The organism is Pseudomonas sp. PS01298 (genome assembly GCF_029959745.1).
Classification (GTDB): domain Bacteria; phylum Pseudomonadota; class Gammaproteobacteria; order Pseudomonadales; family Pseudomonadaceae; genus Aquipseudomonas; species Aquipseudomonas aylmerensis.
Window position 1 is genome coordinate 1 of the sequence record NZ_JASCPP010000026.1, and the last position, 56144, is coordinate 56144.

Below are 56144 nucleotides of genomic sequence, written 5' to 3' on the forward strand. Positions count from 1 at the left end.
CGCGAATACAGTGTGTCAGTTAAGGTTAATATTGACTGACCCACCGTATTCGCGAGCAAGCCCGCTCCCACAGTTGTTTGTGTTAGGCGCAGACTACGGTCGTGATATCTGACGCCGCATCTGCCCAACAATGCGTACTAAGGCCAGTCGCACCGCCCTCCGCTTGAGCCACTATCGCCTCAGGCTTGCATAACCGCACCTCCCCTCATCACACATCCGCCCAAATGACCTGAGCATTTGTACGGATGACAACGCCTGGTTCCAGGAAACGCCTGCTGGGTCGCTCCACGATCATTCGGGTAAGTAGTCCAAGCGCATGCATGTCAATCAGGCTTTTGACGTTTAAGTGTCGGAATAAGGCTACTTGTTCATCGGAATCGGCTGGCTTATTCATTTTAAAAGATGAGCGTAGGTTGCGTTATGTGAGGCATTAGTCAGTCAGAATTGTTGGAGACAACGCTATGAGGCCCTCTTCCATTCCGCCAGTCGCCACGTCACTCATCGCCATCACCGGAAATATTCTCCATATCGCACCGGTATCGAGAGCCTGGAAGGCCCATGCACCCAGCAACGTAGTGTTCCTCCCCCCGACATTGACCAAACAGGACCTGCTGATACAGATCGGCCTCCTCAGCCCAGTGGCGATTGTTGTCGGGGATCAAGCGATCGATGCCGACGTCATTGCCCAATGGCGCATCTCTCATCCATTTGGCGACCTCCATTTGCTCCGCAGAGGTACGAGCCTGGATAAGGTGCGACTGGATCTTTGCGGCTCCAATGACATTCGCGTGATCAATACGCCAGGGGTTAACGCGCCGCATGTCGCCGCCTATATTGCGCGCTGGCTGACCATGGCCGACGGCTCCCTGCCTCGTGACATCTGCGTACTGGGATACGGCAATGTGGGTAGAGAGCTGGTCGAGTTGTTGCTTGATCGAGATCCGGATGTTCGGATCAAGGTATTGGATCGACACGGACGAGCACCGGACACTTTCGGCAATGCCTGTTCCGACACCAGAGTGTCCTTTGGCGTGGACTGGTTTGAAGCGCTGGAGGGGAGCCGTGCTGTGGCGATATGTGTGCCCCTGAACGATGAGTCGATGCATCGCATTGATTGCGCCCTCATTCAATGTCTGCACAGGCAAGCTCGCCTTGTGTGTGTCGCCAAGCCGGATGTCTTCAGTGATGACGCTTTGCAGGCCCTGGCAACGGCTGACGACATCCAACTGGTCCTGGACTACGGGTTTGAGACGTTGGATGCCTTTCGAGTGCGCGCACAGGTGCTCGGTTGCACTGTCTCCAAATGGCGCAAACCGGCGACGCTGACTACCCAGGCGGCAACTACCGAAGCCTGCCATTGCGATCTTGACTATGCCGTCTCGATTCAACTCAGCTTGACCGCCTTGCGCGGCCTTGTCAGGCGCAAACTTGCCCACTCGTTAATGATCCCCACGCAGCGGGCAGAAGCCGACGCGCCGCGCGTGTCGATTATCGGCAGGGGCATCAATGGTCTGTTTCAGGCCGTGATGTTCCGCTTGGCCAATTATCAGGTGTCAGTCTACGGAGGAAATCAGCAAAGCGATGGGGCCAGTCATAAGCAAGTGAACATGCGCCATCTGTCAGCCACGGAGACGACTGCAAAGCCGCTAGGTAACGATTATCTGACACCTGGAAATCAGTATTTGACGGTTGAGTGCAATCGCGCGGGCATTGAGCTGTTTGAAAAGCTCCTGGTCGATAACCCTTCGCTGGCACGATTCGCACGGTCGCGGCTGGTGCGAGCCTACATGGACGACGCCAGTGAAGTAGAAGTCGCGATCCGCGAGCAACGCGATATCGAAAAAAGGCCTTGGCCGAGTGGCAAGCCGGGATGTGAGCTTGCAGAGATCACTCCACTGCAATTCCAGACAAGTTATGGCGTCCCTGGGATTGGTCGGGCTCTTGAGGTATCGGGCTACGATCTGGAATTTGTACAGCTAAGGGATGAGATAGTGGCGCTATTGGCGCGCTCTGGGGTTCAGTTCCTACCCCGGCATCTAAGCTCGATCCAAATTGCTGACTTAAGCAGGGAACACTTCGTCGTCACTGCAATGGGAGTCGAGCAAGAAGAAGTCATTGCGATCATTGGCTGGTTTTTTAAGATGAGCGCTGTTGGTAATGAAGCTGTCGGACTTCGCGGACTCAAGCTGCAGTACGATCTGCCCATTGGCGTAATGAATTGCCGCTTGGACGGGGACTTCATTCTTGTCTCCGGCGGGCAGGTTCCGCCCGATTCCACGCCCGAGTACAAGGCGCAGATACTGGCGGCATGTCAGGCCGCCGTTTCTCGTCACTTTCCAAAGTCCTATCGCAGGGCGATCGAAAATGGTGACTTGCAAATTATTGAATGTGCGAGGCCCGGGACTGCGGATGGGCTATCAATCGTTTATTGCGCCGCCTACAACCTAATTGCGGCCGGAGGGACTTATGCCGGGGGAACGACACAGGGATTGGTCTGGGCCTCTCTGGTCCAGGAAATCATCCTGACAAAAGCGCCTGTCGTTTCGGCAATGTATCAATAAAAAAACGGGCGCGACATCCGACGTCGCGCCCGCTGAAGAAACCGCTCTAAATCCCGCTGTATCTCAAACCGCGCTGGCTGTCACACCCGCTGGCCGGCGCGACAACAAACTCACCAGCACGAAGCTCACCAGCCCTACCGCCAGGCTGTAGTAGATCGGCGTGTTGGCATCCAAGCCATCCTTGATCATGAACACCAGCGCTGTCACAAAGCCCAGGGTCATGGACGTAATCGCCCCCGAGGTGGTCGCGCGTTTCCAGAAGATCGCCCCGATCAGCGGGATCAGCATGCCGCCCACCAACAGGTTGTAGGCCAGGGTCAGGGCGCTGATCACGTCGCTCACCACCAGCGCGATACCCAGCACGGCAATGCCGGTCAGCATCGTGAAGAGGCGGTTGATGCTCAGGCTCGACTGCTTGCCACCGCGCAGGCGCGGCAGGAGGTCTTCGGTCAGTACGGTAGAGGCGGCCAGCAGGCCGGCGCTGGCAGTGGACATCATCGCTGCCAGTGCAGCGGCGATCACCAGGCCACGAATGCCGTCCGGCAGCGACATTTTGACGATGGCCGCAAAGGCGTTGTTGACGTTGTCCAGGTCCGGAATCAGCACATGGGCGGCCATGCCGATCAGTGCACAGGCCAGGCCGTAGAGGATGCAGTAGAAGCCGGCGAACGTACCTGCGTACTTGGCGACCTTTTCGTCACGGGCGGTGAATACTCGTTGCCAGATGTCCTGGCCGATCAGGATGCCGAAGAAGTAGATCATGAAGTAGGTAATGATCGTGTCCCAGCCGATCGCGGTGAAGCTGAAGCTGGATGCCGGCAGCTTGGCCACCAGTTCATCCCAGCCGCCCACGCGGTAGAGGCAGATCGGCAGCAGGATAAACATCAGGCCGACGGTCTTGATCACGAATTGCACGATGTCGGTCAGGGTCAGCGACCACATGCCGCCGATGGTCGAGTACACCACCACCACGCCACCACCAAGCAGCACCGAGATCCAGAACGGCAGGCCGAACAGCACCTGCAGCACCGTGCCGATAGCCAGGATCGAGGTCACGCCGATCATCAGCGCGTAGGCCAGCATGATCACCGCACTGGCCTGGCGGGCCATGGGGTTGTAGCGTTTTTCCAGGACCTGGGTGACGGTGAAGATCTTCAGCTTCAGCAGCGGCTTGGCCAGGAACAGGTTCAGCGCAATGATGCCCATGCCCAGCGCGGCACACAGCCAGAAGCCGGAGATGCCGTGCACGTAACCCAGGCGCACGGTGCCGACGGTGGACGCCCCGCCCAACACCGTGGCGGCCATGGTGCCCATGTACAGCGACGGGCCCAGGTTGCGGCCAGCCACCAGGTAGTCTTCGTGGGTCTTGGCGCGGCGCATGCCGTAATAGCCGAGCACGAGCATGCCGGCGGCGTAGATGAGTACGACGAATAAATCCAAAGCCATGACGGCGGTTCTCCGATTATTTTTTTAGGCTATTGAGGCGCTTTTTGTGGCGGGGGAGCTTGCTCCCGTGGGGCTGTGCAGCAGCTCCCTGGGGCCATAAACGGCCGCTGGTTCCGGGAACACACGCAGCAAGGTCAGGTACACCACCGAAGCCAGTCCCAGCGTCACCGGCAGGCTGATATCAATCCCGTCGGCCAGGTTGCCCAGCGGCCCGACAAACTGCCCAGGCAGGTTGACGAAGCACAGGCCGACCAGCGCGCTCGGGATCCAGGCCCCCAGCCCGCGCCAGTTCCAGCCATGGCTGAACCAGTAGCGGCCGCCGGTTTCACCGCGGGTGAAGACCTGCAGGTCATCCGGGCAGTAGAAGCCGCGACGCACGATCAGGCCGATGATCATCATCACCATCCACGGCGTGGTGCAGGTGATGATCAGCACGGCGAAGGTCGACACGCTCTGCACCAGGTTGGCGGCGAAACGTCCGATAAAGATGAAGGCAATCGACATCACCCCGATCAGCAGCGTGGCCTTGACCCGCGACAGCAGGCGCGGGAACACGCTGGACATGTCCAGCCCCGTGCCATACAGCGAGGTGGTGCCGGTGGACATGCCGCCGATCACCGCGATCAGGCACACCGGCAGGAAGAACCAGCTGGGCGCAACCGCCAGCAGGCCGCCGACGTAGTTGTTGGCCGCGATGTAGTCCGGTGCCTTGACCGCCACGATGGTCGCGGTGGCCAGGCCGAACAGGAACGGGATCAGCGTGGCGATCTGCGCGAGGACCACCGCCAGCATGATGCGCATTTTCGGCGTCTCACGCGGGATGTAGCGCGACCAGTCGCCGAGGAATGCACCGAAGGAAATCGGGTTGCTCATGGCTACCAGCGCGGCGCCGATGAAGGCCGCCCAGAACCCGGCCTGGCCCATGGCGACGGTGCCGGCGAAGTGACTGTCGAAGGCCGGCGCGAAGGCGAAGATTCCCAGCAGGAACAACAGGCTCGCCGCCCACACCGCGATGCGGTTGACCCACAGCATGAAGCGAAAGCCGTAGATGCAGACGGTGAGGACGAGCAGCGCAAACAGCCCGTAGGCCAGGCCCAGGGTCAGGTCAGTTTCAGGCAAGCCCACCAGGCGTTTCGCACCGCCTACCAGCGCATCGCCTGAACTCCACACCGACAGTGAGAAGAACGCAATCGCGGTCAGCAGCGACAGGAACGAGCCGACGATCCGCCCGTGCACACCAAAGTGCGCACCGGAAGACACGGCGTTGTTGGTGCCATTGATCGGCCCGAACAGGCCCATCGGCGCCAGGATCAGCGCACCCACCAGCACGCCCAGCACGATCGCCCAGACACCGGCCTGGAACGACAAGCCGAACAACACCGGAAAGGCACCCAGCACGGCGGTGGCAAAGGTATTGGCACCGCCGAAGATCAGTCGAAACAGATCCTTGGGGCCGGCGGTACGCTCGTGGTCCGGGATCTGTTCGACCCCGTTGGTTTCTATTTTGCGAATACTGTTTTCGTTGTTTTTATTATTCATGATCTGCTCCGATCACATTGGCTAATGGGGCGGCAGCCCTTCCGGCATAGCGGACAAATGTTCGTGACAGGCCAGCCACAGGCCTTGTTGTTCTGCGCCAGACCCTTGCCGTTTGAAGACAATGGTCTCGCGTTCCTGGCTATGAAATTGCTCCCCGTTCATGCGCAACTCGGTGGCCACGTCATGAATAAATATCGCCACGTCACCCTGCAGGCTGACGAAGGCATTGCTCGAGGTGCAGGACAGCACCTCGAATCCCTCGTCCCGACGCCAGCTGTCCCACAACGCCTGGTAGGCATCGCGACTGAGCAGCGGCTGGGGGAGGGTGTAGAACACAAAGCTGGCATCGTGGGTGAACGCGCCGAAATAGGCCTCGCGGTCATTGCGCGCGAAGGCCGCCACCAGATCGGCGGCGGCACGCAGCACCTCGGCTTGCGCGCTCATCAGCGGTGCGCCACGCCGGGCAGTACGCAGAGCATCTCGTACAGCAGGTTGGCGCCCAGCAACGAGGTGTTGCCGGTGGTGTCGTAGGGCGGCGAAACTTCTACCAGATCGCAACCAATCAGGTCGAGGCCCTGGCAGCCACGGATGATCTCGATGGCCTGGATGGTGGTCAGCCCGCCGATTTCCGGGGTGCCGGTGCCGGGCGCCCAGGCCGGGTCGATGCCATCGATATCGAAGCTCAGGTACACCGGGCCGCCGCCGACTTTCTCACGCACTTCGGCCATCAATGGCGCGAGAGAGTGGTGCCAGCATTCTTCGGCCTGGACCACACGGAAGCCCTGTTTGCGGCTCCAGTTGAAGTCTTCGGCGGTGTAGCCCTGGGCACGCAGGCCGATCTGCACCACGCGGTCGCAATCGAGCAGGCCTTCTTCCACGGCGCGGCGGAAAGTGGTGCCGTGGGCGATTTTCTCGCCGAACATATGGTCGTTGACGTCCGCGTGGGCATCGATATGCACCAGCCCGACCTTGCCGTGTTTCTTGTGGATCGCCCGCAGGATCGGCAGGGTGATGGTGTGGTCGCCGCCCAGCGTCAGCGGGATCACGTCGTGCTCGAGGATCTCATCGTAGGCTTCTTCGATGATGCGCACGGCGTCGAGCAGGTTGAAGGTGTTGATCGCCACATCACCGATATCCGCCACCGACAGCGAGTCGAACGGTGCAGCGCCGGTGGCCATGTTGTACGGGCGGATCATCACGGACTCGGCGCGGATTTCACGCGGCCCGAAGCGGGTGCCGGCGCGCAGCGAGGTGCCGATGTCCAGGGGTACGCCAACGAAGGCGGCATCCAGGCCCTTGGCCGTTTGCAGGTGGGGAAGACGCATCATGGTGGCGATGCCGGCGAAGCGCGGCATTTCGTTGCCGCCCAGTGGTTGGTGGAAAATCTTGTCCACGGGATTGCCTCATCGTTGTTTTGTTTATTAGAGGCCGATTCTGCGAAAAGCCCGGGACGGGAAGAATCGGCAGGGGCAAATACTTAGTTCAGATTTTTCTAAACTAATGCCAGCAGGTAGACTGTGATGAGCGGGTTCTCTGTGATGAGCGGGCTTTCTATGGTGATCAGGTTTTCTGTGGTGAGCAGGCTTGTTGTGGTGAGAAGGCTTGTTGTGGTGAGCAGGCTTGTTGTGGTGAGCAGGCTTGCCCTGCGTTGGGGTGCGAAGCAGCCCCCAAAACACACTGCGGTTTTCCAGAAGTAATGAGTCGTCAGGTTTCGGGGCCGCTGCGCGGCCCAACGCAGGGCAAGCCTGCTCGCCACAACAAGCCTGTGCAACACAGCAAGCTTCTGTAACCAGCAGGCTTGTGCAACACAGCAAGCCTCTGTAACCAGCAGGCTTGTGCAGCACAACAAGCCTCTGCAACCAGCAGGCTTGTGCAACACAAACAAGCCTGTGCACCAAAACTAGCCCGCTTGCCACGAAACACCCGGAGACCCGATGGCCAACGCCTTGCCCGACCTGAAACTCCTGCGCATCTTTGTCAGCGTCGTGCGCCACCAGGGGTTTGCCAACGCGCAGCACGAACTCAACCTGTCCACCTCGGCCATCTCGACCTATATGAGCCAGTTGGAAAGCGCACTGGGCCTGGTGCTGTGCCATCGCGGCCGGGGCGGGTTCAGCCTGACCAGCAAGGGCGAGTTGTTTCATCAGGAAACCTTGCGTCTATTGGGCGAGCTGGAAGGCTTCGAGCAATACGCCGCCGCGCTCAAGGGCGAGCTGCGCGGTACGCTCAAGCTGGGCGTGCTCGACTCCACCGTCAGCGACAAGGCCTTGCCGTTCGCCGAAGTGATCGGCGCCTACAGCCTCGAGCACCCGGCGGTGCACCTGCACCTGTCGGTGATGAGCCCGTACGAACTGCAGCTCGGCGTGCAGGACAACCGCTTGGACCTTGCCATCGGCGCCTTTTCCAACCGCATGAGCGGGCTGATCTACATGCCGCTGTACCGTGAGCAGCACTGGTTGTATTGCAGTACCCGGCACCCGCTGTTCAACGAGCGACGCATCCCCGAACAGGTGATCACCCAGCAACGCATGGTCGGACGCGGCTACTGGAGCCAGGCCGAGCTGGCGCGCCATGGCTTCAAGCACAGCGCGGCGACCGTGGAAAGTATGGAGGCGCAACTGATCCTGGTGCTGTCCGGTGCCTACATCGGCTACCTGCCCGAGCACTATGCGCAGGCCTGGGCCGACAAGGGCGACCTGCGCGTCCTGTTGCCGGCCACCTTCGGCTACCAGGCGCCGTTCTCGATGATCATGCGCCGCGGTCGCAGCCGTGAACCGCTGATCCAGACTTTCCGCGATCTGCTCAAAGCTCAGCTCAACCAGGCCTGATAATCATGTCCAGACCCCAATGCCCCCGCTGCCTGAGGCCCGCCACTCACTGCCTGTGCGCGCTGATCCCGAGCCTCGACAGCCGCACGCGGGTGTTGCTGTTGCAGCATCCGAGTGAGGTCAACCATGCGCTGAACACGGCGCGGCTGGCGGCGTTGGGGTTGAACAACGCGCAGTTGGTCGTGGGTGAGGTATTCGACGACCTGTCGACATTATTGAACCCGCCCGGCTATCAGGCGCGGCTGTTGTTTCCGGCTGACGATGCCCAGCCGTTGTACGCCTACGCGTCTGGGGATCAACCGCTGTTGCTGGTAGTCCCCGACGGCACGTGGCGCAAGGCGCGCAAGCTGCTGCACCTCAATCCGTTGCTGGCGGCGTTGCCACGGGTGACGTTGGCCGAAGGCGCGGTTTCCCGCTACCGATTGCGCAAGGCGCCGGGGCCGGGTGCGCTGTCGACGGTCGAGGCGATTGTGCAGGCGTTGCAGGTGCTGGAGGCGCCGACTTCCTTCGAGCCGTTGCTCAAACCTTTTGAAGCGTTGATCGAGGGGCAGATTGCGGCGATGGGGGAGGAGGTGTTTCGCAAGAATCATGGCGACAGACAGGGCGGGTAGGCTATTGACCGGGGCGCGGCCATCGCCGGCAAGCCCGCACATTTCCTGTAGGCGCGCGTCCACACAGTGCGTGCTTATTCCTTTACGCCATAAGCACCGCACTTTGCGTGATATGGCCCGCCAGCCTTTCCCGGTATGATGTTCGCCCCCGCAGTCTGGATTGCGAATACGCCATGACCTTGCAGTACCCTACAATCGCCGATTGCGTCGGCAACACGCCCCTGGTCCGCTTGCAACGCATGGCGGGTGAAACCAGCAATACCCTGTTGCTCAAGCTCGAAGGCAACAACCCGGCCGGGTCGGTAAAAGACCGCCCGGCGCTGTCGATGATCACCCGCGCCGAGTTGCGTGGGCAGATCCAGCCCGGCGACACCCTGATCGAAGCCACTTCCGGCAACACCGGGATCGCCTTGGCCATGGCCGCCGCGATCAAGGGCTACAAGATGGTCCTGATCATGCCCGACAACGGCAGCGCGGAGCGCAAGGCAGCGATGACCGCCTATGGCGCCGAGCTGATTCTGGTCACCCAGGAAGAAGGCATGGAAGGCGCGCGTGACCTCGCCGAGCGCATGGCCGCCGAAGGCCGTGGCCTGGTGCTGGACCAGTTTGCCAACGGCGATAACCCCGAGGCGCACTACACCTCCACCGGTCCGGAAATCTGGCGCCAGACCCAGGGCACCATCACCCATTTCGTCAGTTCGATGGGCACCACCGGCACCATCATGGGCAATTCGCGCTACCTCAAGGAGCAGAACCCCGACATCCAGATCATCGGCCTGCAACCGATGGAAGGCTCGGCCATCCCCGGCATCCGCCGCTGGCCCGAAGAGTACCTGCCGAAGATATACAACTCGACGCGCGTGGATCGCATCATCGACATGGCCCAGCGTGAAGCCGAAGACACCACCCGCCGCCTGGCGCGTGAAGAAGGCATCTTCTGCGGCGTGTCCTCCGGTGGCGCGGTGGCGGGCATGTTGCGCCTGTCCCGGGAAGTGGAAAACGCGGTGATCGTCGCGATCATCTGTGACCGAGGCGACCGCTACCTGTCGACCGGCATCTTCGACGCGCCCAACTGATGGCCAAGCACGAGAGAGGCCTGCGCTTCCAACCGACGGGCGGCAGCCGGGCCCCACAGATTCCCGTGGGCAAGAAACAGCGCCTGACCATCGAGCGCCTGGCCAACGATGGCCGTGGCATCGTGTTCTTTGAAGGTCGCACCTGGTTCGTCAACGGCGCGCTCGCCGGTGAAGAGGTTGAAGCGCGGGTGTTGGGCGCCCATGGCAAAGTGGTCGAGGCGCGCACCGAAAGAGTCTTCAAGGCCAGCGAGCTGCGCCGCCCTGCGCCGTGCGCGCACTTTGGCCGCTGTGGCGGCTGCAGCGTGCAGCACTTGCCCCATGACGAACAACTTGCCCTGAAACAGCGCATGCTCGCCGAGCAGCTGTCCCGCGTGGCGGCGGTCGAACCGCTGGAGTGGGCAGCCCCGTTGAGCGGGCCGGAATTCGGCTACCGGCGCCGCGCCCGCGTGGCTGTGCGCTGGGATGCCAAGGCGAAAAAACTCGAAGTGGGTTTTCGCGCCGTGGCCAGCCAGGACATCATTGCCATCGATGATTGCCCGGTGCTGGTACAGGCCTTGCAACCGATCATGCAGCGCCTGCCCAACATGCTGCGCCGCCTGAGCAAGCCGCAGGCGCTGGGCCATGTGGAGCTGTTCAGTGGCTCGTCCGTCGCCGTGCTGCTGCGGCATATGGCGCCGTTGTCGGATGCGGATCTGCTGATCCTGAAAGAATTCTGCGCGTTCCATGAAGCCCAATTGTGGCTGCATGGCGCGGGCCAGCCGGAACCCGTCGAGGCTGATCAGCCACTAGGTTTTCGACTCGACGCATGGGACTTGGAGCTGGCGTACCGGCCAGGGGATTTTGTCCAGGTCAACGCCGGCGTCAACGAGGCGATGGTCGCCCAGGCCCTGGAATGGCTGGCGCCACAACCCGACGAGCGGGTGCTGGATCTGTTTTGCGGCCTGGGCAACTTCGCCCTGCCACTGGCGCGCCAGGTGCGTGAAGTGGTGGCGGTGGAAGGCGTGCAGACCATGGTGGACCGCGCGGCACTCAACGCCGTCAGCAACAATTTGCATAATGTGCAGTTTTTTCAGGCCGATTTGTCCCAGCCTTTGACTGACGCGGAATGGGCCAAACAGGGCTTTTCTGCGGTACTCTTGGACCCACCCCGTGACGGTGCCCTGGAGGTTGTGCGCAAGCTCGCCACCCTTGGGGCCAAGCGCCTGGTGTATGTGTCCTGCAACCCGGCCACGCTGGCGCGGGACACGGTTGAGTTGGTCAAGCAAGGCTACCGGCTAAAACGTGCCGGGATCCTCGACATGTTTCCGCAAACAGCGCATGTCGAGGCCATGGCGTTATTTGAAGCGGGCTAGGATGCCCGTTTAATCCGACTGGCCTGCATTCTCCAAGGCCTGTGATCTGCCAGGGAGTCTGCAGTAAAAGGTCGGCGATGATATTGGCGCACCGAAGGTGCGTCGTAGGGAAGGTAAGCAAGATGGTACAGGTGAGAGCACACCAGCCGATCAACACCGACGGCAGTATCAATCTCGAGGCATGGCTGGATCATGCCATCAGTGTCGACCCGGCACTGGACCGTGAAGCCTTGAAAGCAGCCTGCGAGTTCGCTCGTGAGTCTGAACAGCAAGACAATGCGGCCAAGAACCTGTGGGCCGAAGGCACTTCAAGCTTTCGCACCGGGTTGGAAATCGCCGAGATCCTCGCCGATCTCAAGCTGGACCAGGATTCGCTGATCGCCGCCGTGCTCTATCGCGGCGTGCGTGAAGGGCACATTGCGTTGCCGACGGTCAGCCAGCGCTTCGGCGCGGTGGTGGCCAAACTGATTGACGGCGTGCTGCGCATGGCTGCCATCAGTGCCAGCCTGAGCCCGCGCCAGTCGATGGTGCTGGGCACCCAGGGCCAGGTCGAAAACCTGCGCAAGATGCTGGTGGCGATGGTCGACGACGTGCGCGTCGCCCTGATCAAGCTGGCCGAACGCACCTGCGCGATCCGTGCGGTAAAGACCGCTGACGACGAAAAGCGCAACCGCGTGGCCCGCGAGGTGTTCGACATCTACGCGCCACTGGCGCACCGCCTGGGCATCGGCCATATCAAGTGGGAGCTGGAGGACCTGTCCTTCCGCTACCTCGAACCCGATCAATACAAACAGATCGCCACCCTGCTGCACGAGCGGCGCCTCGACCGTGAGCGCTTCATCACCGACGTGATGGGCCAGCTGCGTTCCGAGCTGCAGGCCACCGGTGTGGATGCCGACATCAGCGGCCGCGCCAAACACATCTATTCCATCTGGCGCAAAATGCAGCGCAAGGGCCTGGCCTTCAGCCAGATCTACGACGTGCGTGCGGTGCGCGTGCTGGTGCCGGAAATGCGCGATTGCTACACCGCGCTCGGCATCGTCCACACCCTGTGGCGGCACATTCCCAAGGAGTTCGACGACTACATCGCCAACCCCAAGGAAAACGGCTATCGCTCGCTGCACACGGCGGTGATCGGCCCCGAGGGCAAGGTGCTGGAAGTGCAGATCCGCACCCACGCCATGCACGAAGAGGCGGAGCTGGGGGTGTGCGCGCACTGGCGTTACAAGGGCACTGACGTCAAGGCCGGGTCCAACCAGTACGAAGAGAAAATCTCCTGGCTGCGCCAGGTGCTGGAATGGCACGAAGAGCTTGGCGACATCGGCGGCCTGGCGGAACAGCTGCGGGTGGATATCGAGCCGGACCGGGTCTACATCTTCACCCCCGACGGCCACGCCATCGACTTGCCCAAGGGCGCCACGCCGCTGGACTTTGCGTACCGCGTACACACCGAGATCGGCCACAATTGCCGTGGCGCCAAGATCAACGGGCGTATCGTGCCGCTCAACTACAGCCTGCAGACCGGCGAACAGGTCGAGATCATCACCAGCAAGCATGGCACGCCGAGCCGTGACTGGTTGAACCCGAACCTGGGCTACATCACCACGTCGCGGGCGCGGGCGAAGATTGTCCACTGGTTCAAGCTGCAGGCGCGCGACCAGAACGTCGCCGCTGGCAAGACCCTGCTCGAACGCGAACTGGCGCGCCTGGGCCTGCCGCAGGTGGACTTCGACAAGTTGGCCGAAAAAGCCAACATGAAGATCGCCGAAGACATGTTCGCCGCCCTCGGTGCCGGCGACCTGCGCCTGGCGCAGCTGGTCAACCTGGCCCAGCAACTGGTCGAGCCGGAACGCGGCAACGAGCAGTTGGAGCTGATCCCGCGCAAGGCCACGGGCTACAAGCCGGGCAAGCGCGGCGATATCCAGATCCAGGGTGTGGGCAACCTGCTGACCCAGATGGCCGGCTGCTGCCAGCCTCTGCCGGGCGATGCCATTGTCGGCTACATCACCCAGGGCCGTGGCGTGAGCATTCACCGCCAGGACTGCGCCTCGGTGCTGCAGTTGGGCGGGCGCGAGCCGGAGCGGATCATCCAGGTCAGCTGGGGCCCGGTGCCGGTGCTCACCTACCCGGTGGACATCGTCATCCGCGCCTACGACCGGTCCGGCCTGCTGCGTGACGTCTCGCAAGTGCTGCTCAACGAGCGGATCAACGTATTGGCGGTCAACACCCGCTCGAATAAAGAGGACAACACCGCGTTGATGTCCCTGACCATCGAGATCCCGGGACTGGATGCGCTGGGGCGGTTGCTGGGGCGGATTTCCCAGTTGCCGAACATCATTGAAACCCGGCGTAATCGCACCCCGTAATGCGGTCTGAAAATGTATAAGGGCTGCTTTCTGTGGGAGCCGGGCTTGCCCGCGATGCAGGCGACTCGGTCTGTCTGACAGACCGAGTGGAGGCCATCGCAGGCAAGCCAGCTCCCACATTAGATTTTCAGCGGTTCCAGACAATGGGCAGAGATTGACTGATGTATTCACTTGAAGACCTGCTGCACCTCATGAAGCGCCTGCGGGACCCGCAATACGGCTGCCCGTGGGACCTCAAGCAAACCTACGCGACCATCGTCCCGCACACCCTGGAAGAAGCCTACGAAGTCGCCGACGCCATCGAGCGCGGGGATTTCGATCACCTGCAGGGCGAGCTGGGCGACCTGTTGTTCCAGGTGGTGTATTACAGCCAGCTGGCGTGCGAAGAAGGGCGCTTCGAATTTGCCGGGGTGATCGACAGCATCACCCGCAAGTTGATCCGTCGCCATCCGCATGTGTTCCCGACCGGTGATTTGTACGCGCCGCTGGATATTCCGCAGTTAAGCGAGGAGCAGGTCAAGGAGCGCTGGGAGCAGATCAAGGCCGAGGAGCGCGCGGAAAAATCCGACGCACCGGAGCAGCTCTCGCTGCTGGACGATGTGCCGACCGCGTTGCCATCGTTGTCGCGTGCCGCCAAATTGCAGAAGCGCGCCAGCCAGGTCGGGTTCGATTGGCCATCGGCCTTGCCGGTGGTCGACAACGTGCGCGAAGAGCTGGATGAAGTGCTCGAAGCCATGGCCGATAACGACCCGGTGGCCATCGCCGACGAGGTCGGTGATCTGCTGTTTGCGGCGGTCAACCTGGCCCGTCATCTGAAGGTCGACCCCGAAACCGCGCTGCGTGGCGCCAACGCCAAGTTCGAACGCCGTTTCCGATTTATCGAACAGGCATTGCGCGACACGCACCAACCCATAGAAGATTGCACCCTCGAAGAGTTGGACGCCCTGTGGGGCGAAGCCAAACGTCAGGAAAAGAATGTGTCCAGCTGCGGTTGAGCAGTTGCCTAAGTGAGTAAGCACCATGAGCCTTTCCCTTCGCGACCAGTTGCTCAAAGCAGGTCTGGTCAACCAAAAGCAGGCCAAGCAGGTCGGCAAAGAGAAACAGAAACAGCAGCGCCTGGTCCACAAGGGCCAAATCGAGGCCGATGATACCCAGGCTCGCCTGGCTGCCGAGGCGCAGGCCGAGAAGGTCAAGCGCGACCAGGAGCTGAACCGCCAGCAGCAGGAAAAAGCCGAGGCCAAGGCCCGCACGGCCCAGGTCAAGCAACTGATCGAGACCTCGCGTCTGCCCAAGCTGACCACCGAGGACTACTACAACTTCGTGGATGACAAGAAGGTCAAGCGCCTGTCGGTCAACACATTGATGCGCAACAAGCTGAGCAACGGCTCCCTGGCCATCGTGCACCACGGCGGCGGCTACGAGGTGATCCCGCGCGAGGCCGCCCTGAAGATCCAGGAACGCGCCCCGGAGCGTATCGTGCAGCTCAACATCCTTACCGAAAGCCAGGTGCCGGACGAGGATGATCCGTACGCCGCGTACCAGATCCCTGACGATCTGATGTGGTAAGGCGTCAAAGCATTGCAATGACCCGATTGTGAGGAGCTGCAGCGTCGCCGTGGCACACAGGCTTGTGAGAATGGCAGCAGGCTTGTCAGGGTAACAGGCGTGTTGTGGCGAGCAGGCTTGCCCTGCGTTGGGGTGCGAAGCGCCCCCAAAAAAACCAAGCCAACAAAACACAAACCCCGCTCAAAAGGCGGGGTTTTTGTTTATAGGCATCCCAGCTGCGTGGGGCTGGGATGCCTACAGGATTTCAGAGTCTCAGGAGCCTTGCGCCTGGCTTCTCATTTCAAGGGCTTCAAGCTCGTTTTTATAATTATGAGCGTCGCTCTCATTGTGAAACATGCCGACCAACATATCTTGTTGGTGTACATCCCAGATGTGAATCCCATGGCCCAGTGCTTCGTGGGACATATGTTCGTCGTCGCGTTCAGTTACTTTTACAGTCATCTGCTTGCTCCAATCTCTGGTGGATCTGCGGCAAGTCGTCGCAGGCCTTTGTTATATGTTTTGTTAGCTTGCTAAGTAAACCGATTTTGCACGCAACAAATCATTGCGCAAAACGCAACAGTGCTGCAGGCCGCGAAAACCGCGACATTGCGCCGCAGGGTGCTGAGTTATATGACAAAAGTTTCATGTTCGAGTGAGGCTTTTTAGCCCTTTATTGGCCTCGCCGGCGATGGTGTTCTACGAGCCGCCACACATCCAAGGCGAAAAAAAGCCCCGCATTCGCGAGGCTCTTTGTTCCATCTACCGATCAGCTACCTTTGACAGCCTTGCCGTCCACGGTACCGTCCTGCAGCATGATGTTGTATTCCTTGCCGTCGGTCTCGACCTGGCGCAGGGCAACGAGGATGCCACCCTGGTCCTTGGCAAACCACATCTGGGTGATGCGCTTGCTCTGAGTCGGGTCACGCACGCGCTCGACCTTGATCGCGTCGATGGAGCCGACCTTGGTCTGGACCTTTTCCGGGCCGATCACGCGGAAGTCGTAGGTGTCGACGTCAGTGCCTTCCACCACGTTGTAGCTCATGCTCTTCTTGCCCGCTGCCACGTCGCGCTGCAGCGCCAACTGGTAGGTGGACTTGTCGAGCATGCCGCTTTGCAGGGGCACATTGACCGGGTCCTTGTTTTCGAAACCGGTGACTTTCTTGGCCGCCTGGTCGAAGTCCAGGTTGATCTTCTTGGCCTTGCCCAGGCCGCCGCGCTCGAAGGTGTAGCTCTTCGGTTGCAGGGCATCCTTGTCAAACTGGATCACGCTGGTTTCGGTCAGGCTGGCGATCATCATGGAAGCCTTGAAATTCAAGGTCCAGGTGCCGTCGCCGTTCTTGGTCAGGCTGCGCTCAGCCGAACCACTCATGGGCAACTGTTTCCAGTCGGCGGTGTAGCTCGCGGAGAAAGGGTGAAGGTCTGCTGCTTGCACGGCAGGCAAGGCGAACAGCGCAAAAGCGAAGAGCAAGGCGCGACGCATAAAATCTCCTAGGTTCGAATCAAGTGGCCGCTGGCCGCAAGTAACTGACCGTCCAATAATGCACCCTGGTCGCCAAGAATCAACCGCCCCTCGGCAAACCAGCGAACCGCCAGCGGGTAAATCCTGTGTTCCTGGGTGTGAACCCGTTGCGCAAGCGTCTGCGCCGAGTCGTCAGACTCTACCGGAACCACTGCCTGTACGACCAGAGGCCCGCCATCGAGTTCCTCGGTGACGAAGTGCACACTGCAGCCATGCTCGCTGTCACCGGCGTCGAGTGCGCGCTGGTGCGTGTGCATGCCTTTGTACTTGGGGAGCAGGGAAGGGTGGATATTGAGCAGGCGCCCTTCGTAGTGCCGCACGAAATCCGCGCTGAGGATGCGCATGAAGCCGGCGAGTACCACAAGTTTGGGGTTGAAAGCGTCGATCAGGTCGACCAGGGCACTGTCGAAGGCCTCGCGGCCTTCGAAAGCCTTGTGATCCAGGGAGCGGGTTTCGATGCCCGCGTCCCTGGCGCGTTGCAGGCCGTAGGCGTCGCTGCGGTTGGAGATCACCGCAGCGATGCGCACCGGGCTGTCGCCGGTGCGCGTGCTGTCGATCAGGGCCTGCAAGTTACTGCCGGTGCCGGAAAGCAGCACCACGACATCACAGGTCTGGGACATCAATGCGCCTTGAGGTTCTTCAGTTCAACCTGGGCTGCGCCTTCCGGGGCAGTGGCGATCTGGCCGATGACCCATGGCTGCTCGCCGGCTTCACGCAGTACATTCAGCGCGGTTTCCACGTGCTCTTGCGCCACGCAGATGACCATGCCCACGCCGCAGTTCAGCACGCGGTGCATTTCGGTTTCGTTGACGTTGCCTTTCTCTTGCAGCCAGTCGAACACTGCAGGACGCTGCCAGCTGGCCACGTCGACGATTGCCTGGGCACCTTTTGGCAGCACGCGCGGGATGTTGTCCAGCAGGCCGCCGCCGGTGATGTGGGCCATGGCCTTGACCGCGCCAGTGTCCTTGATCAGCTTGAGCAGTGGCTTGACGTAGATGCGCGTCGGGGCCATCAGCAGGTCGGTCAGTGGCTTGCCGTCGAGCTGGATGTTCTCGATATCGGCGCCGGACACTTCGATGATCTTGCGGATCAGCGAGTAGCCGTTGGAGTGCGGGCCGGAAGAAGGCAGGGCGAGCAGGGCGTCACCCGCGGCGACTTTGGAGCCGTCGATGATCTCGGCTTTTTCCACGACGCCGACGCAGAAGCCGGCCAGGTCGTAGTCTTCGCCTTCGTACATGCCTGGCATTTCAGCGGTTTCGCCGCCGACCAGGGAGCAACCCGACAGTTCGCAGCCGGCGCCGATGCCGGTGACTACCTGGGTGGCGGTCTCGACGTTGAGCTTGCCGGTGGCGTAGTAGTCCAGGAAGAACAACGGCTCGGCGCCGCACACCACCAGGTCGTTGACGCACATGGCCACCAGGTCGATGCCGATGCTGTCGTGCTTGTTCAGGTTCAGCGCCAGGCGCAGCTTGGTGCCCACGCCGTCGGTGCCGGAAACCAGCACAGGCTGCTTGTAGCCGGCCGGGATTTCGCAGAGGGCGCCAAAACCGCCCAGGCCGCCCATGACTTCGGGGCGCGCAGTGCGCTTGGCGACGCTCTTGATGCGTTCGACCAATGCTTCACCGGCGTCGATGTCTACACCGGCGTCCTTGTAGCTCAGGGAGGGTTGCTTGCTCATGATCCAGGCCTTTAGGGGGGATTTCTGGGTAACGACCGAGCGGGCAGGGGCTTTTGAACAGCGGCCCAGCCGTTGACGGTCTGCGAAGGCGCGCGATTTTATCAGGCTTGAGGGGCAGCGGCCATCCTCGGGCCGACGGGCAGGGCTGCATATCTGAAAAAAGCCGGTTAAAAAAATGCTAATCGGGTCTGTCATGCTGCGTATTAAGGTATAGCCTTTAATCCGCTATCGTTATGACAGTACGAAAACTTACCGAGACCCTGTGAATGTTTTACCGGTCGCTGTGGTCACAGCCTTGCCAAGCCGAGTTCACGCGGTCTGTTCCAGCCGCTAAATTTGTCGTTCGGGAATCTTCCATGCGTCTGTGTAAATTCTTTTTTGTGGGCTGCCTGTCTTGGGTCAGCCTGGCGAGTCATGCCGAAACCCTCAATGGTCTTTATCAAGTACTTGAACCGGTCAGCAGTCAGTCCCCGCAGGAGCGCGACCAGGCCACCCAGCGCGCCGTGCAGACGCTGGTGATCCGCCTCACCGGCGATGCCAAGGCCGCCGATGGCCCGGGTCTGGCGGCGGTGCGCAAGGATCCGCAGCAAATCATCAGTCAATACGGCTACGACGCCGGCCCGCCGGAAAGCCTGCAAGTCGATTTCGATCCAGTCAGCACCGATCGCGCCCTGCGTGACGCCGGCTTGTCGATCTGGGGCAGCAATCGGCCGTCGATCCTCGGTTGGTGGCTGAACGACTCCACCGAAGGCAGCAGCCTGGTGGGTGATGGTCAGACTGTCGCCCAGGCGCTGCGCCGTGCGGCACAACACCGTGGCTTGCCGTTGCGCCTGCCGCTGGGCGATCTGGATGAGCAGGTCGTTGCCACCGCGCCGAACCTTGAAAGCGCCGATGCCACGCCATTGCGCGCCGCTTCGGAACGCTACGGCGCCGATGCCTTGCTCGCCGTGCACGCGCGCCAGGAAGGCAACCAATGGCAGGCCAAATGGCGCCTGTGGCTGGGCGACAAGAGCGATCAGGGCACCGCGCAAGGCGCCGACACCGCCGCCGTGGCCGATGCGGTGATGTTGGCCGTCAGCCAGAAGCTGGCGCCGCGTTTTGCGGTCAAGCCCGGTGCGAGCGCCGAACAACTGCTGGAAGTGCAGGGCATGAACCTGGAGCGCTACGCGGCCCTGGGGCATCTGCTCGAGCCGTTTGGTGGCCATCCACTGCGGGTGGATGGCAATCGCATTGTGTATCGCGTCAACGGCAGCGCCGACCAGTTGCGTACCCAGTTGAGCCTGGCCAAGTTGCAGGAGGTGCCGGCCGGCGAGGCGCCTGTCCAGCAGCCAGTGGGTGATGGCACCCAGCCGGCGCCCACTCCTGAGCCGCAGGCGCAGCTGCGTTTTCGCTGGTAAACGTTCTTCCTTTATATAGAAGCAAAGACAGATGGAGTGGTTTATGGCGGATACGCGTCGTTGGGTGTGGCTTGGCGGACTTGTCCTGCTGTGCGCTTTTGTATTCTTGCTGCATTCGATCCTGACGCCGTTCCTGGTGGCGTTGCTGCTCGCCTATCTGTTCGATCCCGTGGTGGATCGCCTGGAAAAAGCCGGACTGTCGCGGACTCTGGGCGTGGTGACGGTGTTTGCCCTGTTCACGTTGATCATCACGGCATTGGTGCTGGTGCTAGTGCCGATGCTGGCCAAGCAACTGTTTCGCTTGTACGAGTTGGCGCCGCAAATGCTCGACTGGCTGCAACACACGGCCATGCCGTGGGTGCAGACCAAGCTGGGGTTGGCGGATGGCTTCTGGAAGTTCGACAAGGTCAAGGCTGCGATCAGCGAACACATGGGCCAGACCACCGACATTGTCGGGGTGGTGCTCAGTCAGGCCACCGCATCCAGCCTGGCGCTGATCGGCTGGCTGACCAACCTGGTGTTGATCCCGGTGGTGGCGTTCTACCTGCTGCGCGACTGGGACATCATGATGGCCAAGATCCGCAGCCTGCTGCCGCGCAACCGCGAAGAGCGCATCGTGGCCCTGGCTGGCGAATGCCATGAGGTGCTGGGCGCCTTCGTGCGGGGGCAGTTGCTGGTGATGCTGGCCTTGGGGATCATCTACGCGGCAGGCTTGATGGCGATCGGCCTGGAGCTGGGCCTGTTGATCGGCCTGATCGCCGGCCTGGCGGCTATCGTGCCGTACATGGGTTTTGTGATCGGGATCGGCGCGGCGCTGGTTGCCGGGTTGTTCCAGTTTGGCGGCGACCTGTACCCGATGCTGGGGATTGTCGCGGTGTTCATGGTTGGCCAGGCCCTGGAAGGCATGGTGCTCACGCCGTTGCTGGTGGGCGACCGGATCGGCCTGCACCCGGTGGCGGTGATCTTTGCGATCCTGGCGGGCGGTGAGCTGTTCGGTTTTACCGGCATCCTGCTGGCGCTGCCGGTGGCGGCGGTGATCATGGTGCTGGTGCGCCATGTGCACGATCTGTACAAGGATTCGGATGCGTATACCGGGGTCGAAGACCCGGACCTGTAACCGTTTCATCACAAACCCGGCCTGAGCCGGGTTTGTTGTTTCTGGGGGCGGGGCGTCAAACAATCTGCGAAAAACCGCCAAGTTAACGCAAACCTTTGATTTTGCTTGTGGTCTGCTGCATTGTGCGCCCGGCGTCACGGGTATAAACTTTGCAAACTTTACACAGAGGCCACTAACGGTTCGTTTGGAGCCGTTCAGTCAGCATGAAACCGATTCAGCTGCCCTTGGGTGTGCGTCTGCGTGATGACGCCACCTTTATCAACTACTACCCAGGCGCCAATGCCGCTGCACTCGGCTATGTCGAGCGGCTCTGCGAAGCCGACGCCGGGTGGACCGAAAGCCTGATCTATCTGTGGGGCAAGCACGGCGTAGGGCGTACCCACCTGTTGCAGGCCGCGTGCCTGCGTTTCGAGCAGATGGGCGAGCCGGCGGTGTACTTGCCGTTGGCGGAGTTGATGGACCGCGGTATCGGCATCTTCGATCACCTCGAGCAATACGAGCTGGTGTGCCTGGACGACTTGCAGGCGATTGCCGGCAAGGCGGAGTGGGAAGAAGCGCTGTTTCATCTGTTCAACCGCCTGCGCGACAGTGGCCGGCGCCTGCTGATCGCCGCCTCGACGTCGCCGCGTGAATTGCCGGTGAAGCTGGCAGACCTCAAATCGCGCCTGACCCTGGCGTTGATCTTCCAGATGCGCCCCCTGTCCGACGAAGACAAATTGCGTGCCCTGCAGTTGCGCGCATCCCGTCGCGGCCTGCACCTGACCGACGAGGTCGGACACTTCATTCTGACTCGCGGTACGCGCAGCATGAGCGCGTTGTTCGATTTGCTCGAACAGCTCGACCAGGCCTCTTTGCAAGCCCAGCGCAAGCTGACCATTCCCTTCCTCAAGGAAACCCTCGGCTGGTAGCCGGCCCTTTGTTTTCAGGGCTTTCGGCAATTTCCAGGCGTCAGAAAACCCGCGTTTGGGCCGTTTTGGCCACGCGAAAGGCGGGTAAGGGGTGTTAAGGGCTTAGATGTCATAGTCCAAACAAGAAGTCACATAGATCACGATTGAATTTGCAAATCGATGTGATAGAAGGCATAGTCTCGACTTCTTTACATATCAGCCACGGTCGTGCCCATGCTAAATCGCTTCGCACCCCTCGTGCCTCTCGCACTCGTTACCCTGTTGTTTGGTTGCGCCTCCCACCCTCAACAGGTGGCAGAACAGCAAAAACCACAGGTTCAAAATCAGGCAAAATTCGTTGCTGCACAGTCTTCCACTGTTTATGAGGAAGAAGTGGCAACTGAAAAGGAACTGGCCGACTTCGCCGGCAACAAGCCTTACCAGCTTCCAGTCCTCGCCGACAGCATCCTCGAACGTGGCATGTCCCTGATCGGTACCCGTTACCGTTTCGGCGGTACCTCTGAAGCCGGTTTCGACTGCAGCGGCTTCATCGGCTATCTGTTTCGTGAAGAAGCTGGCATGAACCTGCCACGCTCCACGCGCGAAATGATCAACGTGAATGCACCGTTGGTCGCACGCAACAACCTCAAGCCCGGTGATCTGCTTTTCTTCAGTACAGCGGGTCGTGGTCGCGTCAGCCATGCCGGTATCTACCTGGGCGATAACCAGTTTATCCACTCCAGCAGCCGTCGCAGTGGCGGTGTTCGAGTCGACAACCTGGGTGACAGCTACTGGAGCAAAACCTTCATCGAAGCCAAGCGTGCACTCGCCATGGCCCCGACGACGGTTACCGCTAGCAAGTAAACTTAAAGTGATACTTGAAGTTTGACGTGTAAGCGCTAGAATCCCTGGATATTGTTGGAATCCGTTCGCGCGAGCTTTGCTTGCGCGTTCTGGTTTTCAGCGTTCGGCAGCGAAAGCCGCATCCAGACCAGGATTGTTCTGCACATGTCGACCTCGGCCCGCCTTATTCTCATTGTTTGCGCCGCGCTGCTCAGCGCCTGCGCCAGCCGTCCACCGCCGCCCGCTCCCGTAGCGGTGAAACCCAAGCCGGTGTTCAACTACTCCACACAGAATTTTTCGCCTGCTGCCGAAGATGTGCTCTTCCGTGCCTTGGGCCTGGTTGGCACGCCTTATCGATGGGGCGGCAACACGCCGGACTCAGGGTTTGACTGCAGTGGCTTGATCGGCTTTGTGTTTCGCGATGCGGCCGGTATTTCCTTGCCGCGTACCACCCGTGAGCTGATCGTGATGCGCGCGCAGGACGTCAGCGAGCAGAACCTGCAAACCGGCGACCTGTTGTTCTTCGCCACCGGTGGCGGCTCCCAGGTCAGCCACGCCGGGATCTATGTGGGTGAGGGCCGCTTCGTGCACGCGCCACAGACTGGCGGTACGGTGAAGCTGGATACCTTGTCCAAGGCGTATTGGCAGAATGCCTACCTGAGTGCCAAGCGCGTATTGCCAGGCAATCTGGCGCGTAACCCCTGACGGACCGTATCACTGTAGGAGCCGGCAAGCCGGCTCCTACCCATCATTTAGCGGCCGACACCCGCCACACCTTGTTCCCCACATCATCTGCCACCAGCAAATCCCCCTGCTGATCAATCACCACGCCCACCGGCCGGCCCATGGCTTTCTCATCCTTGTCGAGGAAACCGGTCAGCACGTCCACGGGCTGCCCCTTGGGCTGGCCAGCCTCGAACGGGACGAAGATCACCTTGTAGCCACTGTGCGGCTTGCGGTTCCACGACCCATGCTGGCCGATGAACGCGCCGTTGCTGAACTGGGCTGGCAGTTTGCTGCCCTCGGCAAACGTCAATCCCAGGGAGGCGGTGTGCGGGCCCACTGCATAATCCGGCGCGATCGCCTTGGCGACCAGGTCCAGGTTCTGCGGGCTGACGCGCACGTCCACATGCTGGCCGTAGTAGCTGAATGGCCAGCCATAGAATGCGCCGTCCTTGACTGAGGTGATGTAGTCCGGCACGAGGTCGCTGCCGATTTCATCGCGTTCGTTCACTGCCGTCCACAGCTTGCCGCTTTGTGGTTCCCAGGCCATGCCGTTGGGGTTGCGCAGGCCGGAGGCGAAGATGCGGTGCTCGCCGCTGGCACGATCGACTTCCCAGATGGCCGCCCGGCCTTGTTCCGCTTCCAGGCCGTTTTCACCGACATTGCTGTTGGAACCGACGCTCACATACAGTTTGCTGCCGTCCTTGCTCGCCACCACGTTCTTGGTCCAGTGGTGATTGATGCTGCCGCCCGGCAGGTCGACGACTTTGGTGCCGGCCTCCTTGATCGCGGTTTCACCTGGTTGGTAGGGGAAGCGCAACAGCTTGTCCGAGTCGGCCACGTACAGATCGTTACCGACCAGGGTCATGCCGAACGGCGAATTGAGGTTTTCCAGGAACACCGTGCGCGTTTCGGCGACGCCGTCGTGGTCGGCGTCACGCAGCAAGGTGATGCGGTTCGGACTCGGCACAGCGGCGCCGGCACGGCCCATGACTTTCTCCATGACCCAGCCACGAATACCCTTGGCGTCATCCGGCTTGGGTGGCGCGTTGGTTTCCGCCACCAGCACGTCGCCATTGGGCAATACATACAGCCAGCGCGGATGGTCCAGGCCTTCGGCGAACGCCGCCACCTGGGTGCCGGCGGCGGCGGTGGGCTTGGCGCCGTCCGGCCAGCCAATCGCCGGGGCGATATTCACGGTCGGGATCAGGGTCTTGTTCGGCTCCGGCAACTTGGGCGAGGGTCCGGTGCCATCGGAGACCTGCAAGGTAGAGCTTTCCCCGCAGGCAGCGAGGGTGCCGGTGAGCATGATAAGCAGGGCGAGTCTGGTTTTGTGCATGGTGTTCTCCTTAATACCTGTAAGGGTAGAGGAGGCCGGTCGTAGGATGGTTCAAGTGCGAGGCCAGCTTTAATTGACGCTCCACCCCCAACCCACTAACCTTCGCGGCTTGTTCCAGGTGCTCTGTGACCCATGGGTCGATGGAGTGAAACAGGGAAGCCGGTGAGTGAGCGCACTTGTACACAGTGCTGCCGCGATTCCGGCGCTGCCCCCGCAACGGTAAATGAGTCAAGACGGTGCTTTCTGCCACTGTATCGCGAGCGATATGGGAAGGCGCGCTGTCGGCCTGTCCTAATGCTCTCTCTATAAAGAGCCAGGGCGCCACTCATGAGTCCGGAGACCGGCCTGGTTCATCCAACAGCATCACGGTGGGCGATGCTTGGCTGTCTGTTTATCCTTTTTCCTGCCCGCCGTTTTTGTCCAGCCCCAACGGAGAGCTGTCATGACCGATTCCCCCGACCGCGACGAACGCCACCTGGCGCGCATGCTGCGCAAAAAAGCCGTGATCGATGAGCGCATCGCCAACTCCCCCAACGAATGCGGCCTGCTGCTGGTGCTCACCGGCAACGGCAAAGGCAAGAGCAGTTCGGCATTCGGCATGCTCGCCCGCGCCATGGGCCACGGCATGCAGTGCGGGGTGGTGCAGTTCATCAAGGGGCGCAACAGCACCGGTGAAGAGTTGTTCTTCCGCCGCTTTCCCGAGCAGGTGCGTTTTCATGTGATGGGCGAAGGCTTTACCTGGGAAACCCAGGACCGCCAGCGCGATATCGCCGCCGCTGAAACCGCGTGGGCGGTGTCGCGCGAATTGCTGCAAGACCCGTCCATCGGCCTGGTGGTGCTGGACGAGCTGAACATCGCCCTCAAGCACGGCTATCTCGACCTCGACCAGGTACTCAGCGACCTGCAAGCGCGCCCGCCAATGCAACACGTGGTGGTGACTGGCCGTGGCGCCAAGCCCGAGTTGATCGAAATGGGCGACACCGTCACCGAGATGGGCATGCTCAAGCACGCGTTCCAGGCCGGTATCAAGGCACAGAAGGGCGTCGAACTTTGAATCAGCCCCGTCATTGCCCGGCTGTCTTGATCGCCGCACCGGCGTCCGGCCAGGGCAAAACCACCGTCACCGCCGCGCTCGCCCGTTTGCACCGCAATCTGGGGCGCAAAGTCCGCGTGTTCAAATGCGGCCCGGACTTTCTTGATCCGATGATCCACGAGCGCGCCAGTGGTGCGCCGGTGTATCAATTGGACATGTGGATGGTGGGCGAGCAGGAAAGTCGCCGCCTGTTGTGGGAAGCCGCCGCTGAGGCCGACCTGATCCTCATCGAAGGAGTAATGGGGCTGTTCGACGGCACGCCCTCCAGCGCCGACCTGGCGCGGCATTTCGGCGTGCCGGTATTGGGCGTGATCGACGGCACTGCGATGGCGCAGACGTTTGGCGCCCTGGCCTTGGGCCTCGCGCGTTATCAGCCGGATTTGCCGTTCGCGGGCGTGCTGGCCAATCGCGTCGGCACCTTGCGCCATGCGCAACTCCTCGAAGGCAGTCTCACCGAAGGCCTGCGCTGGTATGGCGCGCTGTCCCGCGAAACCGGGATCGAACTGCCGAGCCGCCACCTGGGCCTGGTGCAAGCCAGTGAGCTGAACGACCTCGACCTGCGCCTGGATGCTGCTGCCCAGGCACTGGGCAGCAGTTGTGAAGTTGCCTTGCCGCCGCCGGTGACCTTCGCCGCCCCCGAAGTGATCGAGGCCGAGCCGTTGCTGGCCGGTGTGCGCATTGCGGTGGCCCGTGACGAAGCGTTTGCCTTCACCTACGGCGCCAGCCTTGACCTGTTGCGGGCGATGGGCGCCGAGCTGCGCTTTTTCTCGCCGATCCATGACCGCGAATTGCCTGACGCCGACAGTCTGTATCTGCCCGGCGGCTATCCGGAACTGCACCACCAGGCGCTGTCGGAAAACACCTCGATGCTCGATGCCATCCGCGCCCATCACGCGGCCGGCAAACCCTTGCTCGCTGAATGTGGCGGCATGCTCTACCTGCTGGACTCGCTGACCGACGTCGACGGCACCCGCGCCGAACTGGTCGGCCTGCTGCAGGGCGATGCGGTGATGCAAAAGAAGCTCGCGGCCCTGGCCCTGCAAAACGTCGAGCTGCCGGAAGGCGTGCTGCGTGGGCACACTTATCACCATTCCCTGACCAGCACCGAGTGGCAGCCGATTGCCCGTGGCGTCAGCCCCAATGGTGGGCGCGGCGCCGAGGCGGTGTTCCGACAAGGGCGTATGACCGCGTCCTACGTGCACTTCTATTTCCCGTCCAACCCGAGGGCGGTGGCAGCCTTGTTTGCGCCCGACCCTGAGGTCGCCAGCGCCGGCAAGCCGGCCCCCACCATTGACCGCGCTGAATCCCCATCCACTGTGGGAGCGGGCTTGCCCCCGATGCGGCCATGACCGACAACGCCTTCCCCCAGGCCGACCGCGACGCCGTCTACCGCGCCATCGCCGAGCGCCGCGACATGCGCCACTTCAGCGGCGGCAGCGTGGCCCCCGAGTTGCTGCACCGCCTGCTCCAGGCTGCACACCAGGCGCCGAGTGTCGGCCTGATGCAGCCGTGGCGCTTTATCCGCATCAGCGACCGCCAACTGCGTGGGCAGATCCAGCAATTGGTGGAAGAAGAACGCGTGCGCACCGCCGAGGCGTTGGGCGAGCGTTCCGATGCGTTCATGAAACTCAAGGTCGAAGGCATCCATGACTGCGCCGAAGTGCTGGTGGCAGCGCTGATGGATGATCGCGAGCGGCATATCTTCGGCCGGCGCACCTTGCCGGAAATGGACATGGCCTCGCTGTCCTGTGCGATCCAGAACCTGTGGCTGGCGGCTCGCGTCGAAGGGTTGGGCATGGGCTGGGTCTCGCTGTTCGAGCCCCAGGCTCTGGCCGACTTGCTGGGCCTGCCGCCCGGCGCGAAACCCCTGGCGGTGTTGTGCCTGGGGCCGGTGGCCGAGTTCTATCCGGCACCGATGTTGCAGCTCGAAGGCTGGACCGAACCACGGCCGCTGAGTGAGATGTTGTATGAGAATGTGTGGGGAGTGAGTCAATGAGTGTGGCCTTGCTGTGTGTCGCTGCAGTGGCGCTGGATGCGCTGCTGGGTGAACCCAGGCGCTGGCATCCGCTGGTGGCGTTCGGCAATTTTGCCGGGCGCATCGAGCAACGTTTCAACAGCGGTGGCCGTGGCTGGCGCAGCCATGGGGTGACAGCGTGGTTTATCGCGGTGGTGCCGCTGACCCTGCTGGCGACCGCCTTGTCGTGGGCGCCGTATATCGGCTGGGTGCTGGAGATCCTCGCGCTGTACTGTGCCCTTGGCATGCGCAGCCTTGGCGAACACGTGATCCCGGTGGCCCAGGCGCTGCGCAGCGATGACCTGGAGGAAGCGCGCAAGCGCGTGAGCTACCTGGTCAGCCGCCAGACCAGTGAACTGGATCGCACCGAAGTCGCCCGCGCCGCCACCGAGTCAGTACTCGAAAACGGCAGCGATGCGGTGTTTGCCGCGCTTTTCTGGTTCGTCGTCGCTGGCGTGCCGGGCGTGGTGCTTTACCGCCTGAGCAACACCCTCGACGCGATGTGGGGCTATCGCAACGAACGCTTCGAACGCTTCGGCTGGGCTGCGGCAAAAATCGACGATCTGCTGAACTACATTCCGGCACGCCTGGTGGCGTTGACCTACGCAGTGCTGGGCAAAACCCGCCTGGCACTCAAATGCTGGCGCACCCAGGGCCCGACGTGGGACAGCCCCAACGCTGGCCCGGTGATGGCCGCCGGTGCTGGCGCCTTGGGTGTGGAGCTGGGCGGCGCGGCGATCTACCACGGCGAGGTGCATCAACGGCCGCCACTGGGCGAAGGCCCGGCGGCGGATGCCGATTCCATCGACCGGGGCTGGCAACTGGTGCAGCGCGGCGTATGGTTATGGCTGCTGATCCTATGTGCGGGGGCGCAATTCTATGCTTGAACACGGTGGCCGGCTGCGCAAGGCGGCGATGCAGTACGGGATTGCCGAGGCTGATTGGCTCGACCTCTCCAGCGGCCTGGCGCCGTGGCCCTGGCCGATCCCCGAAATCCCGCTGCGAGCCTGGGCGCGCCTGCCGGAAACCGACGACGGCCTGGAGCAGGCCGCCAGCGAGTACTACGGCGCTGCGCATCTGTTGCCGGTGGCCGGTTCCCAGGCGGCGATCCAGCTGCTGCCGCGCTTGCGCCGTGCGGGCAAGGTCGGCGTGTTGTCACCGTGCTATGCCGAACACGCCGAAGCCTGGCGCCGTGCCGGTTATGTGGTGCGCGAGGTGCAGGAGCAGGAAGTCGACTTCTTCCTTGATGGCCTCGACGTGCTGGTGGTGGTCAATCCCAACAATCCCACCGGCCTGAGCCTGGCGCCGCAACGCCTGCTCGACTGGCACACCCGGCTGGCCCAGCGCGGCGGTTGGCTGGTGGTGGACGAAGCGTTCATGGATGTCACCCCGCAACTGAGCCTGGCCAGCCAGGCCCATCAGGTCGGTTTGATTGTGCTGCGCTCATTCGGCAAGTTTTTCGGCCTGGCCGGTGTGCGCCTGGGCTTCGTGCTGGCCGAACGCAAACTGCTCAAGCTGCTCGCCGAACAGGTCGGGCCCTGGGCCGTCAGCGGGCCGACACGCGTGCTGGGCCAGGCCTGCCTGCGCGACACCGCCGGGCATGCGCGGCAACGTGCGCGCTGCATCGAGGCCGGCCAGCGCCTCTACGCCTTGCTCAAGCACCATGGTTTCCAGCCCCAGGGCGGCTGCGCGCTGTTTCAATGGCTGATCACACCGCATGCCGAACGCATGCACGAATTCATGGCCCAGCGCGGCATTCTGCTGCGCCTGTTTGTCCACGACAGCAGCCTGCGCTTTGGCTTGCCCGACACCGAGGCGGACTGGCTGCGCCTCGACGAGGCCCTGGGCGCCTACAAGGAAGCTGCATGACTACGCTGATGGTGCAAGGCACCACCTCCGACGCCGGTAAAAGTACCCTGGTGACCGCGCTGTGCCGTTGGCTGGTGCGCCAAGGCGTGGCGGTGGCGCCGTTCAAGCCGCAGAACATGGCGCTCAACAGTGCCGTGACCGCCGAGGGTGGCGAAATCGGCCGCGCCCAGGCGGTGCAGGCGCAGGCTGCCAACCTCGCACCCCACACCGACATGAACCCGGTGCTGCTCAAACCCAACAGCGACACCGGCTCCCAGGTGATCATCCACGGCCGCGCCGTGACCAGCATGAACGCCGTGGCCTACCACGATTACAAAGCCATCGCGATGCAAGCGGTGCTGGCCTCCCACGCGCGGTTGAGCGAACGCTTCCCGGTGGTGATGGTCGAGGGCGCGGGCTCGCCGGCGGAAATCAACCTGCGCGCCAATGACATCGCCAACATGGGGTTCGCCGAGGCGGTGGACTGCCCGGTGCTGCTGATCGCCGACATCAATCGCGGCGGCGTGTTCGCCCATCTGGTCGGCACCCTGGAACTGCTGTCCCCGAGCGAACAGGCGCGGGTCAAGGGTTTCATCATCAACCGTTTTCGCGGCGACATCGCGCTGTTGCAACCGGGCCTGGATTGGCTCGAAGCGCGCACCGGCAAACCGGTGGTGGGCGTGTTGCCCTACGTGATGGACCTGCACCTGGAAGCCGAAGACGGCATCGACCAGCGCCAGATCGACAAGGCCGCGCAAGTGCTCAAAGTGGTAGTGCCGGTGCTGCCGCGCATCAGCAATCACACGGATTTCGACCCGTTGCGCCTGCACCCCCAGGTGGATTTGCAGTTCATCGGGCCGGGCCAGCCGATCCCGGCCGCCGACCTGATTATCCTCCCAGGCTCGAAAAGCGTGCGCGGTGACCTTGCCTACCTGCGTGCCAATGGTTGGGACAGCGCCGTGGCCCGGCATTTGCGCTACGGCGGCAAAGTGCTGGGGATTTGCGGTGGCCTGCAGATGCTCGGGGAGCAGGTGCATGACCCGCTGGGCCTCGAAGGGCCGGCCGGCTCCAGCCCTGGCCTGGGTCTGCTGGCATTCAGCACGACGTTGGAAGAAGAGAAGCAATTGCGCAATGTGCGCGGGCGTTTGTTGCTGGAGAACGCCGAGGTCAGTGGCTATGAAATTCACGCGGGCGTGACGTCCGGCGACGCGCTGTCGACCGCCGCGGTCCTGCTCGATGACGGCCGCAGTGATGGCGCGCAGAGTGCCGACGGGCAGATTCTTGGCACTTACCTGCATGGCCTGTTCGAGACGCCGGCGGCGTGCAGCGCCTTGCTGCGCTGGGCCGGCTTGCAGGATGTGCAGGAGGTGGATTACCACGCCCTGCGCGAGCGCGATATCGAGCGGTTGGCCGACTTGGTGGAAAACCACCTGGATACCGAACTGCTGCGCACGCTATGTGGGATTTGACGGTGCGCACGCACTCTCCCTGTCGGCGCTGGCTAGGCACCTCGGTGAATCAGCAAGCCCCGGTTGACGCCATCGCAGGCAAGCCCGCGCCCACAGTTGAGCGGGTGGTAAATAGAGGGAGTGTCACATGCACCAACTGATCCTCGGCGGCGCTCGCTCCGGCAAAAGTCGGCTGGCGGAAAAGCTTGCCGCTGACAGCGCGTCGCCCGTCATCTACATCGCCACCAGCCAGCCGCTGGACGGCGAAATGAACGCGCGCGTGGCCCTGCATCGCCAGCGCCGCCCCGACCACTGGGGCTTGATCGAAGAGCCCGTCGAACTGGCGCGGGTGCTGCGCGAAAACGCCGCGCCGGATCGTTGCCTGCTGGTGGATTGCCTGACGCTGTGGCTGACCAATCTGCTGATGCTCGAAGACGCCGACCGCCTGGCGTTCGAGCGCGATCAATTGCTGGAAACCCTGGCCGCGCTGCCGGGGCAGATCATTTTTGTCAGCAACGAGACCGGACTGGGTGTCGTGCCGCTGGGCGAATTGACTCGCCGCTATGTGGATGAAGCCGGTTGGCTGCATCAAGCTTTGGCCGAGCGGTGTCAGCGTGTGGTCCTGACCGTTGCCGGCCTGCCCCTGACTTTGAAAGGTACTGTGATATGACTGACACCTGGTGGCTCAACCCCTGTAAGGCGATTGACGCTCAAGCGCATGAACAAGCCTTGGCACGCCAGCAACAATTGACCAAGCCCGCCGGCTCCCTTGGCCAGCTCGAAGCGCTGGCGGTGCAATTGGCCGGCCTGCAGGGCCAGGTCAAACCCTCGGTCGAGCAGCTATGGATTGCGATCTTTGCCGGTGATCACGGTGTGGTAGCCGAAGGCGTGTCGGCGTTTCCCCAGGAAGTGACCGGGCAGATGCTACTCAATTTCGTCAGCGGCGGCGCGGCGATCAGCGTATTGGCGCGGCAGTTGGAGGCGCAACTGGAAGTGGTCGACCTCGGCACCGTCACGCCGTCGCTGGATTTACCCGGGGTTCGTCACTTGAACCTCGGCGCGGGCACGGCCAACTTCGTCAACGGCCCGGCAATGACCGCAGCCCAAGGGCGCCTGGCCTTGCAGGCCGGGCGTGAGAGTGTGCTGCGCGCGCGCGAAAGCGGCGCACAGCTGTTTATCGGCGGCGAGATGGGCATCGGCAACACCACTGCCGCCAGTGCACTGGCGTGTGCCTTGCTCGATTGCCAGGTCAGTGACCTGACCGGGCCAGGCACCGGGCTGAACGCCCAGGGCGTCAGTCACAAGGTGGCGGTGATCGAGCGCGCGCTGGCCGTGCATGCCGGGCAGCGCGGTGATGCATTGCAAACCCTGTTCAACCTGGGCGGCTTTGAGATCGCGGCGCTGGTGGGCGCCTATCTGGCCTGTGCCCAGGAAGGCATCGTGGTGCTGGTCGACGGGTTTATCTGCAGCGTCGCTGCACTGGTTGCCACGCGGTTGAATCCGGCCTGTCGCGAGTGGTTGCTGTTTGGCCATCGTGGCGCTGAGCCGGGCCATCGTCATGTGCTGCAGAGCCTCGACGCACAGCCCTTGCTGGAACTCGGCCTGCGCTTGGGCGAGGGCAGTGGGGCGGCGCTGGCGGTGCCGTTGCTGCGCCTGGCGTGTGCGTTGCACGGGCAGATGGCGACCTTCGCCGAAGCGGCCGTGGCAGATCGCCCCGCATGAATCTGCACCTGGACCTGTTGCGTCACGGCGAAACCGAACTGGGTGGCGGCCTGCGCGGCAGCCTGGACGATGCACTGACTGCCCAGGGGTGGGAGCAGATGCGCGCCGCCGTCGAGGCGCGCGGGCCGTGGGACCGCTTGATCAGCTCGCCGCTGCAACGCTGTGCGCGCTTTGCCGATGAGCTGGGCGCGCGCCTCAATGTGCCGGTCAGCCTCGCAAAAGATCTGCAGGAGCTGCATTTCGGTGCCTGGGAAGGCCAGAGCGCGGCGGCATTGATGGAAACCGATGCCGAAGGATTGGGGCTGTTCTGGGCCGATCCCTACAGCTTCACACCGCCGGAGGGGGAGCGTGTCAGCGATTTTTCCGACCGTGTCCTGGGCGCCGTCTCACGCTTGCATCAAGCCTATGCTGGCCAACGTGTGCTGTTGATCAGCCACGGTGGTGTGATGCGCCTGCTGTTGGCCCGGGCGCGGGGATTGCCCCGGGAGCAGTTGCTGAACGTCGAGGTCGGGCACGGTGGATTGTTCAGTCTGCAGGTCGCGGCTGACGGCGTATTAAAGGAAGTGGATTGAGTATGTTGCCCTTCTGGATTGCCCTGCAATTTCTCAGCAGCCTGCCGATTCGCCTGCCGGGCATGCCGCAACCTCAGGAGCTGGGACGTTCGCTGCTGTTTTATCCGCTGGTTGGCCTGTTATTCGGCGTGCTGTTGTGGGCGCTGAATTCGGCGCTGATGGGCGCACCGCTGTTGCTGCACGCCGCGTTGCTGCTGACTGCTTGGGTGCTGCTCAGTGGCGGCCTGCACCTGGACGGCCTGGCGGACAGCGCCGACGCCTGGCTGGGTGGCTTCGGCGATCGCGAGCGTACCCTTGCCATCATGAAAGACCCGCGCAGCGGACCGATTGCCGTGGTCACTCTCGGCCTGGTGTTGCTGCTCAAGTTCACTGCGCTGGTGGCCTTGATTGAACAGCACAATGGCGCGGCGCTGATCCTGGCACCCCTGATCGGCCGGGCGTCGATGCTGGCGTTGTTCCTCACTACGCGTTACGTGCGTGCCGGAGGATTGGGCCAGGCGCTGTCGGATCACTTGCCGCGCATCGTCGGTCAGCAGGTGCTGATCCTGAGTGGCTTGGCGTGCCTCCTGGTTGGAGGTTTCAGTGGCGGGATCGCGGTGTTGCTGGCGGCCCTTTGCTTTGTCGGCCTGCGCCAGCTGATGATCAACCGCCTGGGCGGCACCACCGGCGACACGGCGGGCGCGTTGCTGGAGCTGCTGGAAGTCGCGGTATTGGTCGGCCTGGCGCTGTAACACTTTCTTGCATTTCCTTAATCGCGGGTATATACACGTTCCATGCTTGCCTCCCAATGTTTGTGTACCAACCTGCGACGTGCCGCCCGTGGCGTCAGCAGGCATTACGACGGCGCTCTCGACGGCTTCGGGATCAACGTCGCCCAGTATTCTCTGCTGTGCAACCTGCAGCGCCTTGATCAACCGAGCATTTCCAGCCTGGCGGAAGCCATGGGCCTGGATCGCAGTACGTTGGGGCGCAACCTGCGGGTGCTGGAAGGCGAGGGCCTGGTGCAGTTGGTCGAGGGCGATGACCTGCGCAACCGCCTGGTGCTGTTGACCACAGCCGGTGAGGAGCGACTGGCCGCAGCGTTACCCGCCTGGGAAGCGGCGCAACAGAAATTGATCAATCAACTCGGCGCGGAAAAACGCGAAACCTTGTTGGCCTTGCTGGATGAACTCGCCTGACGGCGAGTTTGTTCGACTACAAGCGGGTATATACCCGCGAACGGAGAATAAGAAATGACCTCGATGTGGCGCACCAGTGGCTGGATTCTTGTAGGAAGTGCGCTGATCCTGGCGTTGTCATTGGGTGTGCGACACGGTTTCGGCCTGTTCCTGGCGCCGATGAGCAGCGAATTTGGCTGGGGCCGTGAGACCTTTGCCTTTGCCATCGCCTTGCAGAACCTGATCTGGGGCCTGGCGCAGCCGTTCACCGGCGCGCTGGCCGACCGCTTCGGCGCGACCAAGGCAGTGTTTGTCGGCGGTGTACTGTACGCCGCGGGCCTGGTGCTGATGGGCATGTCGGATTCGGCGTGGTCGTTGTCGCTGAGTGCCGGCCTGTTGATTGGTATCGGCCTGTCCGGCACCTCGTTCTCGGTGATCCTGGGTGTGGTCGGGCGCGCCGTGGCGCCGGAAAAACGCAGCATGGCCATGGGCATTGCCAGCGCTGCCGGCTCGTTCGGCCAGTTCGCCATGGTGCCAGGCACCCTGGGCCTGATCAGTTGGTTGGGCTGGTCGGCAGCGCTGCTGGCGCTGGGATTGATGGTGGCGTTGATCCTGCCGCTGGTGGCGATGCTCAAGGACCGCCCGCTGCCGGTAGTGGCCGGCCAGCAAACCCTGCGTGAAGCGCTCAAGGAGGCCTGCTCGCACTCGGGTTTCTGGCTGCTGGCCTTCGGCTTTTTCGTCTGCGGTTTCCAGGTGGTATTTATTGGTGTGCACCTGCCGGCCTATCTAGTCGACCAGCACTTGCCGGCCACGGTTGGCACCACGGTGCTGGCACTGATCGGCCTGTTCAATATCTTCGGCACCTACACCGCCGGCTGGCTGGGCGGGCGCATGTCCAAGCCACGCCTGCTGACGGGCCTGTACTTGCTGCGCGCCGTGGTGATCGTGTGGTTCCTGTGGGCACCGGTCACTGAAGTCACGGCTTACCTGTTCGGCATGGCCATGGGCTTTTTGTGGTTGTCCACGGTGCCACTGACCAATGGCACGGTCGCCACGCTCTTTGGGGTGCGCAACCTCTCGATGCTCGGCGGGATCGTATTCCTGTTCCACCAGCTCGGCTCGTTCCTCGGCGGCTGGTTGGGCGGGGTGGTCTATGATCGAACCGGCAACTACGATTTGATCTGGCAGGTGGCAATTCTCTTGAGCCTGCTCGCCGCGGCCCTCAACTGGCCGGTGCGTGAGCGACCAGTGGCGCGCTTGCAGGCGCAGATGGAGGCGGCATGAGTTTCAACGGGTATTGGCTCGTCGGCGCAGGGACGGTGGCACTGCTGTTGCTGCTGGCGTGGTGGGGCTGGCAACGCGGTGGCCTGGCGTTGATGCAACTGGGTATGTCGATCTGTTAAGTTCGTGGTCTGAACTCTTTAAAGGACTTTTCGACATGCAGATGCGCTGGCTTGCAGTTCCCGTGCTGATGGCTGCTTTTGGCGGTGTGGCGATGGCCGCCGATTGCCCACCGTTGCTCGAAGGCCAATTACCCAAGTTGCGCGCCAAGGAATCCATCGACCTGTGCCAGCGCTTTGCCGGCAAGCCCTTGGTGATCGTCAATACCGCAAGTTTCTGTGGGTTTGCCCCGCAATTCAAAGGCCTTGAGGCCTTGTACCAGCGCTACAAGGGTGAAGGGCTGGAGGTCATCGGTGTACCGTCCGATGACTTCAAGCAGGAGGCCAAGACCGGCGAGGAAACCGCCAAGGTCTGCTATGTGAATTACGGCGTGACCTTCACCATGACCGAGCCACAGAAGGTCAAGGGGCCGGACGCGGTGCACTTGTTCAAGGTGCTGGCACAGCAGACCGACGCGCCGCCGAAGTGGAATTTCTACAAATATGTGGTCGATCGCCAAGGCAAGGTGATTGCCAATTTCTCCAGTCTGACCAAGCCGGACAGTCCGGAGCTGATCAAGGCAGTCGAGCAGGCGATCGCCTCTAAACCTTGATCGAAGCCCACTAAAAAGCCCCGCCTCCTTTGCAGGAGAGCGGGGCTTTTTCACACCGGTCTGGATCAGAAGGTGTAGGTCATGCCCAGGCCGAAACCGTTGGCACTGTTTTCATATTTGGCGCGGTAGGAGGCGGTCGACGGCGCGTCGGCCACCTGGTTGACCTTGACGTCTTCTTCCTTCAGGTAGGAGTACGCCAGGTCGATGGTCATGTTATCCAGGACTTTGTAGCCCAGGCCCACACTGAAGATCGTACGGTCGCCAGTCGGGATGCGCGGCGAACGATCGGTGTTGTTGGTAGGCGACTGGTCGAAGGTCAGGCCGGTACGCAGTACCACTTGCTTGGTCAGCTGGTACGAGGTACCCACAGCGTAGGCCCAAGTGTCGTGCCAGTTCTGTTCTTCAGTGATGTTGGTGAGCCCGCCGGCCAGCAGGCCGCCGGAAGCCGAGACGCCTTCGTTGTTCACGGTGATTTCTTTCAGGCGGCTCCAGCGCGTCCAGGTGGCACCACCGTAGACTTTCCAGGCATCGCTCAGGTCTTGAGTGACCGACAGATCGTAGGACTCAGGCGTGTCGATTTTCAGCGAGGCGTCGTAGCGGTTATTGGCCAGGAGGAACTGGGTGTTGCTCGGGCCGCTGACGGTGGTGTGGCCATCAAGCTTGTACTTGACCTTCGAGTGGTAGGTCAGGCCTACCCGCGTGGTGTCGGTGGCTTGCACCAATACGCCGACGTTGAAGCCCAGTGCGGTGTCGTCACCCTTGATCTTTACGTTAGTGTCGCCGGCAGTCGGCAGCGTGGTCCGATCCGACTCCAGCACCCCGGAAATCCGGTTGATGGTCGGGCCAAAACCAATCGACACGCGATCATTGAACGCATAGCTGACAGTTGGCTGGAAGGTCATGACCTTCACTTCGCTCTTGCTGCCGAAGCCGCGGCCCTGGAAGCCGTTTTCATAGTCGGTCACCAGGCCGAACGGTGCATAAACACCGAAGCCGATGGCCCACTGATCGTTGAGTTTGTTGGTGTAGAAACCGAATGGCACCGCAGTAAAAGGAACCATGTCACCTTTGTTGGAACCGCGGGAGTTACCACCGGTATCGCTGATATCAGTGGAGGCATCAATCGCCGCAACACCACCGGTGATTTGCTGGCCATTGAGGCGGGACATACCGGCAGGGTTACCGTAGACAGTGCTTGCATCATCGGCAGAAGAGGAGCGACCTGCGAAACCCGTACCCATCCCGCTGACGCTCTGTTCGTTCAGTGCAAAACCGCTTGCGAACAGTTGGGAGGATGCCATGGCAACGGCGAGGCTAAGTGTGGTCTTGAGCATTACTTTTTTCATTATTAGAACTCCGTGGTGATCACCGCTGCGGAAAGTAACAATAATTTTAAGATCGCGCTATAGGCTGAAATGCAGGAGATAGAGCGGTTTTGTAGGACAATCCGACCAAAATTCGCGATTTTTGGCGAATCTTGCAAAATGCCCGGTCAGCAAACCACGTGATTCATGGGTGAAACACAGGTTTGCCAGGCTTGAGTGAAATCACGCAGCCGCCCTTGTGGATGAAAAATTTCTTTCCAGATACGCGCCATGGCCAAGACGTCACCCGGTTCCGGCAGTGCCGGACGGTGCTGTTCCACCAGTAGCCAGGCGATGGCCGTGGCATAGCGCAGGTTGACCGTCAGCTCAAGCTGGGGCGCGCTGAGGAACGCATGTTGGCTGGCCAGCCCGCGTACCAGGCTGGCGCGTTCCGGGTCCAGCGCCAGGTAGTTGTCCCATAAGGCGCGGTGACGGGGTTCGGTGATGCTGTACAGGCCGTGGCCGCGGCGGTCGTGCAAGGCGGAGCCGAGCTCCGATTGACTGGCGGCGATGCCCAGCAGCAGGGACTCAGCCGTTTGATCGTGTCGGCCCAGGTACATCAACGTCGGCCGGATCACATAACGACACAATTCGCTGGCGGCGATACCCATACAAGCCTCAATCCGTGGAAGTGGGCGACGGGCCTGAGAAAGGTGGGGGCTTGGCAGCTGTGGATCGGATCTCAGGCGCGTCGCAAGCGGATCATGCCGCTTGAGTTGAAGTGTAGTGTCATATTTGTGATGTAAAGGACTGTTTTTAAAACATCTTCGCTATGCAGTTATAACGGTTATATCTATTTGAACTTAGTGCAAAAGCTCAATGGCCGAATTCCAGGCAATAAAAAACCCTGTTTTTCAGACAGGGTTTTTTGTGTTTCAGCGACTCGGGTCGATCAGGCAACCAGTGCCTGACGGGTACGCTCGATCACGGCCTGCAGCGGTTCTGCGCTGGAGTATTGATCGGGGTACAGGCGTTCGCTGTGACGAGCGATGCCGTGTTCGTTGACCAGGGTGAAGCTGAAGCAGCCTTTGCGAGCGGCCATGATCAGGCAGTTCATTGGAGCAAAAGCGTTGGTGAGGGTGCGAATGGCATCCTGAGTGTGGATAGTCGACATATTATTGGTGTTCCTACAAATGACACGGTTAAGAACCGTGCAACGTTAAAACGTTCCAGTGACGTTGATCACCATTGATCGAACGAAGAACCCGACTGGAACAAAGCAGCCAGTTTGAAGCGCTGATAAGTTAGGCGCGCTTGGGCTGGCAGGTAGGTACTTAGGAGGGCAGGCAACACAACAGGGGCAAAGGTTCTGGGCCCGGGGTGAAGATCCTGATCAATTTGCAGGTTGGTTCGGTCAGAGTATTGAGACTTCGCGACACCCTTTGCTTGTTCAAAGGCAGTGTCGTCGCAAGTGATACCTGGAAACCATCGAGGTGGTCGATCCCGTGTTGTTCAGGGGAGTTGTTCGACCAGAATTGACTTTCAGCTTGGTACTAACGCCGCGGATAGTAACGGATTGAAACAGGGAAGGGAAGTGTGCTAGCCAAAAAACTTCAATCAGGCGCCCAGCAGGCCACGGTAGACCAGCACCGTGATCGCCGCCGCCAGCGAGCAACCCAGGGCATAGGCCGCCAATGTCAGGCGCATGGACCGACCGGTCTCGATCACGTTGATCACATCGCCCATGTCATCGATGCGACCTTCACCCAGTTCGATGCACAGGCACACGGCCGTGAAGGCGGCCGACAGCAGAATGGCAATGGCAAACAAGGCGCCGTCCGGCGACGGCAGGGCCGCGTTGATTCCCAGGGAAAGGGCGCAGATCGCCAGTAACAGCAGCGCGAACAGCAGAATGCCTTTCATCGACCCACCCACTGTTGTGCTGTAGGTCGGGCAGTGTGGCGAGCGCACAAAGTTTTGAAAAGTCCCGACCTGGCCTGTCGGTAACATTTTTGGCGGCGGTCGCTTCAAAAAACGCCGGCGATATAACCAATGGGTGGGTACTTGTGCACATTAGTTGCCGCATGTGTAACCGCGCTGTCAACTGCTTCGCTCAGCCGCCATTTGCCTGCAATGGAAATTTAAGTCAATGAAAAATCTGGCTTTTTTTTATTGGTGAAAAAATCGTCAGTTTGACTGCGGCCCCCATTCCATGGGGCTTTGCGCGAGTTAAAGGGGGGTTGTCCACTGAGTTATCCACAGCTTCTGTGGATTGTCCCGAGCGCTTGCTCTAGAACGGGCGTGCAGGGTTTTTTCAGCTTTACCTGTGCGAAAAAAAGAGTAGAGTGGCGCGCCTTCCGTTCTGTCCCACAGTGCTTTATGAAGTTTCGCTCAGTATCACCTTCTGTTACCGATACCCCTCAGACTGTTACCGCACCCAAGCGTTTCTCTATGAAAGTTGCCTTGTGGTTGCTCGACAGTCCACGCCTGGGTCACAACACCAACGTCAAACACTTTGCCGGACGTTTGCTCAAGCAGCCTGCCCGTGAAGGTGTGGTCGCGGCACAGAGCCGCCTGGGCCAATTGATGTGCCGTGAGTGCGGCAACGCCCGCGACCGTCGCATCGGCCACGACCTGTTGCGCCTGGCCGCCCGCGCTGGCGACCGCCGCGCCCAACGCGAACTCGGCCAGGTCGAAGACTGAGCTGTCCTCCAGCCCTGTGCTTGGTTAACCTTGCTCTTTTTCGGTAATGGCAGAAATGGCTATGGTTTTTGACTGGACCAGTATCGCCCTGGGCCTGGCGGGTGCCGCAGTGCCTTTATTGGCGGTGTGCTGGCAGATGCAGCGACGACTGACTGCGCGCATGGCCGGTTGGGAGCTGCTCGAAGAGCGCCTGGCCACTGCGCAACTGGCCCAGGAAGGCCTCGCCGCCCAGCTGGATGCCAGTCGCGACGAGATCAGCGACTTGAGCCAGGCCAACGCCGCCAAGCAGGCCGACCTGGCCGCCGTCCGCCGCGAAGTCGAGCTGCTGCAGATCGACCGCGACAACGCCCGTGACGCGGCCCACGCCTGGAACCTCGACCGCAGCGCCAAGGAAACCGAATTGCGTCGCCTCGATGCGCTGGCGGCGGCCTTGCGCGCCGAACTGCGCGAGCAACAGGACAGCCATCAGCAGCGCCTCGCCGACCTTCAGGGCTCGCGCGACGAGCTGCGTGCGCAGTTTGCCGAGCTGGCCGGCAAGATCTTCGATGAACGCGAGCAGCGCTTTGCCGAAACCAGCCAGGAGCGCCTGGGCCAGTTGCTCGACCCGCTCAAGGAACGCATCCAGTCGTTCGAAAAGCGCGTGGAAGAAAGCTATCAGAACGAGGCGCGCGAGCGCTTTTCCCTGGCCAAGGAGCTTGAGCGCCTGCAGCAATTGAACCTGCGTCTGTCAGACGAAGCCACCAACCTGACCCGCGCACTCAAGGGCCAGAAAACCCAGGGCAACTGGGGCGAACTGATCCTTGAGCGGGTGCTGGAGCACGCCGGCCTGGAGAAGGGCCGCGAGTACCTGACCCAGGTCAGCCTCAAGGGCCCGGATGGCGAGCGTTTCCAGCCTGATGTACTGATCATGTTGCCCGGTGACAAGCAGGTGGTGGTCGATTCCAAGGTCAGCCTGACCGCGTATCAGCAATTCGTCGCCGCCGATGATGAAGTGATCGGCCAGGCAGCGCTGAAGCAGCACGTGCTGTCGCTGCGCAATCATGTCAAAGGCTTGGCCGGCAAGGATTACAAACGCCTGGAGGGCCTGCACAGCCTGGACTTTGTCCTGCTGTTCGTGCCCATCGAAGCGGCATTTTCGGCGGCGCTGCAGGCCGAACCCAACCTGTTCCAGGAAGCTTTCGACCGGCATATCGTCATCGTCAGCCCGACTACCTTGCTCGCCACCCTGCGGGTGATCGACAGCCTGTGGAAGCAGGAACGCCAAAGCCAGAATGCCCGGGAGATCGCCGAGCGTGCGGGGTGGCTGTACGACAAGTTTGTACTGTTTATCCAGGATCTGGATGAAGTGGGCAACCGTCTGCAGCAGTTGGACAAGGCTTACAGTGCTGCGCGGAACAAGCTGACAGATGGACGCGGAAACCTGGTCAGCCGCACCGAGCAATTAAGACTGCTCGGTGCGCGAGCCAGCAAAAGCCTGCCGGCCGATCTGCTGGAGCGGGCGATGACCGACTCCGACGGTGTGGCGCACCTGCCCGAATGATTGCTGGCGATGGCGTCGGTAAAATCGGCGCCACGCTGGAGGCCCGCTTCGCCGGCAAGCCGGCTCCTAGAGGGGACTGAGTCGGGCCGGTTACAGCGGTAGGTGCCGGCTCAGCAGCGCCCGCAGGGCCGCGGGCTTGACCGGCTTGGCCAGGTAGTCCAACCCTGCCGCATGCACCTGGGCGACCATCTCCGGGCGGCCATCGGCGCTGATCACCACGCCGGGAATCGGCTCCGCCAGTTGCGCTCGCAGCCATCCCATCAGTTCGGTGCCGGTTTCGCCATGGTCGAGGTGATAGTCCACCAAGGCCAGTTGCGGGCGCACGCCCTCGGCGAGCAGCGCTGCGCATTGTGCCTGGTCGGTGGCGGTCCACACCTCGCAGCCCCAGCGCGTCAGCAGGCTGCGCATGCCGATCAGGATGCTTTCTTCATTATCCACGCACAGTACCTGCGCGCCGCTCAGCGGCAGGCCGTTTTCCGGCGCAGCCTTGATCTGCGGGCTGGCCTGGTTGCGCGCCAGCGGCACGCGCACACTGAACACGCTGCCCTTGCCTGGCCAGGAGCGCACGCTCAATCGGTGATCGAGCACCCGGCACAGGCCGTCGGCGATCGCCAGACCCAGGCCCAGGCCTTTTTCTGCACGGGTCTGGTGGCTGTCCAGGCGTTTGAATTCTTCGAAGATCACTTTCTGTTTGTCCAGCGGGATGCCGGGCCCTCGGTCCCACACCTCCAGGCACAGTTCGCCCTTGCGACGGCGTACGCCAAGCAGCACCGGGCCGTCGGCATAGCGGAAAGCGTTGGTCAGGAAATTCTGCAAAATTCGCCGCAGCAACTTGATATCACTGTCCACCCGCAATCGGCTGCCACGCAGTCGGAAGCGCAAGCCCTGCTCGTGGGCCAGCGCCTTGAATTCGGCGCCGAGGGTATCGAACAGCTCGTTGAGCACGAACGGCTGGCGTTGTGGATTGATCTTGCCGTTTTCCAGGCGCGAAATATCCAGCAAATCGCTGATCAAGTCTTCGGCGGAGCGCAGCGAACTGTCCAGGTGTTGCACCAGTTGCCGCGCTTCACTCGACAGGCCGTCGTGCTGGTGGGAGAGGGCGGCGGAGAACAGGCGCGCGGCGTTCAACGGCTGCATCAAGTCATGACTGACGGCGGCAAGAAAGCGTGTCTTCGACTGGCTGGCAGACTCGGCCACACCCTTGGCGTCGGTGAGCGCCACATTCAGTTGCGACAGCTCATGGGTACGCTCGGTGACCCGTTGCTCCAGGCCCTCGTTGGCTTCGGTGAGGGCCTGTTCGGCTTCGCGGAACGCAGTAATGTCGGTAAAACTCATGACGAAACCGCCACCGGGCATCGGATTGCCAATCAGCTCGATCACCCGCCCGTTCGGAAACAAGCGTTCGGACGTGTGCGCGCGGCCCTGGCGCATCCAGTGCAGACGGCGCGCCACATGCACCTCGGCCTCGCCTGGGCCACACAAGCCGCGCTCGGCGTTGTAGCGGATGATGTCGGCAATCGGCCGCCCCACGCTGATCAGCCCGTCCGGGTAGTTGAACAGCTCCAGGTAGCGGCGGTTCCAGGCCACCAGCTTGAGGGACTGGTCCACCACGCTGATGCCCTGGGTGATGTTCTCGATGGCGCCCTGCAGCAGGGCCCGGTTGAATTGCAGCACTTCGGAGGCTTCGTCGGCGATCCGTACCACGTCCTCCAGCTGCATTTCGCGCCCTTCGATGGCGGCTTTCACCACCGCACGCGTCGACGATGCACCGAGTACACCGGCCAGCAATCGCTCGGTGTGAGCGATCCAGTCGTTGTCGGCATTCTGGTTGGGGTTGAAGCCTTTTCCCTGCCGATAGGCAAAGCGGATAAAGCTCTGCTGGGCCCGCTCATCCCCGACGAAACGCGCGGCCAAACTGAGCAGGTCGCTGATTTGTACCGAGAGCATCGAACGGGCGCTGGCACGTTGGCTGATTTCCTGGCCAATGAAGCGCCCGGCCTGCCAGTGTTCCGACACGCGCGTGCGCGACAGCATCGACACCCACACAAACAGCGTGAAGTTACCCGCCAGCGAGAACACGGTGCCCAAGGTCAATGACGTCACGGACAAACCCAGCGGGTGCGAATGCATCCACGTCAGCCCAGGGAAAAGGCTGAGGGACCAGCCCAGGCTTTTCGCCGTCACCGGTAGGACCAGGGTGTAGAACCACAGGAAGGTGCCCGCCGCCAATCCGGCAAATACGCCGCGCCGGTTCGCCTGTTTCCAATACAGCGCACCGAGCATCGCCGGCGCCAATTGGGTCACGGCGGCAAAGGCGATCTGGCCGATGGTCGCCAGGCTGGCACTCGAGCCGAGCAAGCGGTAGCTGACATACGCCAGCAGCAGGATGATCACGATGCTGACCCGGCGCACCGACAGCATCCAGTGGCGGAACACTTCGAACGGCCGCTCGGCACTGGAGCGACGCAGCAACCACGGCAGCAGCATGTCGTTGGAGACCATGGTCGACAGCGCGATGCTCGCCACGATCACCATGCCGGTGGCCGCCGACGCACCGCCGATAAACGCCAGTACGGCGAGGGCCGGATGGGCTTCGGCGAGTGGCAGGCTGATGACATAGGAGTCCGGCATCACTGAGCCGGGCAGCATCATTTTGCCGCCGAGGGCGATAGGGATCACAAACAGGGCGGCGAGAATCAGGTAGGCCGGGAACACCCATTTGGCCAGGCGCAGGTCCTGCGGGTCGATATTCTCGACCACGGTGACGTGGAATTGCCGCGGCAAGCAGATGATCGCCATCATCGCCACGCCGGTCTGTACCACCATCGATGGCCAGTTGACGGTTTCTTTCCAGTATTCCTCCAGCCTCGGCGCGAGCATGGCCTGGCTGAACAAGTCGCCGAAACCGTCGTACAGGCCGTAGGTCACGAACGCGCCGACGGCGAGAAACGCGAACAGCTTGACCAGCGATTCAAAGGCAATCGCCAGCACCATGCCACGGTGGTGCTCCGTGGCGTCGAGGTTGCGCGTACCGAAGACGATGGTGAATAGCGCGAGCACCAGCGACACGATCAGTGCCGTGTCCTGGGCGCGGGTGCCCGTGGTGTCGGCACCCGCACCGATCAGCAGGTTGACGCCCAGCACGATGCCTTTGAGTTGCAGGGCGATATAGGGCAGCACGCCAACCAGGCAGATCAGGGCCACCACCACGGCCAGCGATTGGGATTTCCCGTAGCGTGCGGCGATAAAGTCGGCGATCGAGGTAATGTTTTCCTGCTTGCTGATCAGAATCATCTTCTGCAGCACCCAGGGTGCCAACACCAGCAGCAGCACGGGTCCCAGGTAGATCGGTAAAAACGCCCACAACTGTTCGGCGGCCTGGCCTACGGCGCCGAAGAACGTCCAGCTGGTGCAGTAGACCGCCAGCGACAGGCTGTACACCCACGCGCGCATGCGCGGTGGCAGCGGCGCACGGCGGCGGTCACCGTAGAAGGCGATGGCAAACATAATGGCCATATAGGCCAGGGCAACGGCGGCGATCAGCCCGCTGGACAGCGTCATGGTAACTCCGAGCATAAGAACACCCAGGCATTCCAGGCCCGGTTGGACAGTCTCGCATGATGCCTGGGGTTAGTCAGTGTCGACCAAGGTCGTGTGGGCGCTAATGTCGCAGGCAGTGATCAACGTGGCGGCAGGGTTTTCTGGCGCAGGATGTAGATCGTCACCAGCACGGCGCTGGTCAGCATGAAACCACGGGCCCACGGCAGCGGCACCAGGTAGCAGGAGACACCGATGCTCAGCCACATCAAGCCAATGGCGTAGACCTTGCCTTTGAGCGGGATGCCATTGCCGTCGAGGTAGTCCTTGATCCACGGACCCAGGCGCGGGTGTTCCACCAGCCAGTGGTAGAAACGCGGGGAGCTTCGGGCGAAGCAGGCGGCGGCGAGCAGCAGGAAGGGCGTAGTCGGCAGCACCGGCAGGAAGATGCCGATGACGCCCAACGCTACGCTGAGCCAGCCGATGGCCAGCAGCAGGTAGCGCAGGAGCAGCGAGCGATTGCCCATGGGTGTCACGGGCAACTGACTCAGTGGTGACGTGGCTTGAGGATCGCCGGTTTTTCGTCGGGGGCGTTGCACAGCAGGTACAGCGCGGTCAGTGCTTCGGGGATCTGTACGATCATGTCGTCCATCAGGTTGGCGTCGGCGGCGATGTCGGAGAATTCCGGCTGATCGTCGAACAGGCCCGAACCGACCATGATCGGCAGCAGCATTTCGCTGACTTCTTCCTCGGCGGTTTCGAACCAGGCAGCTTCGCGCAGGAACACACCTTCCATGAAACCGATGCACCAGCCGCGCAGGTCGGAGTCATCCGGCTCTTCGCCCAGGTCCAGGTCGCACGGCAACTCGAATTCCTCGTCGGAGGCCAGCTGGCGACCGATATGGGCCTTGAGGGCGAGCAGGGTCGATTCGATTTCTTCGCGCTGGGCCGCGTCGGTGTAGTGCGGCTCTTCGGCGAACAAGGCGTCGATCCACTCACGGTCCGGCACGGCTTCGGAGCAGATGGACAGGGCGGTCAGGTAGCCGTGGGCGGCCACGTAGTCCAGCGCCTCGTCATGCAGCTCATCGGCGTCGAGGAAGGCTTGCAGGCGGGTTAGTTGCTCAGCGAAGGACATTGAAGGGCTACCTTGGGAATAAACGATGCTGAATTCTAGGCTTTCTTGAGCGCCCAGGCCAGCTGCAAGGCATATTTGCCGGGTTTTAGAGACGGGCGTCTATTCGTCAGTCGCGCCCTTTGCCGAGTGTCGCTCGGGTATACTGCCGCGTTTTGTGATGCCCCTGCAGGTTAGGCGCCCGTCCGCGAAAACTTCGCTTACGGATTATTCTCCGTGAAAACGTATTTTTTCGGCCAGCCTGTACAGAGGGATTTCGGCACTATTTGGAGTTTTACATGCTCGAGCAGGCTCAACGCGTCCTCAAGGACATCTTCGGCTACGACAGTTTTCGTGGCCGCCAGGGTGCGATCATTGAGCGCGTGGCCAGTGGCGGTGACGCGCTGGTCCTGATGCCTACCGGCGGCGGCAAATCGTTGTGCTTCCAGGTACCGGCGCTGTTGCGCAACGGCCTGGCCGTGGTGGTGTCGCCGCTGATCGCGTTGATGGACGACCAGGTGGCGACCCTCGAAGAACTTGGCGTCGCCGCCGCCTCCCTGAACTCCACCCTCAGCGCCGAGCAGCAGCGCGACCTGGCCGCCCGCATCAAGCGCGGTGAAGTCAAGATGCTCTACCTGGCCCCCGAGCGCCTGGTGCAGCCGCGCATGCTGGCGTTTTTGCAGAGCCTGGAAATCGCGCTGTTTGCCATCGATGAAGCCCACTGCGTGTCGCAATGGGGGCATGATTTCCGTCGCGAGTATCTGCAGCTGGGCCAATTGGCGGAGCTGTTCCCTGACGTGCCGCGCATCGCCCTGACCGCCACCGCCGACAAGCGCACCCGCGAAGAGATCGTCGAGCGCCTGCATTTGCAGAATGCCGAGCGCTTCCTCTCGAGCTTCGACCGCCCGAACATCTTCTACCGCATCGTACCCAAGGAGCAGCCGCGCAAGCAGTTGCTGGCGTTCCTCTCCGAGCGGCGCAGCGATGCGGGCATCGTGTACTGCCTGTCGCGCAAGAAGGTCGATGAGGTCGCCGCGTTCCTCTGCGAACAAGGTTACCCGGCGCTGCCCTATCACGCCGGCCTGCCGAATGATTTGCGTGCCTACCACCAGAAGCGCTTCCTCAACGAGGAAGGCCTGATCATGGTGGCGACCATCGCGTTCGGCATGGGCATCGATAAATCCAACGTGCGCTTCGTGGCGCACATGGATCTGCCCAAGTCCCTCGAGGCGTATTACCAGGAAACCGGACGTGCCGGCCGTGATGGCCTGCCGGCGGATGCCTGGATGGTCTATGGCCTGCAAGATGTGGTGATGCTCAAGCAGATGCTGCAGAACTCCGAAGGCGATGAGCGCCACAAGCGCCTGGAGCAGCACAAGCTCGACGCCATGCTCTCGCTGTGTGAAGAAACCCGCTGCCGTCGCCAGACGCTGCTGGCATACTTCGACGAGGATATGCCCGAGCCGTGCGGCCACTGCGACAACTGCGTCGACGGCGTGCAGACCTGGGACGCCACCGAGCCTGCGCGCCAGGCGTTGTCGGCGATCTACCGCACCGGCCAACGCTACGGCGTCGGTCACCTGGTGGATGTGCTGCTGGGCAAGGACAACGAAAAGGTGCGCAGCTTCGGCCACGAGAAACTGTCGGTCTACGGCGTCGGCAAGGCCCGCGCCGAGGGCGAGTGGCGCTCGCTGTTCCGGCAGATGGTCGCGCGCGGCCTGGTGGATATCGACCTGGAAGGCTATGGCGGGCTGCGCCTCAACGACAGTTGCCGGCCATTGCTCAAGGGCGAAGTGAGCCTGGAGCTGCGACGCGATCTCAAGCCGCAGACCACCGCCAAGAGCAGCACCAGCCAGGCCAGCCAACTGGTGCGCGGCGAAGAGCGCGAGCAGTGGGAAGCCTTGCGCACCCTGCGGCGCAAACTGGCGCAGGAACACAGTGTGCCGCCGTACGTTATTTTCCCCGACTCGACCCTGCTGGAAATGCTGCGCGAGCAGCCCACCACGATGGCCGAAATGGCGCGGGTCAGCGGTGTCGGCGCGCGCAAGCTGGAGCGTTACGGCCAGGCCTTCCTCGAAGTGCTCGGCGGCCAGGCCGAAGCCCCCAAGGAAGTTGCCGATATTCGCCACGAACTGATCAGCCTGGCGCGCGCCGGGATGACTCCGATCCAGATCGCCGGCCAGCTGCAGTGCTCGGAAAAAAATGTGTACACCTTGCTGGCCGAGTCCATCGGCAAGCAACAGTTGTCGCTGGAGCAGGCGCTGGATTTGCCGGAGGATCTGCTTGGTGAAATCCAGGATGCCTTCCTCGACGGAGAAGGCGAATTGCCACCGGTTGCCGAGATCGCGCCGCTGTTTACCGGGCGTGTTCCGGAGGGCGTTTTGTACTGCGTACGCGCCGCGTTGCAGTCTGAATTCGAAATTTAGTGCGTTGATTATGACAATGTAACGAATCAGTACATAGCAACTCTTGCCTACTGGCATGGCTCATGCTTAGCTGACTAATAATTAGCCACACTTTATTTTCAGTCTAAACCATGAGTTTTTTATGCCGTTAACCGATCAACACCGTTTTGGCATGCAACTGGCGCAAATGTCCCGAGGTTGGCGCGCCGAGTTGGACCGCCGTTTGGCGGGGCTGGGCCTGTCCCAGGCGCGCTGGCTGGTGCTGCTGCACCTGGCCCGTTTCCAGGACGCGCCGACGCAACGCGAGCTGGCGCAAAGCGTCGGCGTCGAAGGGCCGACACTCGCACGCTTGCTCGACAGCCTGGAAGGCCAGGGTTTGGTGCAACGCCAAGCCGTCGTGGAAGATCGTCGTGCCAAACGCATTTTGCTGTGTGACACCGCCCGCCCCCTGATCGAACAGATCGAGACCATCGCCACCGCCCTGCGCCATGAGTTGTTTGTGGGTGTGGACGAAGCTGACTTGAGCGTGTGCATGCGCGTGCATGGGCACATCCTGGCAAACCTGGAAAAGTCCTGACCTCCAGAAACGACAGCCCCCCGTAGGAACCGGCTTGCCGGCGATGAGGCCCTGGAGCCATGCGGTGAATATCCGCTGCCATCGCCGGCAAGCCGGGCGCCTCTGAAGTGCGTGTCAGAACGTCTGCCCCAGGTTCAGGTACACCGCTTTCTGATTGTCATCGTTGAACCCGTAGCTGAAATTCAGCGGCCCCAACGGTGTGTCAAAGCCGAGGAAAATACTCGCCGCGTTGATATAGCCACTGTCGAACTCATTGTCGTTGTTCCACGCCCGGCCGCGTTCCAGCGACGCCCCCAGGTACAGCGGGAAATCCAGCGGCAGGTACGAGCGTGGCGTCAACCTGCGGTAGTACACGGCACGCATCAGGCTGATGTTCTGTCCCGAGATCGCATCCTGGCGAAAGCCCGATAGCTGCCGTGCACCGCCGAGCAGGAAGCTGGAAATCACCACGTCCGAATCATCCAGGGTGCGCCCGTAGCGACCGCCCAGCACCAGCGTGTCCGGGCCGTGGCTCATGGCCTTGTCCAGCTTGAATTCCCATTGGCGATAGCGCTGGTCCGAGCCCAGCCCCGGTTCGAATTCGCGGTAGGCCAGGCCGATGTCTTCGCCGGTATGGGGGAAGTACACGTTGTCCAGGGAATCGAAGGAGTACTTCAGTTCATAGAAGCCTTCGCTGAAGCTTACGCTGGGCAAGCTGCGATCGCCGATGCGCACATCGGCCTTGCCCCAGGCTTCGCCGACGCCGAAGCGGATCTCGCCGCTGTTGCCGATCTGGCGCCCCACGTTCAGGCCGAAGCCGTAGCGTTCCAGGCGGTATTCGGAGATCGGGTCGTTGTCCAGGATCAGTTCGACATTCTGTGCCTGGGCACTCAGGTAGGGGGCGACGAAGTAGCGCGACCCGGTGTCCATCGGCTGGTAGAACTCGCTGTACAGCTCCTGGCGATCACCGATCTGCACGCGCGTCAGCCATTCGGCGCCGAGACGGTTGATGCCATTCATGCGGTAGCTGGCGCCGAGGTTGAAGGCGCTGTCGCCGCGCATGTCGTCCGACAGGTTCAGGCCCAGGCGCAGGTAGTCGGTGCCGCTGCGCTTGCCGCGTGCGCTGATCACCAGGGTGTTGTCCTGGCCTTTCTTGACCACGCGGTATTGCACCTGCTCGAAGTAATCCAGGCCGTACAGGGTGCCCATGTCGGTTTGCAGGCGGCCCAGGTTCAGCGGCTCGCCCAGCGGTTGGCGGATGTAGTAGCGGATCACGTCGTCGCTGACTTTCGAGTCGTTCTCCACGTTGATCGCGGTGATGACCGGGGTGCGCTCGCCCGGCGTGCGCGCGGCCACCAGCTGCGGGTCGATCGGCTCGGCCGGGCGCAGGTGCGCCAGGCGCACATCGAGGGCACGGGTGGCGCGGTAGCCGGCGTCGATCATGTCCTTGGCCCGGCCGAAGTCGGTCACGCCATAGGCGGCCAGCGGCGGCTGGATCAGCACATCCTTGGGGTGCAGGGCCTTGAGTTGTTCTTCGGAGTTGCGTCGGGTCATCAGGGTGATGGACTGGTTGAGCACGTCCACCACCGTGGCCAGTTGCTTGCGCGAGCGCAGCGGGGTGCCGATGTCCACGACGATGGCGATGTCCACGCCCATTTCCCGTGCCACGTCCAGCGGGATGTTGTCAGTCATGCCGCCGTCCACCAGCAGCCGGCCGTCCAGTTCCACCGGGGCGAACACCGCCGGGATCGACATGCTGGCGCGGATCACCTGGGGCAGATGGCCTTTGCTGAACACCACCTTTTCACCGGTGGTGATGTCGGTGGCCACGGCGCGAAAGGGGATCGGCAGCTTGTCGAAATTACGCGTATTGCTGCTGTGGGCGAACATGCTTTCCAGCAGCAGCGCCAGGTTCTGGCCCTGGATCACCCCGAGGGGCAGGCCGAGGCTGCCGTCATCGCGAAAGCTCAGTTTCTGCTTGACCAGGAAATCACGGTCATCCTGCTTGCGCCGGAACGGCACGTCTTCACGCGGTGGCGCGTCGGACAGGGCCTGCTGCCAGTCGATGCCGAGCGCGAGTTTTTCCAGCTCGTCGATCTTGTAGCCCGATGCATACAGGCCGCCGATGACGGCACCCATGCTGGTGCCGGCAATCGCATCGATATGGATGCCTTGTTCTTCCAGTGCCTTGAGCACGCCGATGTGGGCGAGGCCACGGGCGGCGCCGCCGGACAGCACCAGGCCGATTTTCGGGCGTGGCGTTTCGAGGGCGTCGGCGAGAAGAGGGAGCAGGCACAGGAACAGGCAGGACAACAGGCGGCGCATCATGAATCTCGAGGCTGGGCGATAAAGGCCGGTATTATAGCCACCCGATCCGCCGAGCCCGTTACGTCAGGAGCCTCTCAAATTATGTCCGCTGATAAACCCGAGATTGTCATCACCTACTGCACCCAGTCCAGTGGCTGCTGCGCGCCGCATGGCTGGCGCAGGAACTGTTGAGTACGTTTGCCGATGACTTGGGCAAAGTTTCGCTGGAACCGGCCACGGGCGGAGCGTTTCGCATCACCTGCGAGGGCGTGCAGATCTGGGAGCGCAAGTCGGACGGGGGCTTCCCCGAGGCCAAGGTGCTCAAGCAGCGCGTGCGCGACCAGATCGACCCACAGCGCGACCTCGGGCACAACGAGCGCAAGCCCTGACAGTCACCGCCACTGCAGGGCGGTGACTGGTGCCGGCAACTATTTGGCGGCCATTTTGCTCTTGATGAAGCCTACGACCCAGGTCAGCACCAGGCCGCCGATACCGCCACCGAGGATATTGCCGCCGACTGCCGCGACATCCAGCGCTTCGCCGCTGCTGGTGCCGGTCAGTGCCGCGACTATCTGGCCCAGTACCAGTCCGCCCACGCCGCCGATCAGTGTATTGAGCCCGGTGCCCAGGCCCTCTTTGGTCATGCCGGCGATGTTGCCGCCGATGGCGCCGCTGATGATCTGCACCAGCAAGCTGATGAACATTTCCATGATGAAACCCCTGCATAGCGTTAATCGAGTGACCTCTCGCTTGCAGCAACTTCAAGCATCAGGGCTGTCGTCGAGGAGTCTTTATCCGTTGAACGACGACAAACTGTTGCGGATGACCAGAGTATAGATCAGGCACTCGCTGCGGGCTGTTTGGCCTGGCTGGCGCTGCCCATCAACCCGGACAGCACGATGGCGACGATGATCAGCGCGCCGCCCATCAGCATGCGCAGTGTCGGGGTTTCGGCGAACAGCAGCCAGGCCACGGTGATGCCGTACACCGGTTCCATGGCAAATACCACGGAGGCGGTGCGCGCCTTGATCACTGCGAGGCTGGCGACGAACAGGCTATGGGCCAGGCCGGTGCAGAACACGCCGAGCAGGCCGATCCACAGCCAGTCCAGCGCGCGAACCTCGGCCAACCCCGGCGCCGCCACGGGCAGCAGGCAGGCCGCGACTACCAGGTTCTGGCACAGCGCCGCCTGCACCGCCGGAATCCGCCCGGAGCTGGCGCGATTGTTCAGCGACAGCAACGAGAACAGCAACCCCGAGACGATCCCCCAGAGCAGGCCGCCGGTGGCTTCGCTGGCGAGATTGAAATCCGGTGTCACCAGCACCAGGCCGACGGTGACCAGCGCCACCAGCAGCACTTCATTGGCGCGAATGCGCTCGCGGAAGATCAGCCCCTCGAGGATCACGGTAAACGCCGGGAACGCGGTGAACCCAAGGGTTGCCACCGCCACGCCAGCCACCTTCACCGCGATGAAAAACGTCACCCAATGCGCGGCCAGCAGCACGCCGCTGATCACCAGCCGGCGCCAGTCGCGCAACGCCAGGCGCTTCCAGGTGGTGTTGCTGGCAAAGCGCGCAAACACTGCCAACGCCAGCACCGCAAACGCGGCACGGCCGAACACGATGATGGCGGGTGAAGCGGCCGCCAGTTTGCCGAATACGCCGGTGAGGCCAAACATCAATGCGCCTATATGCAGGGCGCTGAGGGCTGAGCGGGGAGTCATTGCGATCCTTGAAACCAACGGGAGTGACAGGTTCGCAGTCTAGAGGGTTGCGGGCGAGGGTGTCTGTCGTGGGGCTCGCGATTTATAGCGCAGGACTCTCGCCCACGCGCAAGGCGGTGGGGGAAGCGCCAAATTCACGCAGCATCGCCGCCGCGAAGGCACTCTGCGACGCATAGCCGACGCGCGCGGCTATCTCGCCGATCGCCAGTGGCGTCTCGCGCAGCAGGCCCAGGGCCTTGTGCAGGCGGCGGCTGCGGATGTAGTCCATCGGCGTCTGCCCACACTCGGCGACGAATCGCGCGTGCAGGCGCGCCACCGACAGCTCGGCGATACGGGCCAGATCGGCGACTTGCAGCGGGTGCGCCACGTGTCGCTCGATATGCGCATTGAACGCCGCATACGGCAGGCGCCGGCCCGGCAGCGGTGGCGCAAGGGAATGATTGAGGCTGGCCAGCAGCAATACCGCGCCTTGCTGGACGATCAGCGGATCGTCCACCGGGCTGTGCGCCAGCCATTGCACCAGTTGATGTTGCCGCGAGTCGAGGGCCAGGCGCGCGGGCTGGTCGAGCAGGCGGCGGCTGGCGTCCGCATGCTCGCCCAGGGATTGCAGCAGCCAATGTTCGGTGGGCACATCCAGCACCAGGCACCGGCTGCCATCACGACTGCCGCACGCGTGGTGGGCGGAGAAGGGCAGCACCATCACGCTGCTTTCGCGCACCTGGCTGCCACGGCCATCCACTTCCAGGTCCAGGTGCCCGGACAGGCCGAACACCAACTGCGCGTGGTCATGGCTGTGGGCGAGCGGTGCTTCGAGGTAGTGGCGCAGCGTGAGGGCGGCTCTCATCGCGGTCTCCAGGGTTGCAGCGTGCCAGTCTACAACGCTTTGCGGCGCGCCGGCGCTGTCATCAGAGTGACGCACGACTGTCATGGGCTATTAATCGCCAGGGCGCAAGCTCGCGAAAACACCGTCGAGGGATGCCCATGACCAGTGCCGAGTTCGCCAAGCCCAGCCGCAAGCAACGGGTTCGTACCCTGTGGATTTCTGATGTGCACCTGGGCACTCGGGATTGCCAGGCCGAACATTTGTCGCAGTTCCTCAAGGGGTATCACGCCGACAAGGTGTACCTGGTCGGCGATATCATCGATGGTTGGAAAATGCGCGGTGGCATGTATTGGCCGCAGGCCCATACCAACGTGATCCGCCGCCTGTTGACCATGGCCAAGCGCGGTACCGAAGTGATCTACGTCACCGGCAACCATGACGAATTCCTGCGCCGCTATTCCAAGCTGATCCTGGGCAACATCCAACTGGTGGACGAGGCCGTGCATGTCACCGCCGATGGTCGTCATTTGCTGGTGATCCACGGCGACCAGTTCGATGTGATCACTCGGTATCACCGCTGGCTGGCGTTCCTCGGCGACTCGGCCTACGAGTTCACCCTCACCCTGAACCGCTGGCTCAATCACTGGCGTGCGCGTTATGGCTATGGCTACTGGTCGTTGTCGGCGTACCTCAAGCACAAGGTCAAGACCGCGGTGAGTTTCATCAGCGATTTCGAAGAAGCCATCGCCCATGAAGTGACCAAGCGCGAGCTGCACGGCGTGGTGTGTGGGCATATCCACCATGCGGAGATTCGCAAGGTGGGCGAGGTGGACTACCTCAATTGCGGGGATTGGGTGGAGTCGTGCACGGCGTTGATCGAGCACTGGGATGGGAGTATCGAGTTGTATCGGTTGGCGGATGCGCAGGCGAAAGAGGCGCAGCTCAAGGCTGAAATGGTTGCGGGCTAAGGGCCCGACACCTTCCACCTGTGGGCGCTGGCGTGCCGGCGATAGCGGTGTTCAGTCAGCTTGTTCAGTGACTGATACACCGCCATCGCAGGCACGCCAGCTCCTACAGTTTGAGTCGGTCTCGTCAGTTGCAGACGTCGGCGATGGCTTCGGCCAGCAGCGTCAAGCGCGTGGCATCGATGCCCGCGACGTTAGCCCGGCCCGAACTCACCATGTACACGCTGTGTTTCTCGCGCAGCTGTTTCACCTGCTCTGCACTCAGGCCGGTATAGGAAAACATCCCGCGCTGTGTGCCGATGTGCGCGAACCGCGCCGACAGGCCATGGGGCGCCAATGCTTCCACCAGCCCGGAACGCAGGTGTGCAATGCGTGAACGCATGGCTTCGACCTCGTCGCTCCAGCGTTTTTTCAGCTCGGCATCCCCCAGGATCGTCGCGACCACCGCCGCGCCATGATCCGGCGGCGTCGACCAGAGGTTGCGTGCGATATT

53 protein-coding genes, 1 pseudogene and 1 riboswitch (1 of these 55 running past the window's edge) are annotated in these 56144 nt (G+C 62.1%); of the genes and pseudogenes, 33 read left to right on the forward strand and 21 right to left on the reverse strand.

All coding sequences use genetic code 11. The features are described from left to right. Positions 1 to 461 precede the first annotated feature (461 nt). Positions 462 to 2561 (forward strand): FAD-dependent oxidoreductase, encoded by a 2100-nt coding sequence (locus QMX97_RS11920; RefSeq protein ID WP_213553250.1) that lies wholly within the window; start codon positions 462 to 464, stop codon positions 2559 to 2561. A 63-nt stretch (positions 2562 to 2624) separates the two neighbouring features. Here QMX97_RS11920 and QMX97_RS11925 read toward each other — a convergent pair whose 3' ends face one another. From QMX97_RS11925 to speB, 4 genes are read right to left on the reverse strand one after another with little or no spacing between them, the layout of a single operon-like run. Then, positions 2625 to 4007 (reverse strand): sodium:solute symporter, encoded by a 1383-nt coding sequence (locus QMX97_RS11925; protein WP_106803006.1) that lies wholly within the window; start codon positions 4005 to 4007, stop codon positions 2625 to 2627. 24 nt (positions 4008 to 4031) lie between these two features. Next, positions 4032 to 5546, reverse strand: coding sequence for a cytosine permease (locus tag QMX97_RS11930; RefSeq protein ID WP_106803007.1), 1515 nt, complete (start codon positions 5544 to 5546; stop codon positions 4032 to 4034). A 21-nt stretch (positions 5547 to 5567) separates the two neighbouring features. Then, positions 5568 to 5990, reverse strand: coding sequence for a nuclear transport factor 2 family protein (locus QMX97_RS11935; RefSeq protein ID WP_120449387.1), 423 nt, complete (start codon positions 5988 to 5990; stop codon positions 5568 to 5570). Beyond that, positions 5990 to 6940, reverse strand: a complete 951-nt coding sequence (gene speB / locus QMX97_RS11940) for an agmatinase (RefSeq protein WP_065909690.1) — start codon at positions 6938 to 6940, stop codon at positions 5990 to 5992. The genes QMX97_RS11935 and speB overlap by 1 nt, the downstream gene beginning before the upstream one ends. Positions 6941 to 7480: 540 nt before the next feature. Between speB and QMX97_RS11945 the strand changes: the two genes are divergently transcribed. From QMX97_RS11945 to QMX97_RS11975, 7 genes are all read left to right on the forward strand, one after another. Next, entirely contained in the window at positions 7481 to 8374 is an 894-nt protein-coding gene (locus tag QMX97_RS11945; protein ID WP_017134867.1) for a LysR family transcriptional regulator, read from the forward strand. A 5-nt stretch (positions 8375 to 8379) separates the two neighbouring features. After that, positions 8380 to 8985, forward strand: a complete 606-nt coding sequence (locus QMX97_RS11950; RefSeq protein WP_282396997.1) for a DTW domain-containing protein — start codon at positions 8380 to 8382, stop codon at positions 8983 to 8985. A gap of 173 nt (positions 8986 to 9158) precedes the next feature. Continuing rightward, positions 9159 to 10061 (forward strand): cysteine synthase CysM, encoded by a 903-nt coding sequence (cysM, locus tag QMX97_RS11955; RefSeq protein ID WP_065909693.1) that lies wholly within the window; start codon positions 9159 to 9161, stop codon positions 10059 to 10061. Then, on the forward strand, positions 10061 to 11413 hold the full coding sequence (gene rlmD, locus QMX97_RS11960) for a 23S rRNA (uracil(1939)-C(5))-methyltransferase RlmD (protein ID WP_282396998.1): 1353 nt from the start codon (positions 10061 to 10063) through the stop codon (positions 11411 to 11413). Before cysM ends, rlmD begins: the two co-directional genes overlap by 1 nt. Positions 11414 to 11535: 122 nt before the next feature. Then, entirely contained in the window at positions 11536 to 13779 is a 2244-nt protein-coding gene (gene relA / locus QMX97_RS11965; RefSeq protein WP_201145675.1) for a GTP diphosphokinase, read from the forward strand. A gap of 161 nt (positions 13780 to 13940) precedes the next feature. After that, positions 13941 to 14774, forward strand: coding sequence for a nucleoside triphosphate pyrophosphohydrolase (gene mazG, locus QMX97_RS11970; RefSeq protein ID WP_282396999.1), 834 nt, complete (start codon positions 13941 to 13943; stop codon positions 14772 to 14774). A 25-nt stretch (positions 14775 to 14799) separates the two neighbouring features. Beyond that, positions 14800 to 15345: a DUF2058 domain-containing protein gene (locus tag QMX97_RS11975; protein ID WP_010208656.1), complete on the forward strand. Its 546-nt coding sequence runs from the start codon at positions 14800 to 14802 to the stop codon at positions 15343 to 15345. A 252-nt stretch (positions 15346 to 15597) separates the two neighbouring features. Here QMX97_RS11975 and QMX97_RS11980 read toward each other — a convergent pair whose 3' ends face one another. From QMX97_RS11980 to purM, 4 genes are all read right to left on the reverse strand, one after another. Beyond that, positions 15598 to 15786 carry a hypothetical protein gene (locus tag QMX97_RS11980; RefSeq protein WP_065909702.1) on the reverse strand — a complete coding sequence of 63 codons (189 nt, stop codon included), beginning with the start codon at positions 15784 to 15786 and terminating at the stop codon, positions 15598 to 15600. Between the two features lie 307 nt (positions 15787 to 16093). Beyond that, positions 16094 to 16807, reverse strand: a complete 714-nt coding sequence (locus tag QMX97_RS11985; protein ID WP_065909705.1) for a DUF3108 domain-containing protein — start codon at positions 16805 to 16807, stop codon at positions 16094 to 16096. A gap of 8 nt (positions 16808 to 16815) precedes the next feature. Then, on the reverse strand, positions 16816 to 17466 hold the full coding sequence (gene purN, locus QMX97_RS11990) for a phosphoribosylglycinamide formyltransferase (protein ID WP_065909707.1): 651 nt from the start codon (positions 17464 to 17466) through the stop codon (positions 16816 to 16818). Next, positions 17466 to 18524 (reverse strand): phosphoribosylformylglycinamidine cyclo-ligase, encoded by a 1059-nt coding sequence (gene purM, locus QMX97_RS11995; protein ID WP_005790182.1) that lies wholly within the window; start codon positions 18522 to 18524, stop codon positions 17466 to 17468. The genes purN and purM overlap by 1 nt, the downstream gene beginning before the upstream one ends. Positions 18525 to 18880: 356 nt before the next feature. Between purM and QMX97_RS12000 the strand changes: the two genes are divergently transcribed. The 5 genes from QMX97_RS12000 to QMX97_RS12020 all read left to right on the forward strand — a co-directional run bounded on the left by QMX97_RS12000 (position 18881) and on the right by QMX97_RS12020 (position 23473). Next, the gene (locus QMX97_RS12000) at positions 18881 to 19921 is read left to right on the forward strand and encodes a DUF2066 domain-containing protein (protein ID WP_213553258.1); all 1041 of its coding nucleotides are present in this window, start codon (positions 18881 to 18883) and stop codon (positions 19919 to 19921) included. Between the two features lie 43 nt (positions 19922 to 19964). Continuing rightward, a complete protein-coding gene (locus tag QMX97_RS12005; protein ID WP_065909713.1) occupies positions 19965 to 21038 on the forward strand; it encodes an AI-2E family transporter in 1074 nt (357 codons plus the stop codon). A 203-nt stretch (positions 21039 to 21241) separates the two neighbouring features. Beyond that, positions 21242 to 21946, forward strand: coding sequence for a DnaA regulatory inactivator Hda (gene hda / locus QMX97_RS12010; RefSeq protein ID WP_058422138.1), 705 nt, complete (start codon positions 21242 to 21244; stop codon positions 21944 to 21946). A gap of 213 nt (positions 21947 to 22159) precedes the next feature. Next, a complete protein-coding gene (locus tag QMX97_RS12015) occupies positions 22160 to 22789 on the forward strand; it encodes an NlpC/P60 family protein (RefSeq protein WP_065909715.1) in 630 nt (209 codons plus the stop codon). Between the two features lie 144 nt (positions 22790 to 22933). Then, positions 22934 to 23473 (forward strand): C40 family peptidase, encoded by a 540-nt coding sequence (locus QMX97_RS12020; protein ID WP_025855819.1) that lies wholly within the window; start codon positions 22934 to 22936, stop codon positions 23471 to 23473. Positions 23474 to 23516: 43 nt separating this feature from the next. Here the strand turns inward: QMX97_RS12020 and QMX97_RS12025 are convergent, their stop codons facing one another. Continuing rightward, positions 23517 to 24830, reverse strand: a complete 1314-nt coding sequence (locus QMX97_RS12025) for a sorbosone dehydrogenase family protein (protein WP_282397000.1) — start codon at positions 24828 to 24830, stop codon at positions 23517 to 23519. Positions 24831 to 24929: 99 nt separating this feature from the next. Next, positions 24930 to 25194: riboswitch (cobalamin riboswitch) on the forward strand. A 78-nt stretch (positions 25195 to 25272) separates the two neighbouring features. On the opposite strand from QMX97_RS12025, the gene cobO reads away from it, so the two are divergent. The 14 genes from cobO to QMX97_RS12095 all read left to right on the forward strand — a co-directional run bounded on the left by cobO (position 25273) and on the right by QMX97_RS12095 (position 36677). Beyond that, complete coding sequence (cobO, locus tag QMX97_RS12030) at positions 25273 to 25884, forward strand: cob(I)yrinic acid a,c-diamide adenosyltransferase (protein ID WP_282397001.1); 612 nt, start codon at positions 25273 to 25275, stop codon at positions 25882 to 25884. Beyond that, positions 25881 to 27272: a cobyrinate a,c-diamide synthase gene (locus tag QMX97_RS12035; protein WP_282397002.1), complete on the forward strand. Its 1392-nt coding sequence runs from the start codon at positions 25881 to 25883 to the stop codon at positions 27270 to 27272. Before cobO ends, QMX97_RS12035 begins: the two co-directional genes overlap by 4 nt. Beyond that, positions 27269 to 27919 carry a 5,6-dimethylbenzimidazole synthase gene (gene bluB, locus QMX97_RS12040; RefSeq protein WP_106803016.1) on the forward strand — a complete coding sequence of 217 codons (651 nt, stop codon included), beginning with the start codon at positions 27269 to 27271 and terminating at the stop codon, positions 27917 to 27919. The genes QMX97_RS12035 and bluB overlap by 4 nt, the downstream gene beginning before the upstream one ends. Next, positions 27916 to 28824, forward strand: coding sequence for an adenosylcobinamide-phosphate synthase CbiB (cbiB, locus tag QMX97_RS12045; RefSeq protein ID WP_201145670.1), 909 nt, complete (start codon positions 27916 to 27918; stop codon positions 28822 to 28824). The genes bluB and cbiB overlap by 4 nt, the downstream gene beginning before the upstream one ends. Further along, the gene (cobD, locus tag QMX97_RS12050; RefSeq protein ID WP_282397003.1) at positions 28817 to 29806 is read left to right on the forward strand and encodes a threonine-phosphate decarboxylase CobD; all 990 of its coding nucleotides are present in this window, start codon (positions 28817 to 28819) and stop codon (positions 29804 to 29806) included. Before cbiB ends, cobD begins: the two co-directional genes overlap by 8 nt. Continuing rightward, positions 29803 to 31254, forward strand: a complete 1452-nt coding sequence (locus tag QMX97_RS12055; protein WP_282397004.1) for a cobyric acid synthase — start codon at positions 29803 to 29805, stop codon at positions 31252 to 31254. Before cobD ends, QMX97_RS12055 begins: the two co-directional genes overlap by 4 nt. Positions 31255 to 31381: 127 nt before the next feature. Further along, positions 31382 to 31903: a bifunctional adenosylcobinamide kinase/adenosylcobinamide-phosphate guanylyltransferase gene (gene cobU / locus QMX97_RS12060; RefSeq protein ID WP_282397005.1), complete on the forward strand. Its 522-nt coding sequence runs from the start codon at positions 31382 to 31384 to the stop codon at positions 31901 to 31903. After that, entirely contained in the window at positions 31900 to 32955 is a 1056-nt protein-coding gene (gene cobT / locus QMX97_RS12065; RefSeq protein WP_282397006.1) for a nicotinate-nucleotide--dimethylbenzimidazole phosphoribosyltransferase, read from the forward strand. Before cobU ends, cobT begins: the two co-directional genes overlap by 4 nt. After that, entirely contained in the window at positions 32952 to 33527 is a 576-nt protein-coding gene (gene cobC, locus QMX97_RS12070) for an alpha-ribazole phosphatase family protein (protein ID WP_282397007.1), read from the forward strand. The genes cobT and cobC overlap by 4 nt, the downstream gene beginning before the upstream one ends. Before the next feature lie 2 nt (positions 33528 to 33529). Continuing rightward, positions 33530 to 34258 carry an adenosylcobinamide-GDP ribazoletransferase gene (locus QMX97_RS12075; RefSeq protein WP_282397012.1) on the forward strand — a complete coding sequence of 243 codons (729 nt, stop codon included), beginning with the start codon at positions 33530 to 33532 and terminating at the stop codon, positions 34256 to 34258. A gap of 42 nt (positions 34259 to 34300) precedes the next feature. Next, a complete protein-coding gene (locus QMX97_RS12080) occupies positions 34301 to 34705 on the forward strand; it encodes a MarR family winged helix-turn-helix transcriptional regulator (RefSeq protein WP_065909733.1) in 405 nt (134 codons plus the stop codon). A 63-nt stretch (positions 34706 to 34768) separates the two neighbouring features. Further along, complete coding sequence (locus QMX97_RS12085) at positions 34769 to 35968, forward strand: MFS transporter (protein ID WP_162946160.1); 1200 nt, start codon at positions 34769 to 34771, stop codon at positions 35966 to 35968. Then, entirely contained in the window at positions 35965 to 36087 is a 123-nt protein-coding gene (locus tag QMX97_RS12090; RefSeq protein WP_256595067.1) for a hypothetical protein, read from the forward strand. Before QMX97_RS12085 ends, QMX97_RS12090 begins: the two co-directional genes overlap by 4 nt. A 35-nt stretch (positions 36088 to 36122) precedes the next feature. Then, positions 36123 to 36677 (forward strand): redoxin domain-containing protein, encoded by a 555-nt coding sequence (locus QMX97_RS12095; protein ID WP_065909737.1) that lies wholly within the window; start codon positions 36123 to 36125, stop codon positions 36675 to 36677. A 65-nt stretch (positions 36678 to 36742) separates the two neighbouring features. On the opposite strand, the gene QMX97_RS12100 is transcribed toward QMX97_RS12095, so the two are convergent. The 4 genes from QMX97_RS12100 to QMX97_RS12115 all read right to left on the reverse strand — a co-directional run bounded on the left by QMX97_RS12100 (position 36743) and on the right by QMX97_RS12115 (position 39904). Further along, positions 36743 to 38023 carry an outer membrane protein transport protein gene (locus QMX97_RS12100; RefSeq protein ID WP_201145667.1) on the reverse strand — a complete coding sequence of 427 codons (1281 nt, stop codon included), beginning with the start codon at positions 38021 to 38023 and terminating at the stop codon, positions 36743 to 36745. 146 nt (positions 38024 to 38169) lie between these two features. Then, the gene (locus QMX97_RS12105; protein ID WP_065909741.1) at positions 38170 to 38652 is read right to left on the reverse strand and encodes a hypothetical protein; all 483 of its coding nucleotides are present in this window, start codon (positions 38650 to 38652) and stop codon (positions 38170 to 38172) included. A gap of 281 nt (positions 38653 to 38933) precedes the next feature. After that, entirely contained in the window at positions 38934 to 39155 is a 222-nt protein-coding gene (locus QMX97_RS12110) for a hypothetical protein (RefSeq protein WP_024076751.1), read from the reverse strand. A 443-nt stretch (positions 39156 to 39598) separates the two neighbouring features. Beyond that, positions 39599 to 39904 (reverse strand): hypothetical protein, encoded by a 306-nt coding sequence (locus tag QMX97_RS12115; protein WP_282397008.1) that lies wholly within the window; start codon positions 39902 to 39904, stop codon positions 39599 to 39601. Between the two features lie 456 nt (positions 39905 to 40360). On the opposite strand from QMX97_RS12115, the gene QMX97_RS12120 reads away from it, so the two are divergent. Beyond that, positions 40361 to 40684, forward strand: coding sequence for a hypothetical protein (locus QMX97_RS12120; RefSeq protein ID WP_065909744.1), 324 nt, complete (start codon positions 40361 to 40363; stop codon positions 40682 to 40684). Between the two features lie 175 nt (positions 40685 to 40859). Further along, positions 40860 to 42224, forward strand: coding sequence for a DNA recombination protein RmuC (rmuC, locus tag QMX97_RS12125; RefSeq protein WP_282397013.1), 1365 nt, complete (start codon positions 40860 to 40862; stop codon positions 42222 to 42224). Between the two features lie 90 nt (positions 42225 to 42314). On the opposite strand, the gene QMX97_RS12130 is transcribed toward rmuC, so the two are convergent. The 3 genes from QMX97_RS12130 to QMX97_RS12140 all read right to left on the reverse strand — a co-directional run bounded on the left by QMX97_RS12130 (position 42315) and on the right by QMX97_RS12140 (position 46896). Then, positions 42315 to 45785: a PAS domain-containing hybrid sensor histidine kinase/response regulator gene (locus QMX97_RS12130; protein WP_213553269.1), complete on the reverse strand. Its 3471-nt coding sequence runs from the start codon at positions 45783 to 45785 to the stop codon at positions 42315 to 42317. A gap of 119 nt (positions 45786 to 45904) precedes the next feature. Then, entirely contained in the window at positions 45905 to 46288 is a 384-nt protein-coding gene (locus QMX97_RS12135; RefSeq protein WP_065909749.1) for a YbaN family protein, read from the reverse strand. A gap of 20 nt (positions 46289 to 46308) precedes the next feature. Beyond that, a complete protein-coding gene (locus QMX97_RS12140) occupies positions 46309 to 46896 on the reverse strand; it encodes a YecA family protein (protein WP_065909751.1) in 588 nt (195 codons plus the stop codon). Between the two features lie 275 nt (positions 46897 to 47171). On the opposite strand from QMX97_RS12140, the gene recQ reads away from it, so the two are divergent. Both recQ and QMX97_RS12150 read left to right on the forward strand, forming a co-directional pair. Next, positions 47172 to 49298, forward strand: a complete 2127-nt coding sequence (recQ, locus tag QMX97_RS12145) for a DNA helicase RecQ (protein WP_065909753.1) — start codon at positions 47172 to 47174, stop codon at positions 49296 to 49298. A 121-nt stretch (positions 49299 to 49419) separates the two neighbouring features. After that, the gene (locus QMX97_RS12150; protein ID WP_065909756.1) at positions 49420 to 49854 is read left to right on the forward strand and encodes a MarR family transcriptional regulator; all 435 of its coding nucleotides are present in this window, start codon (positions 49420 to 49422) and stop codon (positions 49852 to 49854) included. Between the two features lie 114 nt (positions 49855 to 49968). Here the strand turns inward: QMX97_RS12150 and QMX97_RS12155 are convergent, their stop codons facing one another. Further along, positions 49969 to 52158, reverse strand: coding sequence for a patatin-like phospholipase family protein (locus QMX97_RS12155; protein WP_106803026.1), 2190 nt, complete (start codon positions 52156 to 52158; stop codon positions 49969 to 49971). Positions 52159 to 52242: 84 nt separating this feature from the next. Between QMX97_RS12155 and QMX97_RS12160 the strand changes: the two are divergent. Then, a pseudogene (locus QMX97_RS12160) lies at positions 52243 to 52529 on the forward strand (SelT/SelW/SelH family protein). Between the two features lie 39 nt (positions 52530 to 52568). On the opposite strand, the gene QMX97_RS12165 reads toward QMX97_RS12160, so the two are convergent. The 3 genes from QMX97_RS12165 to QMX97_RS12175 form a co-directional block, all read right to left on the reverse strand. After that, positions 52569 to 52850 carry a hypothetical protein gene (locus QMX97_RS12165; protein WP_106803027.1) on the reverse strand — a complete coding sequence of 94 codons (282 nt, stop codon included), beginning with the start codon at positions 52848 to 52850 and terminating at the stop codon, positions 52569 to 52571. 128 nt (positions 52851 to 52978) lie between these two features. Then, a complete protein-coding gene (locus QMX97_RS12170; protein WP_282397009.1) occupies positions 52979 to 53863 on the reverse strand; it encodes a DMT family transporter in 885 nt (294 codons plus the stop codon). 82 nt (positions 53864 to 53945) lie between these two features. Further along, on the reverse strand, positions 53946 to 54707 hold the full coding sequence (locus tag QMX97_RS12175; protein ID WP_065909766.1) for a helix-turn-helix domain-containing protein: 762 nt from the start codon (positions 54705 to 54707) through the stop codon (positions 53946 to 53948). 137 nt (positions 54708 to 54844) lie between these two features. Here QMX97_RS12175 and QMX97_RS12180 point away from each other — a divergent pair, with 137 nt between their 5' ends. Beyond that, on the forward strand, positions 54845 to 55654 hold the full coding sequence (locus QMX97_RS12180; RefSeq protein WP_106803028.1) for a UDP-2,3-diacylglucosamine diphosphatase: 810 nt from the start codon (positions 54845 to 54847) through the stop codon (positions 55652 to 55654). A gap of 124 nt (positions 55655 to 55778) precedes the next feature. Here the strand turns inward: QMX97_RS12180 and QMX97_RS12185 are convergent, their stop codons facing one another. After that, positions 55779 to 56144, reverse strand: the 3' end of a protein-coding gene (locus tag QMX97_RS12185) for an amino acid aminotransferase (protein ID WP_282397010.1). 828 nt of this gene lie beyond the right edge of the window; the window shows 366 of its 1194 coding nt (coding positions 829–1194); its start codon lies beyond the right edge, outside the window — the gene reads right to left on this strand; its stop codon occupies positions 55779 to 55781.

Coding starts and splice junctions, on each gene's coding strand:
- QMX97_RS11920 (WP_213553250.1), top strand. CDS start 462: ATGAGGCCCTCTTCCATTCCGCCAGTCGCCACGTCACTCATCGCCATC.
- QMX97_RS11925 (WP_106803006.1), bottom strand. CDS start 4,007: ATGGCTTTGGATTTATTCGTCGTACTCATCTACGCCGCCGGCATGCTC.
- QMX97_RS11930 (WP_106803007.1), bottom strand. CDS start 5,546: ATGAATAATAAAAACAACGAAAACAGTATTCGCAAAATAGAAACCAAC.
- QMX97_RS11935 (WP_120449387.1), bottom strand. CDS start 5,990: ATGAGCGCGCAAGCCGAGGTGCTGCGTGCCGCCGCCGATCTGGTGGCG.
- QMX97_RS11945 (WP_017134867.1), top strand. CDS start 7,481: ATGGCCAACGCCTTGCCCGACCTGAAACTCCTGCGCATCTTTGTCAGC.
- QMX97_RS11950 (WP_282396997.1), top strand. CDS start 8,380: ATGTCCAGACCCCAATGCCCCCGCTGCCTGAGGCCCGCCACTCACTGC.
- cysM (WP_065909693.1), top strand. CDS start 9,159: ATGACCTTGCAGTACCCTACAATCGCCGATTGCGTCGGCAACACGCCC.
- rlmD (WP_282396998.1), top strand. CDS start 10,061: ATGGCCAAGCACGAGAGAGGCCTGCGCTTCCAACCGACGGGCGGCAGC.
- relA (WP_201145675.1), top strand. CDS start 11,536: ATGGTACAGGTGAGAGCACACCAGCCGATCAACACCGACGGCAGTATC.
- mazG (WP_282396999.1), top strand. CDS start 13,941: ATGTATTCACTTGAAGACCTGCTGCACCTCATGAAGCGCCTGCGGGAC.
- QMX97_RS11975 (WP_010208656.1), top strand. CDS start 14,800: ATGAGCCTTTCCCTTCGCGACCAGTTGCTCAAAGCAGGTCTGGTCAAC.
- QMX97_RS11980 (WP_065909702.1), bottom strand. CDS start 15,786: ATGACTGTAAAAGTAACTGAACGCGACGACGAACATATGTCCCACGAA.
- QMX97_RS11985 (WP_065909705.1), bottom strand. CDS start 16,807: ATGCGTCGCGCCTTGCTCTTCGCTTTTGCGCTGTTCGCCTTGCCTGCC.
- purN (WP_065909707.1), bottom strand. CDS start 17,466: ATGTCCCAGACCTGTGATGTCGTGGTGCTGCTTTCCGGCACCGGCAGT.
- purM (WP_005790182.1), bottom strand. CDS start 18,524: ATGAGCAAGCAACCCTCCCTGAGCTACAAGGACGCCGGTGTAGACATC.
- QMX97_RS12000 (WP_213553258.1), top strand. CDS start 18,881: ATGCGTCTGTGTAAATTCTTTTTTGTGGGCTGCCTGTCTTGGGTCAGC.
- QMX97_RS12005 (WP_065909713.1), top strand. CDS start 19,965: ATGGCGGATACGCGTCGTTGGGTGTGGCTTGGCGGACTTGTCCTGCTG.
- hda (WP_058422138.1), top strand. CDS start 21,242: ATGAAACCGATTCAGCTGCCCTTGGGTGTGCGTCTGCGTGATGACGCC.
- QMX97_RS12015 (WP_065909715.1), top strand. CDS start 22,160: ATGCTAAATCGCTTCGCACCCCTCGTGCCTCTCGCACTCGTTACCCTG.
- QMX97_RS12020 (WP_025855819.1), top strand. CDS start 22,934: ATGTCGACCTCGGCCCGCCTTATTCTCATTGTTTGCGCCGCGCTGCTC.
- QMX97_RS12025 (WP_282397000.1), bottom strand. CDS start 24,830: ATGCACAAAACCAGACTCGCCCTGCTTATCATGCTCACCGGCACCCTC.
- cobO (WP_282397001.1), top strand. CDS start 25,273: ATGACCGATTCCCCCGACCGCGACGAACGCCACCTGGCGCGCATGCTG.
- bluB (WP_106803016.1), top strand. CDS start 27,269: ATGACCGACAACGCCTTCCCCCAGGCCGACCGCGACGCCGTCTACCGC.
- cbiB (WP_201145670.1), top strand. CDS start 27,916: ATGAGTGTGGCCTTGCTGTGTGTCGCTGCAGTGGCGCTGGATGCGCTG.
- cobD (WP_282397003.1), top strand. CDS start 28,817: ATGCTTGAACACGGTGGCCGGCTGCGCAAGGCGGCGATGCAGTACGGG.
- QMX97_RS12055 (WP_282397004.1), top strand. CDS start 29,803: ATGACTACGCTGATGGTGCAAGGCACCACCTCCGACGCCGGTAAAAGT.
- cobU (WP_282397005.1), top strand. CDS start 31,382: ATGCACCAACTGATCCTCGGCGGCGCTCGCTCCGGCAAAAGTCGGCTG.
- cobT (WP_282397006.1), top strand. CDS start 31,900: ATGACTGACACCTGGTGGCTCAACCCCTGTAAGGCGATTGACGCTCAA.
- cobC (WP_282397007.1), top strand. CDS start 32,952: ATGAATCTGCACCTGGACCTGTTGCGTCACGGCGAAACCGAACTGGGT.
- QMX97_RS12075 (WP_282397012.1), top strand. CDS start 33,530: ATGTTGCCCTTCTGGATTGCCCTGCAATTTCTCAGCAGCCTGCCGATT.
- QMX97_RS12080 (WP_065909733.1), top strand. CDS start 34,301: ATGCTTGCCTCCCAATGTTTGTGTACCAACCTGCGACGTGCCGCCCGT.
- QMX97_RS12085 (WP_162946160.1), top strand. CDS start 34,769: ATGTGGCGCACCAGTGGCTGGATTCTTGTAGGAAGTGCGCTGATCCTG.
- QMX97_RS12090 (WP_256595067.1), top strand. CDS start 35,965: ATGAGTTTCAACGGGTATTGGCTCGTCGGCGCAGGGACGGTGGCACTG.
- QMX97_RS12095 (WP_065909737.1), top strand. CDS start 36,123: ATGCAGATGCGCTGGCTTGCAGTTCCCGTGCTGATGGCTGCTTTTGGC.
- QMX97_RS12100 (WP_201145667.1), bottom strand. CDS start 38,023: ATGAAAAAAGTAATGCTCAAGACCACACTTAGCCTCGCCGTTGCCATG.
- QMX97_RS12105 (WP_065909741.1), bottom strand. CDS start 38,652: ATGGGTATCGCCGCCAGCGAATTGTGTCGTTATGTGATCCGGCCGACG.
- QMX97_RS12110 (WP_024076751.1), bottom strand. CDS start 39,155: ATGTCGACTATCCACACTCAGGATGCCATTCGCACCCTCACCAACGCT.
- QMX97_RS12115 (WP_282397008.1), bottom strand. CDS start 39,904: ATGAAAGGCATTCTGCTGTTCGCGCTGCTGTTACTGGCGATCTGCGCC.
- QMX97_RS12120 (WP_065909744.1), top strand. CDS start 40,361: ATGAAGTTTCGCTCAGTATCACCTTCTGTTACCGATACCCCTCAGACT.
- QMX97_RS12130 (WP_213553269.1), bottom strand. CDS start 45,785: ATGACGCTGTCCAGCGGGCTGATCGCCGCCGTTGCCCTGGCCTATATG.
- QMX97_RS12135 (WP_065909749.1), bottom strand. CDS start 46,288: ATGGGCAATCGCTCGCTGCTCCTGCGCTACCTGCTGCTGGCCATCGGC.
- QMX97_RS12140 (WP_065909751.1), bottom strand. CDS start 46,896: ATGTCCTTCGCTGAGCAACTAACCCGCCTGCAAGCCTTCCTCGACGCC.
- recQ (WP_065909753.1), top strand. CDS start 47,172: ATGCTCGAGCAGGCTCAACGCGTCCTCAAGGACATCTTCGGCTACGAC.
- QMX97_RS12150 (WP_065909756.1), top strand. CDS start 49,420: ATGCCGTTAACCGATCAACACCGTTTTGGCATGCAACTGGCGCAAATG.
- QMX97_RS12155 (WP_106803026.1), bottom strand. CDS start 52,158: ATGCGCCGCCTGTTGTCCTGCCTGTTCCTGTGCCTGCTCCCTCTTCTC.
- QMX97_RS12165 (WP_106803027.1), bottom strand. CDS start 52,850: ATGGAAATGTTCATCAGCTTGCTGGTGCAGATCATCAGCGGCGCCATC.
- QMX97_RS12170 (WP_282397009.1), bottom strand. CDS start 53,863: ATGACTCCCCGCTCAGCCCTCAGCGCCCTGCATATAGGCGCATTGATG.
- QMX97_RS12175 (WP_065909766.1), bottom strand. CDS start 54,707: ATGAGAGCCGCCCTCACGCTGCGCCACTACCTCGAAGCACCGCTCGCC.
- QMX97_RS12180 (WP_106803028.1), top strand. CDS start 54,845: ATGACCAGTGCCGAGTTCGCCAAGCCCAGCCGCAAGCAACGGGTTCGT.